38 protein-coding genes and 3 tRNA genes (1 of these 41 running past the window's edge) are annotated in these 57,671 nt (G+C 63.1%); 26 read left to right on the top strand and 15 right to left on the bottom strand.

The window, feature by feature from the left end:
• From JW929_07010 to JW929_06980, 7 genes are all read left to right on the top strand, one after another.
• Window positions 1–364: the 3' end of a hypothetical protein gene (locus JW929_07010; GenBank protein ID MBN1439140.1), read on the top strand. Its footprint begins 1,079 nt before the window's first position; only the last 364 of its 1,443 coding nucleotides appear in the window; the start codon falls outside the window, past its left edge; the stop codon is at window positions 362–364.
• A 454-nt stretch (window positions 365–818) separates the two neighbouring features.
• Window positions 819–1,445: a glycosyltransferase gene (locus JW929_07005; GenBank protein ID MBN1439139.1), complete on the top strand. Its 627-nt coding sequence runs from the start codon at window positions 819–821 to the stop codon at window positions 1,443–1,445.
• A gap of 74 nt (window positions 1,446–1,519) precedes the next feature.
• On the top strand, window positions 1,520–2,593 hold the full coding sequence (locus tag JW929_07000) for a glycosyltransferase family 4 protein (protein ID MBN1439138.1): 1,074 nt from the start codon (window positions 1,520–1,522) through the stop codon (window positions 2,591–2,593).
• 104 nt (window positions 2,594–2,697) lie between these two features.
• The gene (locus JW929_06995; GenBank protein ID MBN1439137.1) at window positions 2,698–3,828 is read left to right on the top strand and encodes a ribonuclease D; all 1,131 of its coding nucleotides are present in this window, start codon (window positions 2,698–2,700) and stop codon (window positions 3,826–3,828) included.
• A 10-nt stretch (window positions 3,829–3,838) separates the two neighbouring features.
• On the top strand, window positions 3,839–5,242 hold the full coding sequence (locus JW929_06990; GenBank protein MBN1439136.1) for an MBL fold metallo-hydrolase: 1,404 nt from the start codon (window positions 3,839–3,841) through the stop codon (window positions 5,240–5,242).
• Between the two features lie 82 nt (window positions 5,243–5,324).
• Window positions 5,325–5,415 (top strand) — tRNA-Ser (locus tag JW929_06985).
• Between the two features lie 39 nt (window positions 5,416–5,454).
• On the top strand, window positions 5,455–6,333 hold the full coding sequence (locus JW929_06980; GenBank protein ID MBN1439135.1) for a metallophosphoesterase family protein: 879 nt from the start codon (window positions 5,455–5,457) through the stop codon (window positions 6,331–6,333).
• A gap of 384 nt (window positions 6,334–6,717) precedes the next feature.
• On the opposite strand, the gene JW929_06975 is transcribed toward JW929_06980, so the two are convergent.
• Complete coding sequence (locus JW929_06975; protein MBN1439134.1) at window positions 6,718–8,526, bottom strand: GAF domain-containing sensor histidine kinase; 1,809 nt, start codon at window positions 8,524–8,526, stop codon at window positions 6,718–6,720.
• Window positions 8,519–10,168 (bottom strand): class I tRNA ligase family protein, encoded by a 1,650-nt coding sequence (locus JW929_06970; GenBank protein ID MBN1439133.1) that lies wholly within the window; start codon window positions 10,166–10,168, stop codon window positions 8,519–8,521. The genes JW929_06975 and JW929_06970 overlap by 8 nt, the downstream gene beginning before the upstream one ends.
• A gap of 2,015 nt (window positions 10,169–12,183) precedes the next feature.
• On the opposite strand from JW929_06970, the gene JW929_06965 reads away from it, so the two are divergent.
• From JW929_06965 to JW929_06940, 6 genes are all read left to right on the top strand, one after another.
• On the top strand, window positions 12,184–14,835 hold the full coding sequence (locus JW929_06965; protein ID MBN1439132.1) for a hypothetical protein: 2,652 nt from the start codon (window positions 12,184–12,186) through the stop codon (window positions 14,833–14,835).
• 112 nt (window positions 14,836–14,947) lie between these two features.
• Window positions 14,948–15,250: a hypothetical protein gene (locus JW929_06960; GenBank protein MBN1439131.1), complete on the top strand. Its 303-nt coding sequence runs from the start codon at window positions 14,948–14,950 to the stop codon at window positions 15,248–15,250.
• On the top strand, window positions 15,240–17,882 hold the full coding sequence (locus JW929_06955; protein ID MBN1439130.1) for a hypothetical protein: 2,643 nt from the start codon (window positions 15,240–15,242) through the stop codon (window positions 17,880–17,882). Before JW929_06960 ends, JW929_06955 begins: the two co-directional genes overlap by 11 nt.
• 121 nt (window positions 17,883–18,003) lie before the next feature.
• The gene (locus JW929_06950; GenBank protein ID MBN1439129.1) at window positions 18,004–19,188 is read left to right on the top strand and encodes an MFS transporter; all 1,185 of its coding nucleotides are present in this window, start codon (window positions 18,004–18,006) and stop codon (window positions 19,186–19,188) included.
• A gap of 106 nt (window positions 19,189–19,294) precedes the next feature.
• On the top strand, window positions 19,295–21,409 hold the full coding sequence (locus JW929_06945) for a diguanylate cyclase (GenBank protein MBN1439128.1): 2,115 nt from the start codon (window positions 19,295–19,297) through the stop codon (window positions 21,407–21,409).
• A gap of 91 nt (window positions 21,410–21,500) precedes the next feature.
• Window positions 21,501–24,014 carry a diguanylate cyclase gene (locus JW929_06940; protein MBN1439127.1) on the top strand — a complete coding sequence of 838 codons (2,514 nt, stop codon included), beginning with the start codon at window positions 21,501–21,503 and terminating at the stop codon, window positions 24,012–24,014.
• A gap of 74 nt (window positions 24,015–24,088) precedes the next feature.
• On the opposite strand, the gene JW929_06935 is transcribed toward JW929_06940, so the two are convergent.
• The 5 genes from JW929_06935 to trmFO form a co-directional block, all read right to left on the bottom strand.
• A tRNA-Ala gene (locus tag JW929_06935) sits at window positions 24,089–24,164 on the bottom strand.
• A gap of 158 nt (window positions 24,165–24,322) precedes the next feature.
• Window positions 24,323–24,395, bottom strand: a tRNA-Ala gene (locus JW929_06930).
• 18 nt (window positions 24,396–24,413) lie between these two features.
• Window positions 24,414–25,637 (bottom strand): DUF2029 domain-containing protein, encoded by a 1,224-nt coding sequence (locus tag JW929_06925; GenBank protein MBN1439126.1) that lies wholly within the window; start codon window positions 25,635–25,637, stop codon window positions 24,414–24,416.
• A gap of 75 nt (window positions 25,638–25,712) precedes the next feature.
• Window positions 25,713–26,681, bottom strand: coding sequence for a M28 family peptidase (locus tag JW929_06920; protein ID MBN1439125.1), 969 nt, complete (start codon window positions 26,679–26,681; stop codon window positions 25,713–25,715).
• A 152-nt stretch (window positions 26,682–26,833) separates the two neighbouring features.
• Window positions 26,834–28,192: a methylenetetrahydrofolate--tRNA-(uracil(54)-C(5))-methyltransferase (FADH(2)-oxidizing) TrmFO gene (gene trmFO, locus JW929_06915; protein ID MBN1439124.1), complete on the bottom strand. Its 1,359-nt coding sequence runs from the start codon at window positions 28,190–28,192 to the stop codon at window positions 26,834–26,836.
• 391 nt (window positions 28,193–28,583) lie between these two features.
• Here trmFO and JW929_06910 point away from each other — a divergent pair, with 391 nt between their 5' ends.
• On the top strand, window positions 28,584–29,915 hold the full coding sequence (locus JW929_06910) for a glutamine synthetase (GenBank protein MBN1439123.1): 1,332 nt from the start codon (window positions 28,584–28,586) through the stop codon (window positions 29,913–29,915).
• A gap of 61 nt (window positions 29,916–29,976) precedes the next feature.
• Here the strand turns inward: JW929_06910 and JW929_06905 are convergent, their stop codons facing one another.
• The 8 genes from JW929_06905 to JW929_06870 all read right to left on the bottom strand — a co-directional run bounded on the left by JW929_06905 (window position 29,977) and on the right by JW929_06870 (window position 46,206).
• A complete protein-coding gene (locus tag JW929_06905) occupies window positions 29,977–32,286 on the bottom strand; it encodes a GGDEF domain-containing protein (GenBank protein MBN1439122.1) in 2,310 nt (769 codons plus the stop codon).
• 259 nt (window positions 32,287–32,545) lie between these two features.
• Window positions 32,546–34,867 carry a GGDEF domain-containing protein gene (locus tag JW929_06900; protein MBN1439121.1) on the bottom strand — a complete coding sequence of 774 codons (2,322 nt, stop codon included), beginning with the start codon at window positions 34,865–34,867 and terminating at the stop codon, window positions 32,546–32,548.
• 24 nt (window positions 34,868–34,891) lie between these two features.
• Window positions 34,892–37,234 (bottom strand): GGDEF domain-containing protein, encoded by a 2,343-nt coding sequence (locus tag JW929_06895; protein MBN1439120.1) that lies wholly within the window; start codon window positions 37,232–37,234, stop codon window positions 34,892–34,894.
• 409 nt (window positions 37,235–37,643) lie between these two features.
• Window positions 37,644–39,911, bottom strand: coding sequence for a GGDEF domain-containing protein (locus JW929_06890; protein ID MBN1439119.1), 2,268 nt, complete (start codon window positions 39,909–39,911; stop codon window positions 37,644–37,646).
• Between the two features lie 2 nt (window positions 39,912–39,913).
• On the bottom strand, window positions 39,914–41,533 hold the full coding sequence (locus tag JW929_06885) for a DUF4129 domain-containing protein (protein MBN1439118.1): 1,620 nt from the start codon (window positions 41,531–41,533) through the stop codon (window positions 39,914–39,916).
• Window positions 41,500–42,720: a DUF58 domain-containing protein gene (locus JW929_06880; GenBank protein MBN1439117.1), complete on the bottom strand. Its 1,221-nt coding sequence runs from the start codon at window positions 42,718–42,720 to the stop codon at window positions 41,500–41,502. The genes JW929_06885 and JW929_06880 overlap by 34 nt, the downstream gene beginning before the upstream one ends.
• Before the next feature lie 252 nt (window positions 42,721–42,972).
• On the bottom strand, window positions 42,973–43,920 hold the full coding sequence (locus JW929_06875; protein ID MBN1439116.1) for a MoxR family ATPase: 948 nt from the start codon (window positions 43,918–43,920) through the stop codon (window positions 42,973–42,975).
• 30 nt (window positions 43,921–43,950) lie between these two features.
• Entirely contained in the window at window positions 43,951–46,206 is a 2,256-nt protein-coding gene (locus JW929_06870) for a GGDEF domain-containing protein (GenBank protein MBN1439115.1), read from the bottom strand.
• 790 nt (window positions 46,207–46,996) lie between these two features.
• On the opposite strand from JW929_06870, the gene JW929_06865 reads away from it, so the two are divergent.
• The 12 genes from JW929_06865 (at window position 46,997) to JW929_06810 (ending at window position 57,535) form a co-directional block, all read left to right on the top strand.
• Window positions 46,997–47,443 carry an NADH-quinone oxidoreductase subunit B family protein gene (locus tag JW929_06865; protein ID MBN1439114.1) on the top strand — a complete coding sequence of 149 codons (447 nt, stop codon included), beginning with the start codon at window positions 46,997–46,999 and terminating at the stop codon, window positions 47,441–47,443.
• On the top strand, window positions 47,440–47,931 hold the full coding sequence (locus JW929_06860; GenBank protein MBN1439113.1) for an NADH-quinone oxidoreductase subunit C: 492 nt from the start codon (window positions 47,440–47,442) through the stop codon (window positions 47,929–47,931). The genes JW929_06865 and JW929_06860 overlap by 4 nt, the downstream gene beginning before the upstream one ends.
• Window positions 47,928–49,067: a nickel-dependent hydrogenase large subunit gene (locus JW929_06855; GenBank protein ID MBN1439112.1), complete on the top strand. Its 1,140-nt coding sequence runs from the start codon at window positions 47,928–47,930 to the stop codon at window positions 49,065–49,067. The genes JW929_06860 and JW929_06855 overlap by 4 nt, the downstream gene beginning before the upstream one ends.
• A 107-nt stretch (window positions 49,068–49,174) precedes the next feature.
• Window positions 49,175–49,594 carry a 4Fe-4S binding protein gene (locus JW929_06850; protein ID MBN1439111.1) on the top strand — a complete coding sequence of 140 codons (420 nt, stop codon included), beginning with the start codon at window positions 49,175–49,177 and terminating at the stop codon, window positions 49,592–49,594.
• A gap of 376 nt (window positions 49,595–49,970) precedes the next feature.
• Window positions 49,971–51,401 (top strand): NADH-quinone oxidoreductase subunit L, encoded by a 1,431-nt coding sequence (locus JW929_06845; GenBank protein ID MBN1439110.1) that lies wholly within the window; start codon window positions 49,971–49,973, stop codon window positions 51,399–51,401.
• Entirely contained in the window at window positions 51,398–53,257 is a 1,860-nt protein-coding gene (locus JW929_06840; GenBank protein ID MBN1439109.1) for a hypothetical protein, read from the top strand. The genes JW929_06845 and JW929_06840 overlap by 4 nt, the downstream gene beginning before the upstream one ends.
• 16 nt (window positions 53,258–53,273) lie before the next feature.
• The gene (locus tag JW929_06835; GenBank protein MBN1439108.1) at window positions 53,274–54,752 is read left to right on the top strand and encodes an NADH-quinone oxidoreductase subunit M; all 1,479 of its coding nucleotides are present in this window, start codon (window positions 53,274–53,276) and stop codon (window positions 54,750–54,752) included.
• Complete coding sequence (locus tag JW929_06830) at window positions 54,753–55,229, top strand: NADH-quinone oxidoreductase subunit J (GenBank protein ID MBN1439107.1); 477 nt, start codon at window positions 54,753–54,755, stop codon at window positions 55,227–55,229. It begins immediately after the preceding gene.
• Window positions 55,222–55,530, top strand: coding sequence for an NADH-quinone oxidoreductase subunit K (locus JW929_06825; GenBank protein MBN1439106.1), 309 nt, complete (start codon window positions 55,222–55,224; stop codon window positions 55,528–55,530). The genes JW929_06830 and JW929_06825 overlap by 8 nt, the downstream gene beginning before the upstream one ends.
• A gap of 3 nt (window positions 55,531–55,533) precedes the next feature.
• The gene (locus tag JW929_06820) at window positions 55,534–55,866 is read left to right on the top strand and encodes a hypothetical protein (protein ID MBN1439105.1); all 333 of its coding nucleotides are present in this window, start codon (window positions 55,534–55,536) and stop codon (window positions 55,864–55,866) included.
• An 80-nt stretch (window positions 55,867–55,946) separates the two neighbouring features.
• Window positions 55,947–56,918, top strand: a complete 972-nt coding sequence (locus JW929_06815; protein MBN1439104.1) for an NADH-quinone oxidoreductase subunit H — start codon at window positions 55,947–55,949, stop codon at window positions 56,916–56,918.
• Between the two features lie 50 nt (window positions 56,919–56,968).
• Window positions 56,969–57,535 (top strand): hydrogenase maturation protease, encoded by a 567-nt coding sequence (locus JW929_06810; GenBank protein ID MBN1439103.1) that lies wholly within the window; start codon window positions 56,969–56,971, stop codon window positions 57,533–57,535.
• Window positions 57,536–57,671 lie beyond the last annotated feature (136 nt).

Genomic DNA, 57,671 nt, shown 5'->3' with positions numbered 1-57,671 from the left:
CCCTTTCATCGCGAATTATATTTTCAAAATCCGCTATCTCTACCTCATTTTCCTCTTCTGTGCTGCATCGATCATTTTGCATTTCCTTTTAAGAGAAAAATCCAACTCCTTCCTGCGGTTGCGCGGTCAGGCGCTGATCGCAACTTTATATCTTTCCTTTCTTGCGCCGCTTTCTTGGCTGGTCATTTTTAAGGCGCATTCTTACGTTCACACATTTATGAACAATATCATTTGGCAGATGCCCTATACCCTTTTTGGCTTCGCCGTTTGCGGATTGGCCGTCCGTACGGCTCTTCGCGAGATCCGGAAGCAACATCTGGAAATCTCTTCCGGCGGGCGTTCGGAACCGCAGATCGCCCCGTGAAAATGTTTTCCGAAAAAGGTTACCGTCCATCTGCGAGTCGGCCGCGTACCGGTAAGTTATATATGATAGAATTATCCCGGGTATATCCCCGAGTAGTTGAATGGGATGATCTCTACAACCATTTTTCCATTGACAATCCGATTTCTGTTTCTTTTTAAATTATCTCTCGGCCGATCTCGAAAAAGACCTCGGGACAAAGCCCAGGGGAGAGAGAATTTTTCTTTTCCGTATTCTCTCGGATGCCTTGTCACGATGGGGGCAAGGATATGCCGTTACGCAATCCTCCCGGCGTCCCGGATCGCCACAAACCAAAACCGTTCGTCATGCTTCAAGTGGTCTTCGTTGCACGAAAACAGAATGGTTTTTTCTAGAGGCTCATCCAATGCGAATTCTTCAGATCCATCCCTTTCTACGAAGCGAAAAGGTTGTACCGAGGATTGGAGAGACATCCCGCATGGCGCTTGAGCTGAGCGGTTATCTCCAGAAAAGCGGTCATGAGGTTGCCCTTTACCCTTGGCCGGAGTGGTTGTGGGGGGAGCCGGTCCGTTTTGGCGTCGCTCCGGGGGTTTCCCTCCTTGTGTATGCGCCGATGGCGATCCCAGACAGAAATCGGCTGGTGCAAAATTGGAAAGCTGTGTCCGGGGGAAAATGGATTGGCGCCGGAAAAAGATCGGCAGGGATAGATCTTTGGTTTTTAACCGGTTTTCAAAACGCCTTACGAGAATTCCGACCGCAGATCCTTCACTGCCATTACAGCAAGCCGGGGCTTCCTGAATTGTTGCGTCTGTTGAATCCCAAGATCCCCATCGTACTGACTTTCCAACCTCCCAGGACAAATTTCGATTGGAAAATGTACGATCGGATCATCGTCCTACGTAGAGCCCCGAAAGAAGACCTCAGATTGCCTTCCGGGTATCCGGAAGCAAAGATAAGAATTATTGATATTCCCAACATGCAATCATATTCTTCCCACGGGGAAAGAGCCTTGAGGCAAAGCGATTCTTCATTCCAAAATTTTGGAAAGGAGAACGTGCGGATATACAACGAATTGGTATCCGCACCCCGGACTCTCGCCCAATGAAAATACTGCAAATACACCCCTTTCTCAAATCCGAGACGCTGGCCCCTTCTGCAGTGGGGATGGCTCGGATCGGATTGAAACTTACACGTCTCCTCGTGGATGCAGGAAACAAAGTCCTGGTGCTGCCGATGATGGAAAAAATCGGACGCCGGTACTCCTGGGAGATTTTACCCAGCAAGCAGATTCAGGTCGCTCCTCCGCTTCAAACGCCCGTCTTTTCCGATATCTTTTGGCTGCCCCTTGCTTTTCTAAGGTCGAATTCGCTCTCCGGAGGGCTGCAGTCGATACTCTACAGCATGATGTCGTTGGTCGGATTGCGCCGAGCCGTTCAATTCTTCCAACCCGACGTGATCCATAACCATTTAGCGAATGATCCGTTTCCTGTCATGTCGCGCGCTTTGGGGATCCAAATTCCGCTGGTTTTTACCCATCATCATTATGAGACAGCCCAAGAGCTGAAAACCTACCGGCGGGTGATTTTTCCTTCCATGGCGATGATGGAAACGGCGGTAAAGGAAAGCGGCTATCCGGAAAATCAAGCGCGGAGAGTATTAAACCCCGTCCACTCGGTTTTTTTAAGCGGAGACGTTCCTTCCGATGAAGAACGGTCGGGGATTCTGTTTGTGGGAACCATATATCTGCGGAAAGGGATCGATTTGCTGATAGACGCCTACCGTTTGGAAAAGAAATTGCACGCCGTTCCTTTGCACGTGTGCGGCTCAGGGAAAGACTTGCCGCTCGTGGAGAAGGCCATCCGGGAGGAGAAATTTCCGATCCTCTACGAAGGGCAATTATCCCAGGAGGAAATCTCGCAGAGGATGCGGAGGGTTCGTTTGGTCGTCCTTCCCAGCCGACTCGAATCGTTCCCCGGAGTATTGTCGGAAGCGGTCTGCTGCGGCACTCCGATTGTGGGCTGGGGACCGACCGTATTGGAATTGGATCGATTGCTAGGGATGCCGACCGGCATTCCCTTCGACGGACGAACCGAAACTTCGCAGATTCTATCCCAGAAAATTCTCTCCGCGTGGAACGGAGATATTTGCCACACCAAAAACCGACGGATGCTGGCGGAAGCCGCCCGCGCGAGCTTTTCCGATGCGGAGTTCCTTAAAGGGAATATGAGCGTGTATCGTGAACTTGTCCCATAATACGATCGGCAATTGCTGGATAGGGTTGACCATTATCCGGAGACCTCTGCCCTCTCCCTTCTGGATTCATATCCCCCCACCCGGCCCGGCGTATAATAACCGCCATGGCCGATAAGGCTTCCCCGGTCTTTGTCCAAGATTTCGCAACCCTGCAATCCCTGGCAGCGGAAATGCGCGGAATCCCGCGCGCCGGCGTCGATACCGAATCCAACAGCCTGCACGCCTACCGCGAGCGGGTTTGCCTGATCCAAATATCCACCTCCGAACGGGACATCTTGATCGACCCGTTGGCGGTTGCGGACCTCTCCCCGCTCCGGAGCTTCTTCGAGGATGAGGGAGTGGAAAAGATATTTCACGCCGCGGAATACGACCTACTCTGCCTGCGGCGGGATTTCGGATTTCGGATCCGCGGCCTGTTCGACACCTATGCCGCCGCCCGCTCCCTGGGAATCCGGGCGTGCGGCTTGAACGCGCTGCTCGAGCGGGAATTCGGGATCACCCTCGATAAAGCGATGCAGCGCGCCAATTGGGGCCGCCGGCCGTTGACCGCGCGCCAACTCGAATACGCCCGCCAGGATACCCGCCATCTGCCCGCCCTGCGCGATCGGCTCGCCGCGCAGGTCGACTCCGCGGGATTCACCGAAGAACTGTTGGACGAGTGCCGCCGCCTGGAGGGCATTCCGGATCTCGAGCAATCCGCGCCGGAGGGCAATCCGTTTTGGAGGCTGCGCGGAGCGTACGACCTGCCGCCGGGCAAACGATCGATCCTGCTGGCGCTGTTCGAATGGCGGGAGCAGGAAGCCCAGCGGATCGACCGCCCGTCGTTCCACGTTCTCTCCGGCGAGGCGATGGTCCGTCTGGCTCAGCTTGCTCCGGATTCTCAGGCGGACCTGGCGCGAGCCGGATTGAACGGCCGGACCATCGAACGCTGGGGAAAGGGAATTCTCAAAGCCGTCAAACACGGCAAGGAAATTAAACCGCCCCATCCCGAGCGCAACGGCGGAATGGACGAGCGGGCGCAAATCCGGTTGGAGGCGCTGCGCAAGTGGCGCAAGCGCAAGGCCGAAGCGCGGGGCGTGGAATCCGACGTCATTCTCTGCCGGGATGCGCTGTTCCGGATCGCCCGGGAAGCCCCGGCGACTCCCGCCGCTCTGCGGCAGATCCCGGGCCTGGGATCCTACCGATTTGAGGCATACGGCGGGGAAATCCTCGCCGCATTGAATCATTCCCCATAAGGAGCATGGCATGCGGATCCATTTCCACGGCGCGGCGCACACCGTTACCGGATCGCAGTACCTGATCGAGGCCAACGGCCGGAGAATCCTGCTCGAATGCGGTTTGTATCAGGGCCGGCGGTCCGAGAGTTTCGAGCGCAACCGCAACCTTCCCTACACCCCGCGCAAAGTCGACGCGATGATCCTTTCGCATGCCCATATCGACCACAGCGGCAACCTCCCCAACCTGGTGAAGAATGGATTTTCCGGTCCGATCCACCTGACCGAAGCGACGGGCGGCCTGCTGGAGTTGGTCCTGCTCGATTCGGCGCACATCCAGGAAAGCGACGCCGCCTACGTCAACAAGCGCCACGCCAAGCGCGGAAAGCCTCCGGTGGAGCCGATCTACACCACTCCCGACGCGGAGGCGGTGATGCCGCTGCTGGCCGGGCACGCCTACGACGAGCCCTTCGAGGTCGTCCCGGGCGTGCAAGCATCGTTCTTCGACGCCGGGCACATCATGGGCTCGGCGGGAATGCTGCTCGAGATTTCGGAGCATGGCAAACGCCGGCGGCTGGTGTTCTCCGGCGACATCGGGCGGCGCGGGCTTCCGATCCTGCGCGATCCGGTTCTGCCTCCGCGGGCGGATATCCTGATGATGGAATGCACCTACGGCGACAAGCTCCACCGCGATCCGCAAGTGGCGGAAATCGAACTGCGTGACACCCTCCAGAAAACGATCCGCCGCAAGGGCAAGGTCATCATCCCCTCCTTCGCGATCGGCCGGACCCAGGAGCTGGTGTATTGCATGGGACGGATGATCGAGCGGGGCGAAATTCCGCGGATCCCGATCGTCGTCGACAGCCCGCTGGCGGTCGGGATTTCGGATCTCTACGCGAAGTATCCGGATTATTTCGACAAAGAAGTGGTTTCCCTGATGAAGGGGGGCAGCAAGGAAAAGGCGCTGGGATACGAGTACGTTAAGTTCACGCGTTCGGTGGATGAATCCAAGGCGCTGAACGACATGCCCGGCCCGATGGTAATCATCTCCGCTTCGGGAATGGCGGAAGGCGGACGGATCCTGCATCACTTGGTGAACAACATTGGCGATCCGAACAACATGATCCTGATCGTTTCCTGGCAGGCGCCGGACACCCTCGGCCGCCGCTTGGCGGAACAGGCCAAAGCGGTGAGGATTTTCGGCGAAACCGTGGAACGCCGGGCGGAAGTGGCGACCATCGGCGGCTTTTCGGCGCACGCCGGACAGAATTTTCTTTATGAATACGCCAAGGCCGCCGTCGACCACTCGGAAGCGCTTTTCCTGGTCCACGGCGAACCGAAATCCGCGCTTCCCTTCCAGGAAAAATTGAACTCCGACAACCTCTCCACGCCGGTTTACTATCCGGAGTTGGGAGACCAAGCGGAATTCCACTAGCGGCTCACGCAAGCGGCGTCCCCCGGGAGGTCCGTCGTCGTACACACCCATGCCCGGGGTGCATGTTATAATCATCCGCTCCGGAGAGGTGCCAGAGTGGTTGAATGGGACGGTCTCGAAAACCGTTATGGCCAGTTTGGCCATCGTGGGTTCGAATCCCACCCTCTCCGCCACTGATCGCCCCGGAAAATTCACCCCCTCCCCCACCGCGCATGGCAAATCCACACCCGGCGAGAACCTTCGGTCTGATTTCCGACACCCACTATTTGGAGCGCCTGTTCGGTTTTCCGCAACGGCTTGAGGCTGTGTGGGCCGGTGTCGATCTCATCCTGCATGCCGGAGACGTCGGCGACCTGGCCGCTTTGGATGAATTGGGGCGCATCGCGCCGGTCGCGGCGGTTTGCGGGAACGACGAGCCGGAGCAAACCCGGCGTACGCTCCCGGCACAACAACTAATCGCGGCGACCGGACATCGGATCCTGCTTTGGCACAGTCACTTTCCGGACCGTTCGGAGGAAATCCGCCGCCGGAGCGACGCCTGGGGGGAAAAATTCCATAGGATCGCCCGCCGTGCAAGGGATGCGGGAGCGGATATCGCCGTCTACGGCCACACCCATGTGCCGATGGTTTGCCGGTTCGAAAGCGTCCTGCTGGTAAATCCAGGAGCGATTGCCTCGGGTAGTTATTTCACCCGGCAGACCGTCCCTTCCGCCGGACGGTTGGAATTGGCGGAGGGCGGTGAAAGCTCGGCCGTTCTATTCGATCTGAGAACCGGACAAGCCCGCGACTTCCCCGCCGCCGATCCCGCGGAGGAATTCGGCAAGCTCGGCCACCGGTATCAGGAATGGCTGGTGGAAGGGGAATTAATCCGGGATGTGGAAAAACTGCGCAAAATCGATTACCGGGATTTTCGGAACGTGTTCCGGGGCGTGAAGCCGGAATATAAACGGGCCCACACCAAATCGGTTTTCCTGCGCCGGACGGACCTGATTGCGGCGTTCCGTTCGGCCGAAGGATTGGATCCCGCCGACCGCGAAGCGGTCCTGGCGGTGCTGGAGGGGAACGCCGACGTCTCTTGCAGGGCAGATTGACTCCTTCCGGTGTTGCGCGAAGGATCTCCGTTGCCGGCTTGGCCGACCTGAGCCCTCGCGGGATTCTTCGCCGTCCGGGGTTTGTCCACGTTCCGGTGCCGGAATCGTTCCGCGGCTTCCCCTGCTTTGAACAAATTTGATCATGATCTCGGATTTATCCACCCTGCGGGGCACTAACCGGTTTTTGGAGATCGGGTGCCGAATGGGAGGCACCACCATCGAATCGAAATATCCCGCCTTTTCGCGGTAGTGTAAATCACCTGTGTGTGTTAATCTGCAGAGAAAACGGGGGGTTGGAAAAGCGATCCCCCCAACGAAACCACCGCCGGGGAATCATAGAAGGCGCCGGAAGGTTTTTTCGAAATCCGAGGAAATCCCGCAGGATCATCCCTCGCCCCGCCGGCGCGACTCCCGGCCGGCGAGGTTGCCGGTCTGCGGGCGGATCCGCGGGATGGACACCCGCACGGTGGTCCCTTTCCCGGCCTCCGAGGCGACGGTCAGCGCCCCGTTTACTACGCGCGCCCGTTCCTCCATATTCGCCAATCCGTGAGTCTCCACCGACACCTGCCGGGCCGGTTCGAATCCGACCCCGTTGTCCGCCACTTCAAGCACGACCCGATCGCCGACCTGTGCCAGGGAGACCTTCAACCGGGTGGCGCGCGCGTGCCGCGCGACGTTCGCCAGCGCCTCCTGGGCGATGTGAAACAGCGCGTCGGCCGCGGCGGGGGCGAGCCAGCGGCCGGCTTCCTCGGAAAGCTCGGCCTCGGCGGAGATCGGCGTATTAACGCAGAATTCGCGGATCAGCATATCCAATCCGACCGCCAGGTTGTCGAAGATGAACCGCTTGGGGCGCAGGTCGGCGATGTATTCGCGGATGTCGCGGATCACCGCATTCAGCCCGGAGATCGCCCGCTCTAGTTTCGAGCGCGCCTCCGGCGACGTCTTGCCGATTTCCAACAGGCCTTCCTCCAGGCTCAAGCCGACGGCGTAGATCGACTGGATGATCCCGTCGTGCAGGTCCATCCCGATCCGCTCGCGCTCTTCCATGACGGCCAGGCGCTGAGCCTTGCGGTGAAGCAGGCCGTTTTCCACGGCCGTGCCGACGCTCAATCCGACCGCTTCGAGGAGCGCCTTCTGCCGATCGGTGAACCGCATCACCTCCGTGGAGGAGAGCATCATCACGCCTAGGATCCGCCCCTTGGAATTGAGGGGAACGCCGATCATCATCCGCAGGCCGTTGGCGCGGAAAGAATCCTCGTCAAAGCCGGGCTCGGCCGGAGGATCCACCACCACCGTGAGCTCGCGCGACGAAGCCGCCCGCCCGACCAACCCTTCGCCGTAGGCGAAGACATCCTTCTCCCAGTAGAACAAACGCAGGTCGCCGCGCTGCATCGCCATGCGCACGTCCTGGGCGTCCTCCTCCAACAGAAAGACCTGCCCGCTGAGCATCCGGAAGTGCAGCATCATGCGGTCCAGCGTGGTCGCCAGGATCCCTTCCAGTTCCAGGGTGGTGTTGGCGGCGACGGAGACGTCGTTGAAGATCGCCAGCTCCCGGTTGCGCTCGGTGAGTTCGCGCTCGTCCTCCTGCAGGTTGACCCGCGATAGCGCATTTTCAACCGCAACTCCGGCGAAGGAAGCGAGGATCTCGATCCCTTTCCGATCCTCCGGGGTGAATTCCCCTTCCCCCTGCTTATCCGCGAGAATCACCGCGCCCGCGATCTTTTCCTCCAGCCTCAAGGGAATCCCCAGGGCGGAACGGATCCCCATCCGGTTATCGGTCATGCCGGCCAAGCGGGCATCGTTCCGCACGTCCGCGGAGAACAACGGGGTTCCCTCCCGGCACAGGGCGGCGATGAGTTTCCACCATGCGGCCGGGACCGAATAAACCTCCGTATCCTGGGGGCGGGAAAAGGAATATACGAACCGGTCCAAATCCCCCTTGTCGTCCAACAGTGCGACGACGGCGTGGCGGGCGTTGGTCAGCCGCCGCGCGACGCTCGCCGTCCGGTCGAGGACGGCGTCGAGCGAGGTCTCGCGCATTAATTCCAGGCTGATTCGGTGTAAGCGGTCGACATCCGCCATCGGCCCCGGGGCGGGATTTGCCTTCATGCTCAGGATTATATAGGAAATCGGCCGGCCCGACGGCGGAAAGATCGAGGCGGTCTGGGAGACCGCCTCGATCTGCTCATACAACCAGGTTGATCAGCCTATCCGGCACGAAGATCACTTGGCGCGGGGTTTTGCCCTCCAGCCACTTGCGGACGGAGTCGCTCTCCAGCGCCAGGGCGCAGGCCGCGTCCTTCCCGGTTCCCGCCGGGAGCTGGAGCCGTTCGCGAAGCTTGCCGTTCACCTGAACCACGACGGTGACCTGCTCCTCGGCGGCCAGCGCCGGATCGAACGACGGCCAAACCTGCAGGTGGATGGATTCCGAACCCGGACCTTTGCGCCTGTGCCAGAGCTCCTCCGTCAAGTGCGGGGCCACCGGCGCCGCGAGCAGCAGCAGGACGTCGATCGCCCGCTCCCATTCCGGTGAACCTAAGAGTGTCGTCTCGCGGTATTTATAAAGCGTGTTGGTGAATTCCATCAGCGCCGAGACGATGGTGTTGAATTCGAACGTTTCGAAATCGCGGGAGACCCGCCGGACGGTCTGGTGGGTGGTGCGGGTCAGAGTCCGCGCGGCATCGGCCTCCGCCGGGGCGGAGGCGCGCTGCGGGGATTGGGTAACCAGCCCCCAGACGCGGTTGATCCAGCGGTGGGTGCCTTCGATGCCGGTCGAGCTCCACGGTGCGCCCTGATCCCAGCGGGCGAAGAACATCAGGTAGGCGCGGACGGTGTCGGCTCCGTACTTCTCCACCAGGATGTCGGGCGCGATCACGTTGCCGCGGCTCTTCGACATTTTTTCCGAATCCTCGCCGAGGATGATCCCCTGGTTGCGCAGCTGCAGCATCGGCTCGCTGCCGCGGGTGATCCCCATGTCGCGGCAGGCTTTGTGGAAGAAGCGGGTGTAGATCAGGTGCATGGTGGCATGCTCGATCCCGCCGGTGTAGCAGTCGACCGGCATCCAATACCCGTATTCCTCCGGATCGAACGCGGCCTTTTCGTTCTTCGGGCTGAGGTAGCGCAGGTGATACCACGAGGAACACATGAAGGTGTCCATCGTGTCGGTCTCGCGTTCGGCCGGACCGCCGCACACCGGGCAGGTCGTGTGCGACCAAGTCGGGTGCAGTTTGAGCGGGCTCTCCCCGGTCGGCTTCCACTCGACATCGTCCGGCAGGAGCACCGGCAACTGATCCTCTGGCACGGGCACTTGCCCATGGACCGGGCAGCGGACCATCGGGATCGGCGCGCCCCAGAACCGCTGGCGGGAAATCAGCCAATCCCGCAGGCGGTAGGAAACCGCCGGTCCGCCGGCGTTCCGCGACGCCAGCCACTCGGAAACCTTGCGGATGGCGGCCTCTCCGGGCGTTCCGGAGAATTCCATCGAGTTAATCATCGGGCCTTTCTGGTCGTGGAACAGGGCATCGCGGTAGAACTCGACCGTCCAGACCATCTCCATCAGGGTTCGTTTGTCGCGCACGTTCGCTTCCAACCCATGGCAGCGCGCCAGAATTTCCCGCTCGGATTCGAGGCCGTCCCAATCACGAATTCCGTCCTCGAAGATGAATTGCCAGCGGGTTCCGACGACCTCGTTCCAGCACCCGCTTTGCAGGTGGTTTTGGGCAATCCCGAGGTAGCGGTCGATCTTGTCCGGGGGAATGGTGATGCAAAGCGATCCGTCGCGCTCCTCAAAGGGGATCCGCTCGGCCCGCAGCGCGTCGGCCAGGCCGGGCTTCATCGTCTTCCCGAGTGCGAAGGATTTGGTCAGCCCGTCGGTGCGGCCGATCACCGGCAGGATCGGCAAGCCGTACTTCAAGGCGAAATCGAAATCGCGCTGGTCGTGCGCGGGCACGCCCATGATCGCGCCGGTGCCGTAGGTGATCAGCACGTAGTCGGCGGTCCAGACCGGAATGCGCACGCCGTTGACAGGGTTGATCGCAAACCCGCCGGTGAAGACCCCGGTCTTCTCCTTGTCCGCCGATTCGCGCTGGATATCGGATTGGCGCAGGGCCTGCTTCACGTAGGCCTCGACTTCGTTCTTGCGCTCCGGGGTGGTCAGGGTTTCCACCAGCGGATGCTCCGGCGCCAGCACCATGAAGGTGGCGCCCCACAGCGTGTCGGGCCGGGTGGTGAAGACCTCCAGCGGCGCGCCCGCCTCGGTCCGGAAGACCACCCGCGCCCCCTCGCTGCGGCCGATCCAGTTGGTTTGCAGCGTGCGCACCCGTTCGGGCCAGTCGATGCCCGAGAAATCCAACAGCTCCTCGGCGTACTTGGTCAGGCGGAAGAACCACTGCTCGAGGTTTTTTTTAATCACCGGGGTTTCGCAGCGCTCGCAGTGGCGGTCGTCGCCCCACACCTGCTCGCGCGCGAGCGTGGTGTTGCAGGTCGGACACCAATCCACCGGCGAAAGCTTCTTGTAGGCCAGCCCGTGCTGGAAGAGTTGGATGAAAAACCATTGGGTCCAGCGGTAGTATTCCGGATCGCAGGAGACGGCCTCGCGCCTCCAATCCCACATCGCGCCCATTTGGCGGAGCTGAAGGCGCATGTGGTCGATGTTCGAGTAGGTCCATGTCTTCGGGTGAATGCCGCGCTTGATCGCCGCGTTCTCGGCCGGGAGGCCGAAGGCGTCGAATCCGATCGGGAACATCACGTTCCAGCCGCGCATGCGCATGAAGCGGGCGCGCGCGTCGGAGGGGGTCATCGCGTACCAGTGGCCGATGTGCAGGTCGCCGCTTGAATAGGGCAGCATGGTGAGAGCATAGAATTTCTTACGCGAAGGATCGACGGCCGCGCGGTACAGCCCGGCCTGTTCCCACGCCGACTGCCATTTGGGTTCGATCAGCGCGGGTTGGTAGTCTTCCGGCTTGGCGGCTTGTTTGGGGAGTGCTTTCGGCGGGGCGACGACCTGCAGCGCCTTCGTCTCCTGCACGACGGCCAGCGCTCGGGCTTTGGCAGCGGCCGGCCGCCGGGTTCCCGCAGTTGCCGGTTTGGCGGACGCAGCCGCGCGCTTCGCGGAAGCCGGTTTCGACGGCGTCGACCGCTTCTTGGCGGTGGAAGTGGCGAGAGCATTTTTCTTTTTTCCTGCCGGCGCCGCGGCTTTTCGGGTTGCCGGTTTCTTCACGGCTTTGTTTTTTTTCTTTGGTGCGGGCATGCGCGACTCCTTGGCCCCTCTTGGTCCTTCCCGCATCCGCCGGGGTTCGATGAACAGGGGAGGAGGAAAAGGGAATAAAAATCCCCATCGCCAGGGGCGAAGGGGATTCGCGGTACCACCCTGATTACCCCGCATGCCATTCCGGAAGGACCAGGGTGGCGGCGGGGTCACTTATCTGCTGTAACGGGCATACCCGCCTCAGGTTACTCTTGTTCACCTGCGGGGCGCGGCCCCTTGGGAGAATGCCCAGGGACGATCCGGCGAGTTCGGCCTGTTGCGCTCCGCGGGCGCGGACGGGGCTTGCACCCTTGCACCCCGATCTCTGGCGGACGGCTTACTGCTCCGGGTTGACGCCGACCATGAATTTCTTGCCACCCAACTATAAAAGGGTTCCGTCCGTTTGGCAAGGGAGGGGCCGGTCGCCGACCCTAAGGGTTCTTAAGGGTTGGCGCAACCCTTGGGAACCCTAAGGGTTCCCAAGGGTTCCCAAAAACGCCGGAGAGCGGTCCGCACACTTTTCGGTTGCGGCTGGGATCCGGACCAAGGGGCGGAACGGCGCGGAAGTATAATCGGAACGATTCTCCAATTTCCGAGTGCCCACCGTGCCGACCGACCTGCTGGTGACCAAGCTGATCCGCCCCCCCGTCCCGTCCGGATGGATCCCCCGCGAGCGGCTCCTCCGTCAATTGAACGCGGGCCTTGCACGCCGCTGGATCCTGGTCTCCACCCCTCCCGGATTCGGCAAAACCACGCTCCTCAGCTCCTGGGCGGAGGAATTGGCGGTACCGTCCGGATGGCTGGCGCTGGATGAAGGCGACAACGACCTCTCCCGATTTCTGGAATACCTGACGGCGGCGGTCTGCGGCGTTCCGGCGGACGGACAAGACCCGATTCCTCCCTTCCTCCGGCCTCCCCGGGAACTCGCCGAATCCGTCGTCACCGGCCTGATTAACCGGCAGGCGAAGGCGGCCTCGCCCTTCGTCCTGATTCTCGACGATTACCACCTGATCGCCGAGGATCGGATTCATCAAGCGCTGCTCTACTTCCTCGATCACCTTCCGCCCGGCCTGACCTTGGTTCTCTCGTCGCGGGCGGATCCACCCTTCCCCCTCGGCCGCTACCGGGCGCGCGGGGACCTGCTGGAACTGCGCCAGGAAGACCTGCGGTTGACGGTCGAGGAAACCGCCGCATACCTCCGCCGAAGCATGACGGTCGAGATCCCCCAAACCGATATTCACGCCCTGTCTGAGTACACCGAGGGATGGCTCGCCGGGATGCAGTTGGCCGCGGTTTCGATGCAGCGGGATGAGAATCCGTCGGCGTGGATCCAATCGATTAAAAGCGGGAACCGGTATATTTTGGATTATTTAATGGACGAGGTCTGGCGGCGCCAGCCGCCGGAAATCCGGAATTTTCTTTTACGGACGTCCCTCTTGAACCGATTTACGGCAGGGTTATGCGAAACGGTCGGCGCCGGCGGGGCGCCCGTACTCGAGCAGCTGGAAAAATCCAACTTGTTTATCAGCCCGTTGAATAAAGACCGGACCTGGTACCGATACCACCGGTTGTTCGCCGATATGCTTCAGCGCCGCCTGCTCCAGGAACGCCCGCGGGATATTCCCGGCCTGCACCGCACGGCCGCGGACTGGTTTGAAGCTAATGGAGAAATCGAAGAAGCGGTGAAGCATTTGCTCCCGATCGGCGAGTACGAGCGGGCGGCCGGGCTTATCGAAGACGGCGCCGAGGAGTACATCCTTCGCGGGAGGACCGCCGCCTTCCTGCGGTTGTTGGAAGGGATTCCGGCCGAAACGCTTGACCGACATGCGCTGCTTTGCATTTACCAGGCCTGGGCCTATCTTCAAAGCGGAAGATCGACGGAAGAGACTGAGGAGCGGCTGCGGGCGGCCGAAGCCGGCGGACTCGACCGTGCCACCGCCGCCAAAGCCACCGCCGTGCAGGCGATGATCGAATACGTTCGCGGGAACCTGCCCCTCGCCGTTCGGCTGGCGGAACAAGCGCTCGAAGGCATCGAGGAAGACAACCTTTCCCTCTGGAGCATCGCCGGCTTGAGCCTGGGGTCGTCGCGCCTGGCGGAAGGAAACATGGAAGAAGGCTTGAGAATCTTCTCCGAAATCGCCCGCCGGGCGGAGAAAAACCGCACCCCGGTTATCGCCGCCATGGCGCTGGCGGGATCTGCCAAGCTTTGGATCCGGCGCGGCCGGCTGCGAGAAGCGTTTTCCCTGGCGTGCAAAGCGCTGGACTTGGCCGCCGAGGCGCCGGGAAGACCCACGCCCGCCGCCGGGTTGGCGCTGATCGTCACCGGCGAATTGCACCGCGAATGGAACGATCTCGCGGCAGCCGACAGCGAACTGGCGCAGGCGATCGCCCTGGTTCGGCCGTGGACCGAATCGCGGCTGGTGGACGCCCTCCTCGTCCTGAGCCGAATCCGTTTCAGCCAAGGCGATTGGAACGGAGTGCGGGAAGCGCTGCGCGAAGCCCGGATCTCGGCCGACCGCACCCGGATCACGGCCGTCGACGATTTCGCCGTGGCCCTGCAGGAAGCGCAGTTGGATCTTGCACTCGGCGACGGGGACAGCGTGCGCCGCTGGATCCGCGAGCGGGGGGTGGAGACGGACCGCGGTCCGGCGGATGTCCGGCGAAAGGGAAATCCCGACGACCTGCATATCCGCAAATACGAACACATCGGACTGGCGCGCTGGTACATCTTCCGCCGCCAAGCCGCCAAGGCGCTGACGCTCCTGGACGCCTGGCTGCCGGAAGCCGAACAACTGCAGCGAGTGGACTTGGTCCTTCAGATCCTCGTCCTCAAAGCGTTGGCCTGGCAAACCTCCGGCAACCTTTCCAAGGCGTGCTCCCATTTGCAGGAAGCTTTCCGCATCGCCGAACCGGAAGGATACGTCAGACTCTTCGCCGACGAAGGCGCCGCGATGGCGCACCTCCTGCGCGAGATGATCGCCCGCGGCCTGTCGGCCGGGTATGCCGAGAAATTACTGGCCGCCTGCCCGCCCACTCCGCCCTCATCCGCCTCCGGAAAACCGCCCCTGCTCAGCCGGCGCGAGCTGGAAGTGCTCAAGCTGATCGCGGAGGGGCTTTCGAATGCGGAGATCGCAAAACGCTTATCGCTTTCCCCAGGCACGGTTAAGGTTCACACCCGCAATATCTACGGCAAGCTCGGCGTGAAGAGCCGAACCCAGGCGCTGGCAAAAGCCAAAACCGCCGGATGGCTTGGGTAACTCCCACCCCCTAACAAAACAACGGAATTACCACCGCTTCTACCACTTTCGGGATATGGCGGATCTCCGCCCATGCAATACACTGGAAACGAAAGTCCAGGGAGGCTGAAGCATGGATCGGCGGATCGGGGAAACGCAAAGCGGCTGGCGGACAGGGCGAGACCGTCGCGCGGTTTATGAAATCCGGATCGAGGGACGGTTGGATCCCGCTTGGTCGGATTGGCTGCAAGGGATGGCGGTTTCCTTCGTCGAGACGGAAACCGGCGCCTCCGAAACGGTTCTCTACGGCCCCCTGCCCGATCAGTCCGGTCTGCGCGGGATCCTGGGAAAGATTTGGGACCTGGGCGCCATCATCCTCCTGGTGAGACGCCTGCCGGCCGACGGCATGAAAGGAGAATCACACCATGACGGATAAACCGAACACCGAGACTTTCCACGAGGATTCCTTCGTTTTTCCGCTGTCTGCGCCGGGCCAGACAATCGCCTCCGCCGGCGGGAAGGCGTATTCCTTGGCCCGGATGATATCCGCCGGCCTTCCGGTTCCAGACGGGTTTACCGTCGCCACCGACGCCTACGCACGATTCGTGGAGGACAATCAGCTCGCGGAGGGAATTCGCTCGGCGCTTCAGCCGGCGGATCCCGATGCTCCGGCCTCGTTGGAAAAATGTTCGCAAGCCATCCAGGCCTTGTTCCTTTCCGCGGAGATGCCGCCGGAGATCCGGAGCGCGGTTGCGGCGGCCTATGCGGCCCTTCCCGGCCGGGATCCCGCCGTCGCCGTGCGTTCCTCGGCGACTGCGGAGGATTTGCCCGAGTTGTCGTTTGCCGGCCAGCAGGAGACTTTCCTCAACGTCCGCGGAGCCGAAGCCGTCTTGGGATCCGTCCGGCGCTGTTGGGCTTCGCTGTGGACCGCCCGGGCGATCGGGTACCGGATCCGAAACCGCATTCCGCACGAAGATGTCCGCCTGGCGGCGGTCGTGCAGGAATTGATCGCCGCCGAGGTGTCGGGGGTTTTATTCACCGCCAATCCGATGAACGGAAGGCGCGACCAAGCCGTGATTAACGCCGCCTGGGGGCTCGGGGAAACCGTCGTCGGCGGGTTGGTGTCGCCGGACACGGTCACGGTCGATAAACTACGAAGGAAAATCCTCACCCGGGAGACCGCCGAGAAGCAGGTGATGACAGTGTTGCTCGACCGCGGAACGGAGGAACAGCCGGTTCCCGAGCGGCGGCGAAGGCTTGCGGCGATCGGGAACCGCCAAGCCTTGGAGCTGGTCAAACTCGGGGCGCGCGTGGAGCGGATGTACGGCGCGCCGATGGATATCGAATGGGCGATCCGCGGCGGAAAAATTTACCTGCTGCAAGCGCGGCCGATCACCGCCCTGCCCCGGCAGGAAGAACCCATCCAAGCGTGGGAGCTTCCCGACCCGAAGGGCCAATACATGCGCACCAGCATCGTCGAATTGCTTCCGAGGCCGATCAGCCCGCTGTTCGCCACGCTGGGCATCCGGCATTTTCTGGAAGGCAACCGCCGGATGGCCAAGGATCTGTTCGGCTCCGAAAAGGTCATCCCGGACAACTACCTTCTGACCATCGGCGGATTCGCCTATATGAAGGTCAGCTTTTCGCCCTCCGAATGGTGGGCGATGCTGCGCTACATGGTGCCGAACATGCTGCCGTTGCTGCGCAAGGGCCTGCCGTACTGGCGGAAGGTCGGCATCCCGGCGTACCGGGATGCCATCGCCCGCTGGGAAGGAAAAACGCCCTCTACGCTTTCCGCCCACGAGCTTCTGGACGGCGCCCACGACGTCCTCGGCGGATACGCCGTGCACTTAGGCGCGCTGATGGCCAGCACGATGGGCCCGTCCGCCGGCAGCGAGGGCCTCTTCACGCAGGTTTACGAAAAGTTGGTCAAGCGCACAGGCGATCCGCCGGCTTCGACTTTCCTGATGGGGTTTGAAAACGCCCCTCTGCGCGCCGAAAAGAACCTCCACGACCTGGCGATGGAATCCAAACAGAAAGAGGCGCTGGCAGGGTATCTGACCGGAACCTGCGCCGCGGATATCGTCGCCGCCTATACCAGCGGCGTGGTTCCCCCCGGCGTACCCTCCGCGGATTGGGAGGAATGGCGGCGCAAAATGGAAGACCATCTCCGGCGCTTCGGGTATTCGATCTACAACATGGATTTTGCGGAGTCCCTGCCGATGGACGAACCCGGACCGATCGTGGAGAACCTCAGGCTGTATCTCGGCGGCAAGACCCGCAGCCCTTACGAGCGGGAGAAAGAACTGCGGGAGGCGCGGGAACAAGCGCTGGCTTCCGTGCGTGCGCGGCTCGGCGGATGGAAGCGCTGGGCCTTCGAGAAGGCTCTGAGCTGGGCCCAGTCGCAGGCGCCGCTGCGCGAGGACGGGATCGCCGAAATCGGCCGGGGATACCCCTTGCTGCGCGGCCTGCTTTTCGAACTCGGAAGACGCCTGACTCAAAAAGGAATGATCTCCGACTCCGGGGGGGTCTTCTGGCTGGAGGAAGCGGAACTGGAAGCCGCCGCAAACGCCCTGGATAACGGACAACCGCTGCCGGACAGCAAACAGCTTGCCCAACGCCGGCATGACCTATGGAAAATCCGCCGGACCGTCGTACCTCCGCCGGCGTTGCCGCCCTCCAGCAAATTTTTGGGCATCAACGTCGACTCGTTCCTGGCGGCGGACGACAGCAAACAGGCTGAGAACCTCCTGCACGGAATCGGAACCAGCTCCGGCGTCGTCACCGCGGCCGCCCGGGTTCTGCGCGGACCGGAAGATTTCGACCAGATGCGGCAGGGCGAGGTTCTGGTCGCCGCGATCACCACCCCGGCCTGGACGCCGCTCTTCTCCCTGGCCTCGGCCGTGGTCACAGATATCGGCGGACCGCTCAGCCACAGCTCGATCGTCGCGCGCGAGTACGGCATCCCGGCCGTGCTGGGAATCGGCGTGGCGACCAAGCGGATCCGCAGCGGGCAGACCGTCACCGTCGACGGCGGTGCGGGCACCGTCACGCTCGGCGGGAATTGATCCTTGCTGCAAACGCGCCGCCCCCCCCCGGCGCCCCCCAATCCGAAGGGAATAAGGACACCGGGGGGCGGCTTTCTCAGCGGTCTGATGCAGAGGATGGGAAGCAAAGATGTTCACGGGGATGAATAAAAACGTCGCAATCCTTTCCTTGACCCTGATCGTCGTCTCGCTCGGCTTCGGGATGGTCATCCCCGTCTTTCCGTTTCTGATTTCCGACCTGGGAGGCGGCGGGACCGAGCTCGGCTTGCTGGTGGCAGTCGCCGCCGCGACCGAGCTCCTGTTCGGGCCGATGTGGGGCGGACTCTCAGACCGCATTGGACGAAAACCGGTGCTCGCCCTGGGGATGTTCGGCTTCGCCGTTTCGCTGATCCTCTTCGGAATTGCCACGGAGCTTTGGATGCTGTACCTGTTCCGCGCGCTGTCGGGGATCCTGACCGCAGCGGCTTCATCGAGCGCGATGGCCTACGTCGGCGACAGCATCCCGCAGAAGGAGCGCAGCGGCGGGATGGGAATCCTCGGCGCGGCGGGCGGGCTGGGCCTGATCCTCGGCCCGGGATTCGGCGGAGCGCTGGCGACCGTCTCGCTCCCGACGCCGTTCTTCGCCGGGGCGGGAATAGCCCTGGTCACCGTCCCGCTGGTCCTTGCGTTTCTGCCCGAATCGCTCCCAGCCGGCGGACGGCCGGCCGGGAACGCGTCGGAGAGGCCAAACCTGCATCGGGCGGTATCCGACCTCCGGCGGAGCCCGGTCTTTTTCTTATTGTTTCTGGCTTTCCTCGCCAGCTTCGGTTTGGCCAACTTCGAAGCGGTGTTCGGCTTGTACGGATTGGTGAAATTCCAACTCGGCCCCGGGGAAATCGGCGTCCTGCTGACCGTCATCGGGCTGGTATCCACCCTGGGCAAGATCTTCACCGGCGCGCTCACCCTGCGCTGGGGCGACCCGGCCATGATCAAAGGCTCGCTTCTCGCCGGCTCGATCGGCTTTCTGGTCCTGCTGGCCGCCAGTTCCTACCTTACGATCATTCTTGCGACCGGCTTCTTCATCCTCTCGAAGACTTTTCTCCGGCCGTCGGTGCTCTCCCTCACCTCGCGCCGGGCGACGCTCGGCCAGGGCATGACTATGGGGTTGAGCAACTCCGCGATGAGCCTCGGCCGGATCGCCGGCCCGCTGTGGGCCGGGCTCGCCTTCGACCTCGACATCCACTATCCCTATCTCTCCGGCGCGGGGATCCTGTTCGTCGGGTTCCTGGCAAGTCTGGCCGCCTTGGCGTCCCGCGCGTCGCCCCCCGCCCGCGCCGGAACCTCCTGACCGAATCCACCCAAAAAGCCGCCTCCCAAAAAACGGTTGAGAGTCCGGCGGGATGGACGTACACTATTAACCGAAACCCGCACTGCCGGATTCGACCGGGAGGGCTATGAATCCGTTGGACATCCGGACCGTGATGGCCAGCTACATCTTCAGCAACGCGATTTGCCTGCTGGTAATTTTTCTCATGTGGAGGCAGAACCGGACGCGGTTTTCCGGACTCGGCTTTTGGCTGGCGGATTACAGCATGCAATTCGCGGCCGTCGTGTTGATCGCCGTGCGAACATGGATTCCGGAAATCGTGGCGGTTCTGCTCGGCAACGGACTGGTCGTCGCGGGGACCATCTTGTTGCTCTTGGGATTGGAGCGTTTTCACGGGAAACGGGGACCCCAAATCCACAACGCCCTGCTCCTGGCGGTTTTTCTCGCCCTCCAGGTCTATTTCTACGTCTTCTCGCTGAACCTAACAGCCCGCAACATCAACCTTTCCCTCGCCCTGACGGCGGTTTGCGGCCAATGCGCCTGGCTAATGCTGAGGCGGGCGGATCCACAGATGCGCCCTAACGCCCAAACCGCGGGAATCATCTTCATCGGCTACGTCCTTGCCAGCGTGTTCCGCATCGCGGCGGACCTGGCTGTCCCATCCAGCAACGATTTCTTCCAATCCGGGATCTACGACACCCTGGTGCTGATGACCTACCAGATGCTGTTCGTCGCGCTCACCTTCAGCCTCTTCCTGATGGTGAACCGCCGGTTGAGATCGGATTTGGAGGAGGATATCGCCGTGCGGGGGCGGGTCGAGGAGAATTTTCGGGTCGCGCAGGAAAAAATGGCCACGGCCTTCCATGCCAGCCCGGACGCGATCCTGATCACCCGCCTGCGCGACGGGAAGCTGCTGGAGGTCAACGACGGTTTCGACCGGCTGTCGGGATACGCCCGCGACGAGGCGATGGACAGCTCCACCCTCCAGCTTTCCCTGTGGGCGGACCCACGCGAGCGCGAGCGGATGGTCGCCGCGCTCGCCAAGGAAGGCCGGCTGCACAATTTTGAAGCCGATTTCCGCAGGAAATCCGGGGAAGTCCTGCATTGCCTGATATCTGCCGAGACGATCGAGTTGGCCGGCGAGCCGCACATCCTTTCGATCGTCCGCGACGTCAGCGAGTGGCACCGGGCCCGCGAAATCGTCCGCCTGCGGCTGGACCTTTGGGAATATTCGGCGAACCACACCGTCGAGGAATTAATGCGCAAGGCGCTCGACGAGATTGAGGACCTTACCGGCAGCGCGATCAGCTTCTACCATTTCGTCATGGAGGACGAAAAAACCCTCGCCCTGCAAGCCTGGTCCACCCGGACCCTGCGCGAATTCTGCCGGGCGGAAGGCAAGGGTATGCATTACGAATTGGACCGGGCGGGCGTTTGGGCGGACGCCGTCCGCCTGCGGAAGCCGGTCATTCACAACGACTATGCGGCGCTCCCCGGTCGGAGAGGCATGCCGCCAGGGCACGCCGCCGTGCACCGCGAGCTGGTGGTGCCGACCCTGCACGGCGGGCGGATCGTTTCGGTGCTGGGGATCGGCAACAAACCCTCGCCGTACGACGAGCGCGACGCCGTCCTGTTGGATTCGATCGCCGACATCATCTGGACGATCGTCGACCATAAGCGGACCGACGAGGAAATCCACCGGCTGCAGCGGCGGCTGGAGGAGATGGCCGTCCGCGATTCGTTGACCGGACTCTTCAACCGCCACTACCTCGACATTACTCTCCAGCGCGAATTGGCGCGCGCGGCGCGCGAAAAATACGCTGTCAGCTTCATCCTGCTCGACATCGACCACTTCAAGCGGGTCAACGACACCTTCGGCCACAAGGCCGGAGACGGGGTGCTCCGGGAGCTGGCCGGCCTGCTGTTGAAGAACAGCCGGGCCAGCGACATCATTTTCCGCTACGGCGGGGAGGAATTCCTCGCCATGCTTCCCAAGGTCAAGCCCGATGCGGCCTTCCGCGTCGCCGAAAAATGGAGGACCGGATTCCGGAACGCGACCATGCTGCTGGAGTACGGCGGTGTGCAGGCCACCATCTCCTTGGGGATCGCGGCCTTCCCGGCGCACGGAGGATCCGCCGCGGAGTTGATCGCCGCCGCGGACCGGGCGCTGTACCTGGCGAAAACCTCGGGCCGCAACCGGTCCGCCGTCTATCAGAGAACAGAGCCGCCGGCGGCCGCCTGAATCTCCGCCGGCCGGACCGGATTGGTCCTTCCTGCGCGACGGGCGTACACTGTTCCCGGGCGCCCTCTCCGCCGATCCTGCGAGGTGCCGGATGGATCCGTTTTACCTCCTGGTCGTCATCATCAGCTACACCGTCCTCAACGCCGTCTGCCTGGCCGTCATTTTCACCCTCTGGCTGAGGAGCCGGAACCGGTTTTCCGGAACCGGATTCTGGCTGGGAAGCTACTTCTTGGAGTTCATCGGGGCGTTCCTGATTCTCTTCCGCGACCGGCTTCCGGAGGCGGTGCCGGTGATCGCCGGGAACGGGCTTCTGATCGCCTGCGGCGTTTTTCTCTTTATCGGCCTGGAACAGTTTGTGGGCAAACCCGGGCCGCAATGGCAAAATGCCCTTCTGTTTGCGGCTTTCCTCTCAACGCATGCCTTTTTTTTCTTCGGGAATCCTTCCCTCGCCGCGCGCAACATCAACGTTTCGATCGCCTCGTTGGCCGTCTGCGGACAATGCGCCTGGCTGGTGTTCCGCCGGGCCGATCCGAGCATGCGCCCGCTCGGCTGGGGCGCCGGCCTCGTCTTCCTCGGCTTCTGCCTGACGGCGCTGGTGCGGATCGCGGTGAACCTCCTCCTGCCGGTCGGCGAATATTTCTTTCGCTCCAACGACCTGGACCTGACGGCGCTGATCGTTTACCAGATGTTGTTCGTCGCCCTGACCTTCACCCTTTCCCTGATGGTAAACCTGCGCCTCTCGGCCGACCTCGAGCGGGATATCCTCATCCGCCGGCAGGTGGAGCAGGCGCTGAGGGAAAGCGAAGAAAAATTCTCCAACGCCTTCCGTTTCAGCCCGTCAGCCATCGTCATCTCCGGCGCCCGCGACGGCCGCCTGCTCGACGTCAACGACAGCTTCTGTAAGCTTTCGGGGTACGCCCGCGAAGAGGCGCTCTCCAGTCTCCTGCTTCCCCGGTCGCTGTGGGCGGATCCGCGGGACGAAGAAGAGTGCTTTACCCTGCTGCAGAAAAACCGCCGCGTGCGCAACCTGGAGTACAACTTCCGGACCAAGGAGCGGGGCGTCCGACAATGCCTGTATTCGGGTGAGATCATCCTGCTCGCGGGGGAACCCTACATTTTATCCGTCGTCAGCGACATCACGGAGCGGAAACGGGTGGAGCAGGATCTCCGCCGCAGCGAAGCCAATTTCCGGGAAGTGTTCGAAAGCTCCGCCCAGGGGCTCTTCATCCTCGACGTGCTGGAAGACGGCGGCATCCGCATCCGCGAAAGCAACTTTGCGATGGAAAAAATGACCGGAGCTCCCCGCGAATCCCATGACGGAATATCCCTCGTGCAGGCATTTCCCGAAAAAACGGCGGCGGAGATGCTGGCCTCATGCCGGCGCTGCCTGGAGGAGGGCAAGCCGATCACCCTGGAACAGGGCTTCGACCTGCCCGCCGGCCGAAAATTCGTCCACACCACCCTGTCGCCCGTGCGCGAAGAATCCGGCCGCATCTACCGCATCATCGGCAGCGCGCTGGACATCTCGGAGCGGAAGTGGTCCGAGGAGACCCTGCGCCTGCGGATCAACCTGTGGGAATACTCCATCGACCACACGGTGGAGGCATTGATGCAGAAAGCCCTCGACGAAATCGAAGCGATTACCGGGAGTTCGATCAGTTATTACCATTTCCTTGCGGAAGACGAAACCACCCCCTCGTGGCAGGCTTGGTCGACCCGTACCCGCCGCGAGGCCTGCCGCGCGCAGGGCGGCGGCAGGCACTTCCCGCTGGAGCGCGCCGGCGCATGGGCGGATTGCCTCCGCAACCGCACGCCGGTCATCTACAACGATTTCGAATCGCTCCCCGACCGAAAAGGAATGCCGGACGGCCACCCGCCGATCGTCCGCGAACTGGCCGTCCCGACCTTCCACGGCGGAAGAATCGTTTCCGTCCTCGGGATCGGAAACAAGCCTGTGCCCTACACCGCGTCCGACGCCGAACTGCTTTCTTCACTGGCCGACATCGTCTGGGTGATCGTCGATCACAAACGCACGGAGGAGGAGATTCAGCGGCTGAAGACCCAGTTGGAAGAGATGGCGGTCCACGATTCACTCACCGGGCTGTACAACCGCCACTACCTGGAAGCCACCCTACGCCGTGAGCTGGCGGTGGCGGCGCGCGAAAAATATCCGGTGAGTTTCGTGATGATCGACATCGACTGCTTCAAGGGGGTGAACGACGCCTTCGGCCACAAAGCCGGAGATGCGGTGTTGCAGAACCTCGCCGCGCTGCTGACGGAAAACAGCCGCGCCAGCGACATCATCTTCCGATTCGGCGGCGAAGAATTCCTCGCCATCCTGCCCAAGGTGCGGGTCGAACTGGCGCATCAGATCGCCGAAAAGTGGCGCCGCAATTTTCTGGAGACCACGGTCCTCCTCGGCTACGGCGGCGTGAAAGCCACGATCTCCTGCGGGGTGGCCGCCTATCCGAGGCACGCAACCGCCGGCGCGGATCTGATCGCCTGCGCCGATCAGGCGATGTACCAGGCCAAAGCCTCCGGTCGCAACCGATCGGCGATCTGGAAACCGCCAAGGAAAAAAAGGGGAAACCTCTCCAAGGAATGAAATCCGCGGATCCACGGCCGGAGCGGGCGTGAAACACAAACGGCCGCAACCTTCGGTTGCGGCCGTTTGTGTTGTGGTGGACCCAGAGGGATTCGAACCCTCGGCCTTCTCAATGCCATTGAGACGCGCTCCCAACTGCGCTATGGGCCCAAGCCAGCGGCAATTTTACCCGCCGAACCGCCGGGCGTCAACGACTTTTCCGCACCCGCCCTGCCGCCGACGGTCCCGATTGTGCAATCCCTTTGCCGCCGCAAAACCGCAGCCGCGGCCGCCGCTCGTGTTCGGCAGGGACCGCGGCTGTGTTCCTGTGGACCTGGAGGGATTCGAACCCTCGGCCTCTTCAGTGCGATTGAAGCGCGCTCCCAACTGCGCTACAGGCCCGTCTGCAAGGGGGGTATTCTACCCCGGGAAATTTCCCAGTGTCAAGCAAAAGCGAATTCCACTGTTTTGCCGTTTTCGGAATCCGAATCCCCTCCCGGCAGAAACCGCCGCCGTTTCCGCCTCCCCCCGGGTGTTTTCCCCTCCTCCGATCACGCCCGCCGCGGAAGGTCCTTTCTTTCTATTCTCCCGCAGCCGGAGGGCGAAAAGCAGCCATGCCAGGAGCAACACCAGAGTCCAATACGACGCGCTGCACTGATAGTTCAGCTCGCGGAAAGGGATCAGGAGAAAGGGGAGATTTACCAAGGCCGCAAGAAGGATTCCTTCCCCGCGCCGGAGCACCAGCATGGGAACGACGCCCAGCGCGTAGACGATGAGGACGTTGTTCCCCGCGGCGTACGGAGCCAGAAGCAGCGAGGCGGCAAGGAGGAAACCGAACGCCTCGCGCGAAAACCCGCGCAAGTGCCGGGCGCAGACAAACACCGTCGCCGCAGCCATCCCGCACCAGATCAAGCAAGCCGCCCATGGAATCCCGATCAACCGCTGGGCGGTGGCAAGCAGCGAGCTGTCCATGATGCTGCCGCGAAAGGGAGAGGTGACGATCGACAACAGCCATTCGCGCCCCCGCCAAGCCATCGCCGGCAGGCCGACCGCCGCCGCTGTCCCGAGCGCGCCCGCCCCCCTCCGCGGGAACCATTCCTTGCCCGCCAATAGCGGGAGGGCCAGGATCAGGATCCATGTTTCCTGGACCTTGGTGGCGGCAAGCAATAGGCCGACGCCCGCCAGAACCGGTTTTTTCCCGATCAGCCCCCTTTCCAGGATCACCAGCCCCGCGAGGACGAGAAATTCGATATTCCCGTCGGCGATCGTCCTCAGGGCGGGATAGGAAAGCGCCAACGCAAAGATCGCCAAGATTCGCGTTCTCCCGGGCCTGGTTCCCCCGGGCAGGCACAGGGACAGGACCGCAAGCGTTAAGAAGGCAATCACTCCCCATCCGGCTCCCATCGGGATTTGGGCAAGCGGCAGCAGGAGCGCCGCGCTCCACGGCGGGTAGCGCAGACCGTTCTCGACGGCGTAGGCCAGATCCCAATCCTCCAGTCCGGCCCGGATGCTGATCCAATCCAGGGCGAGGGTTGTGCCCTCCGTCGGCATGTGCAGAAAGAAGCCCACGATGAGAAGCAGAGCCGCGGCCAGCGCAATCGCGGCGGCCAGCCAGGACAACATCGGCGGACGGCGGGATTTCATCTTGGCCGCATGCCTTCCCGCCTCCCTCTGCCCGGAGTGTGCCGCCATCGACCTTGCCCCAAGCAATCAGCGTGGTCACGCATCGGAGGCGCGCTTGGCCGGGACGCCCATTCCCGACCGATCCTCCGGGGCGCCGCCTTCCAGCCAGACCTCCACCGTCCGGCCGACCCGTTCCAGGCTGGCGGCGGATATTTTATCCAGCGTGTCCTCCGTCGTATGCCAGAAGGGAAAGTCGAAATCGATGATGTCCACCGCCGGAATGCCCAGCTCGCGGAACGGTATGTGATCGTCGATCATGCGGTATTTCTCCTCGGCGATGAAGAAGGCCCCGAATCCCAAAGCATCGGCGGCGGCCCAGATCTCCCCGCGCAAGGCCGGATCGGAATTTCGTTCCAGATAAATCTGTTGGTCGGCATCCCCGATCATGTCGACTAGGATCATCGCCGTAAATTGCGCGCCCGCGGCCATGTCCTGGCGGACGCGCCGGGCGAACTGCCGCGAACCGGCGATCCAATCCCAACCGTCAAGACCGCCGTTGTCTTCCGCGTCGAAGAACACCAGCCAGACCTGGCGCCGCTCCCAATCCAGCTCCAGCGTGCGGGCCAGCTCCAACAGGACGGCGACGCCGGAGGCGCCGTCGTTGGCGCCCAGCACCGGCTCCGGGCAGCCTCCGCGGGGCTGATCGGCGCAGCGGCGCGAGTCGTAATGCGCGCCCAGAAGCAGGATCGGTCCGCCGCCTTTCCGGCCGACGACGTTCCGTACCGGCGTATTCATATATTCGCCTTCGTCGAAGAAGGAATCCCACCCCGCCGCCGATACTTCCGCGGCGATCCAATCGCCTGCTTTGCGGTTGGCGTCCGTACCGGAAACCCGCGGCCCGAAATCCAGAAACTCCCGCGCCAGGGAGAATGCCCGCTCCCCGGAGAAGTCGCGCGGCGCCGCAGGCATGCAGGCGGAGAAAGCGGCGATTGCGGCTGAACAAAGCGTCACGCGGATGACGATCCGTTCCGGCCATCCCCTACCGTTGGCCTCTAGTTTGGTCATTGCGTCCATCCTCGCAACAGAACTTTCAACGGATTCGCGGGCGGCGTCCGTCCAAAAGCGGAGCCCTCCTTCCCGCCGGAGGGATTGCAGGCCCGCGCCGGATCGGACAGGACCGCCGAGGGCCGGCGGCCGGTGCAATCCGACGAACGGGATTAATCCTGCAACCCGCCCCGCTCGATCCAACCCTCAAACGCCCGGTATGCCCGCTCGGCATGCGCTTGGTTGCGTTCCAGCCGGCGCTTTCGTTTGATCCGCACCGGCGGCAGCAGGCCGAAATTGGTCTTCATCGGCTGGAAGTGGGATTCCTCCGCCCGGGTGACGTACAGGCACAGCGCGCCGAGCATCGTCTCCGGCGGCGGTACGATCGGCGCGAGTCCGCGGAGCAGGCGCGCGGCGTTGCGCCCGGCCAGCAGGCCGGTGCCGATGTTCCCAACGTACCCCTCGACGCCGGTCAACTGTCCGGCAAAGAATAGGTCCGGACGGTCCCGGAACTGCAGGGTCGCCAGCAAAAGGCGCGGCGCGTTGAGGAACGTGTTGCGGTGCATTTGCCCATAGCGGACGAACTCCGCCCGCTCCAGCCCCGGGATCATGCGGAACACCCGCCGCTGTTCGGCTTCTTTTAAATTGGTTTGAAATCCGACCAGGTTGTAGAGCGTCCGCGCGGCGTTTTCCTGCCGCAATTGGACGACCGCGCAGGGCTTTTCGCCGGAACGCGGATCGCGCAATCCGACCGGCCGCAGCGCCCCGTAAGCCAGAGTCTCCGGCCCCCGCCGCGCCAGGATCTCGACGGGCAAACAGCCTTCGAAAAACCTGGGCGTTCCGGCGCGCACGCCGCGGCGGATGTCTTCCTCAAACGGTTGGAGGGGGATGGTCTCCGCGCGCGCCAACTCCTCCACCAGGCGCGCATACTCTTCGCCGTTCAACGGACAGTTCAGATAATCCGCGGAAAGGCTGTTGCGCGAATCGGAAAAAGCTATCCGGCGGTCGATGCTCTCCGCGACGACGATCGGGGCGACGGCGTCGTAGAAATACAGGTGATCGACTCCGGTCAGCGTGCGGAGCGATTCCGACAGTGCCGGGGAGGTAAGCGGACCGGTGGCGACGACCGCCGGACCCGACGGGATCTGCACGGCTTCCTCCCGGACAACCTCGATCCGCGGATGGGCGAAGATTTTTTCGGTCGCCAACCGCGCGAACCGCTCCCGGTCCACCGCCAGCGCGGCGCCGGCCGGAACGGCGCACTCCCTGGCGCAAGCCATCAACAGCGACCCCATCCGCTCGAGTTCGTGCTGCAGTACGCCGGCGGCCCTATCGGGAAGGGCCGATCCGAGGGAATTGGAGCAAACCAATTCGGCCAGGTCGCCGCCGCGATGGGCGCCGGTGGCGTTCCCCGGCCGCATCTCCACCAGCCGAACGGCGATGCCGCGCTCGGCCGCCTGCCAGGCCGCTTCGCTGCCGGCCAGCCCGCCGCCCAAAACCGTCAACGTCGGTGCGCGCGCTTGATCCGCCATATCCGAGGATTGTAATCCGCACCCAACGCGGAAAGCCAGGCCGACCGTCGTTCCGGATTCCCGCCCGTCCCGCCGCCGGAATTGCGCGGACACGTTTGCGGGACATCCTCCAGCCCCGGGCGCCCCTGTTCCCACGAACCGGGGATGTCCCTTTTTTCCGGGATGGATCAAGGAGGTCAAAACCGGAATCGGCAACGCTTTGCATCGCAGTTTCCATCCATGGAGTCCGCGGAAGATCACGGGGTCGAATACAACCTTCCGAGTTCTCCGCGGATCCGGAGGGAGCCGACACCGGGGTTGACACCCCTCTCGGCCGCGGTGATAATCGCCCCCATCCACCCCCCAGCCGGCGTGTCAATCGTCCGGCGGATTCGACCGATCGGAGACTCCCATGGCACAAGATCTGCTCAAAAGGATTCAAGACGACCGCGTAAAATTCATCTGCCTGCAGTTCACCGACGTCACCGGCACGGTGAAAAGCACCGATATGCCCGCCGACCGGTTGCACGACGTCCTGGCCAACGGAGTCTGGTTCGACGGCTCGTCGGTGGAGGGATTTGCGCGAATCCAGGAATCCGACATGTTGTTGCGCCTGGATCCGGACACCTATCGGGTGCTGCCGTGGAGCGAGCCCGAGCGCAAGCGGGCGAGGATCCTATGCGACATCCATTCCTCCGACGGCGCCCCGTTTCCCGGCGACCCGCGCGGCTCGCTGAAGCGGATGCTCGCCAAAGCCCGCGAAAAGGGGTGGTTGTTTAACACCGGTCCGGAACCGGAATTCTTCCTGTTCCGCCGCGACGGGAATTCGATTCACCCGGTCCCGCACGACAGCGGATCCTACTTCGATTTTTCCGCGCGCGACGAGGCCCAACGGGTGCGCAGCGAGATCATGATGGCGCTGCAGTCTATGGGCTTGGACGTGGAGATGGGGCACCACGAGGTGGCGCTCGGCCAGCATGAGATCGACTTTAAATATGCCGACGCCCTGGTCACCGCCGACAACGTCATCACGCTAAAATACACAGCCAAGGCGGTGGCCAACGTCCATAACCTTACCGCCACCTTCATGCCCAAACCGGTATTCGGGATCAACGGATCGGGGATGCACACCCACATGAGCATCTTCGACAAGAACGGCGGCAACATTTTTTTCGATGCGAAGGACGAGTTCCACCTCAGCCCGACGGCATACGCCTTCATGGCCGGGCTGATCGAACACGCCCGGGGCCTGTGCGCGCTGGTGGCGCCCAGCGTCAATTCCTACAAGCGGATCGTCCCCGGCTACGAAGCGCCGGTGTTCGTCTGCTGGGCGCAGGTCAACCGGTCGGCGCTGATCCGAATCCCGCGCTACACGCCCGGGCAAGACAAAGCCACGCGCATCGAACTGCGCTATCCGGACCCTTCCTGCAATCCCTACCTGGCTTTCGCCGCGATGCTGGCCGCCGGGATGGACGGAGTGGAAAGGAAATTAACGCCCCCGGCGCACGTCAACAACGTGAACATCTATCATCTGACTCCGGAGGAGGTTGCGAAACGGGGCATTCCCATTCTGCCCGGTTCACTGGCGGAAGCCCTCGAAGCCCTCGCCGCAGACAGCGTGCTGCAGGAAGCCCTAGGGAAGGAACTGTACGAGGCCTTCGTCCGCGCCAAGGCGGCCGAATGGGAGGATTACCGGACACACGTCACCGACTGGGAAATCGGGCGCTACCTCGAGAATGCCTGAGGGGAGCGGTTGCGGGAGCGGACATCGTACCTTGGTCAGCCCGGCGCCGCGCAGGCTCCTGCTAGCCGTCGTCGGCCCTTGAAGGAGACGGACCCGCGCCGCTCGCAAGGTCCTGCTCCGCATGCGCAGGAGTACCCATCCCTTCCAAATATTCCGCGGTCCGGTTCCGTCCTTCGGATTTGGCCCGGTACAATGCCCGGTCCGCCCGGTCCACCAGTTCCTCCGGCCGGATCTGCTGACCCTGCATCGACGCGATTCCCAAACTCACCGTCAGCGGCCTCCGGAACACCCCGTTCCGTTCGATCTGGACGCGGACGTCTTCCGCCACCACCCGCGCTCCGCGGGCATCCGTTTCCGGAAGAATGATCGCAAATTCCTCGCCGCCGTAGCGGGTGACCACGTCCAGGCCGCGGCGTGCCGACTGCTCGACGCATCGGGCGACTTCCTTGAGCGCTTCGTCCCCCGCCGGATGCCCGAACGCGTCGTTGTAATCCTTGAAGCGGTCGATGTCGATCATGATCACCGCCAGGTTCCGCGCATACCGACGGCTGCGCTCGGTTTCTTTTTGCAGCATGAGTTCGAAGTACCGCCGGTTGTGCACCGCGGTCATCCCGTCCGTCAACGAGAGTTCCAACACCTTGGCGTGCAGGCGGACGTTAAGCAGCGAGGAAGCGAGCTGCCGCACCAACACCGCCAGCGGATCCAGGTTTCCCCCATCGAAGGCCACGTACCCCAGCTTCTCGTCGCGGAACGACATCGGCAGCAGCGCCAGGCTGTAAGCTTCGCCGTCCGGGTACAGCCCCGGCGGCGGAAACCCGCGCGTTTCGAACCTCATCGCCGGCTCGTCGTACGCCAGCGGACGCACCCGGCTGAAAGCGACCGGATCCTCCCCCTGCGGCTCGAAGAAGGCCACATGGCACGACCGTACGCCCACTTGCGGCAGTCCTTCCCGAAGCGCCTCGTAGGCCTGCTCCTCCGTCGTTGAAGAAATCAAGCGCGCGGTCAGCAACCCCATGGTTTCTTCATTCGCGGTCCGGGTCACCAGCAACTGCGTCCAGCGCCGGTCCGCACTTTCACTGAACAGAGTCCGCGCCTGATGCAGCAGGCTTTCCGCCCGTTCGCGTAAAGCCGGATCCCAGCCCTTCTTCAGCAAGGGCCGCGTCATCCGGCGCATAACGGTGACCGCGGATTGCCAGATGTGGGCGTTCCCCTCGCCCGAAACCTCAATTTGTTGGAGGACTTCAGCCGCCGCATCTTGAAAACCGGCGGCGTCCCCGCTTGTCAGACTCTCCAGGAAGCCGTCCGCCAGGCGTTTGCATAGCGGAAGAAGAACTGCGCCCGCCGCACGCGGATCTTCCTCCTGCAGCGCCTCCACCATCGCTTGCGCCAGGTTGTCCCGGACGTCCTCCCCGGCCGGGGCGGCGTCCGATTGCGGAGAAATGGAATCCGCCGTCGTCTGGGCTGCGATCTTCGGCATGCAGCCGCAGGATTGCCGCGTCACCAGGCGGGTGGCGACCGGGGTAACATCCGGCAGCGATCCCGGTCCTTGAAGAATCCTCTTGTTCAGCATCAATACCGCACGGTAACCGGCTTCAAACAACGGGTAGTGAACACTGGTCAGCGGCGGGACCTGGGCTTGGCTTTCCAAGACGTCGTCGAATCCCGTCACGGCCACGTCCCGCGGTATTCGGAGCCCCGCTTCCCGCAACGCCCGGATCGCGCCCACCGCCGACAGGTCGTTGCTGCACATCACCGCGGTGAAATCCACCCCCGTTTGCAGTATCCGCTGCAACGCCTCGGATCCGCCGCTGACCCAGTGGTATCCGTACTCCACCAGCCGCGGATCCGGGTTCAACCCGTATCTCTCCACCCCCTCCCGGTAGGCTTTTAACCGGGCATAACTGTCGCCCGCATCCAAATCGTCGCCCGCGATGAAGGCGATCGACCGGTGCCCGTGCCGCACCAGATGTTCCATGGCTTGCCGGATACCCCCCTCGTTGTCGACCAGAATGGCCGGAGGGCCCGAATCGCCGCCAAGGTAGATCAAGGGAAATCCTTCCTCGATCAACCGCTGGGTGTACCGCATCTTCTTTTCCGTCAACAGCGGAACCACAACCGCGAGGCCGTCGGTGTTCCAGGGGCCGATCGGAATAAATTCCACATCCGGATCGACCTCCGGCCAAGCCGGACGGTGAACGTTGGCTCCCACCCGGAGACCCACTCCGCACCCAACCAGTAGATTGTTGCCTTTGTCGCGCGCCGCCGCCTGCATCCCGCGGATGATGGGGAAGCAGAATTGTGCGGGATAGGATCCCTCGTAGATGTGAAATCCGAACAGCACGCCGATGGTTAATCGTTTGGATGTTCTCACGGTCCGCGGGTACGCCTATCCTTCGAATATTACTATACCGTCTTCCCTCGTCGATTAATGCGGTTTTTATCGAATAAGGGGGTTTAATGCTGGCCGCCGCCGGCCGTGATCGCCTTAACCGTCTCGCGATTTCCCACTCTGGTTTTAGCTTCGGCAAAGATTTGGATTTTCAGGCCGCTTTTCCCCCACTTTTTAACGGGCGGACCGGCATGCGGACGCTTTTGGGTCCGTACGTCCGTTCCGGCCGGGCCCTTCCTTTTTAACCCCCGTTCGGATTTCGGGCCCGTTCCCTCAGCGGCGGGCGGGCGGGCGGATCCTCCGCTGCCGGACCGGATTCCTTCCAATCTGCGGTTTGGGCCGATCCCTCCTCGAATACCTCGGTTCGGTTCCGCCCGCGCAGCTTGGCTTGATACAGCGCCTGGTCGGCCCGATCCACCACCTCCGCCGGAAGGATCCCCTCCCCGCACATCGACGCGATCCCCAGGCTCACCGTCAGCCGATGCAGGAGTTTACCGCTCCCCTCCACACCGCGGCGCACGTTTTCCGCCACCGTCATCGCCCCCGCCGCGTCCGTCTCCGGCAGGATGATCGCGAACTCTTCGCCTCCGTAACGAGCCACCACGTCCAGCCCCCGCCGCGCCCCGCGCTCGATGCACTGCCCGACCTCCCGCAGCGCCTCGTCCCCCGCCGGATGGCCGAAGGCATCGTTATAATTCTTGAAGCGGTCGATGTCGATCATAATCACCGCCAAATCCCGCCGGTACCGCCGACTTCGATCCGTCTCCTTTTGCAGCATGATCTCGAAATATCGATGGTTGTGCAACCCGGTCAGCCCGTCCCGCAGCGAAAGCTCCCGCACCCTGGCGTGCAGCTGCACGTTCTTGATCGCCGAGGCGAACTGCCGCACCAGCGTCGCCAACGGATCCAAGCTGCCTCCCTCGAACGCCACGTACCCGAGCTTCTCGTCGCGGTACGTGACCGGAAGCAGCGCCAGGCTGTGCGCCTCCCCCTCCGGATACAATCCCGGCGGCGGAAACCGGCGCGTCTCGAACCGCATCACCGGAGAGTCCGGCTCCAACGGGTGCATCACGCTCCACCCCACCGGGTCTTCCCCCTCCGGCTCAAAGAACACCACCCGGCACGAGCGCACCCCGATTGCGGGAAGATCCTCCCGCAGCGTCCGGTACAGTCGGTCTTCGTCCGACGAGGATATCAGCCGGGCGGTCAACAAGCCCATCGCCTCGTCGTAATCGGTCTGCCGGACCTGCAACCGCATGGAGCGCCGGTCGATGCTCTCGCTGAGCAGGATCCGGGCCCGGTGGAGGATCGCTTCCGCCCGGTCCCGGCAGTCGGCTCCGCCGGACCCGATCCGCCCGGCGTACACCGCCCGGCGCAGTTCCGTCACCGCGGATTGCCAAAGCAGGGCGCTGTCTTCATCCCGCAATTCCACCTGCTGAAGGACATCCGTCGCCGCTTGCTGGAAATGGGCGTCGTCCCCGTCTTCCAGGCTGAGACAAAATCCCTCCACCAACCGGCCGCAAAGCGGCAGAATCTCATGGCCCGGCGTGTGCATGTCCTCCCCCTGCAGGGCATCCAGGATCGAAGCCGGGAGATCGTCGATCCCCTTGGCCGAGGACGGCTCCGGTGCGCGGGACGACGGTCCGCCGAGGTCCGCCGATTGCACGACGATATCTGGCAGGCATCCGCAGGATTGGCGGGGGACGAGCCAGGTGGATACGCGGGTCCATTCCGGCACGGCGCGCGGGCCGCGTTCGATCCGCTTGTGGAGTAGGAGCAACGCGCGGTACCCGGTCTCGAACAGCGGATAACGCACGCTGGTTAGCGGCGGCACCTGCGCCTTGGTTTCCAAAACGTCGTCGAAGCCGGTCACAGCCGCATCCTGGGGAATCCGGATCCCGGCCTCTTGCAGAGCCCGCATCGCCCCCATGGCCGAATGGTCGTTGCTGCACATCACGGCGGTGAACTTCACCCCGGATTCCAGTATCCGCCGCATGGCATCAAAACCGCCGACATCCCAATGCTGTCCGTAAACCAACAGCCGCGGGTCGTCCGACAGCCCCAATTCCTGGACTCCCTTGCGGTAGGCGTTCAACCGGGCGAAGCTGTCTCCGGGATCCTGCTCGTACCCGGCGATGAAGGCGATCGAGCGGTGGCCGTGCCCGACCAAATGCTCGAGCACCTGCCGGATTCCGCTTTCGTTGTCGGGCAAAATGGCCGGGCTTCCCAATTCCCCGCCGAGAAACAAAACCGGAAATCCCTCCTCCGCCAACCGCTGCGCGTAGCGCATCCGCCGCTTGGCCAGCATCGGCGTGACGAAGAGCAATCCATCGGTGTTCCACGGGCCGACCGGCAGGAAATCCGTTTCCGGACCGGCCTCCGGCCAGGCCGGGACCTGACGGCTGCGTCCGGTCCGGCGCGCCATGCCGCAGGCCAACATCAGATGCACGTTTTTATCGCGCGCCGCCGCCTGTATCCCGCGGATGATGGGAAAGGAAAATGGCGCCGGGCGGGCACCCTCGTAGATGTGAAAGCCGAATAAAACGCCGATGGTCGGTCTCATCAAATTCCGGATGCGGTTCTCGGGTCAACGTTTTTCATTCAACATGCCCGTGCTTTTACGAATCCGTTTCACCGCCGGCCGGCGGGATGCGGGCCCGCCTTCGGCGGGCGTTTCTTCGCGATGCGCCGTCTGGGTCATCCACGCCGCGTAATCCACCGAGCGGTTCCGGCCTTGAACCTTGGCCTGGTACAACGCCCGGTCCGCCTCCTCCACCAATTCCTGAGCTTGGACCCTCTCTCCCCGCAACGAAGCGATTCCCAGGCTGACCGTCGTCGGCTGTAGGAAAGTTCCGTTGCTTTCGATCTGCCGGCGGATGCTTTCGGCCACCATGCGGGCTCCGGCGATGTCCGTCTCCGGCAAGATGACGGCGAACTCCTCGCCGCCGTAGCGGGTGACCACGTCCAAGCCGCGTCGGGCCGTCTGCTCGATGCATCGGGCGACTTCCTTGAGGGCTTCGTCCCCCGCCGGGTGCCCGAATTTGTCGTTGTATCTTTTGAACCAGTCGATGTCGATCATGATCACCGCCAGATCCCGCTTGTAGCGCCGGCTGCGCTCCGTTTCCTTTTGCAGCATGATTTCGAAATAGCGCCGGTTGTGGATCCCCGTTAATCCGTCGGTCAGCGAGAGTTCCAGCACCTGGGCGTGCAGCTGGGCGTTTTTAATCGACGAAGCCAATTGACGGACCAGCGTCGCCAGCGGATCGAGGTTCCCGCCGTCGAACGCTACGTACCCCATTTTTTCCTCCAGATAGCACAACGGAAGCAGCGCCAAGCTGAACGGCTCCTCCTCCGGATACAATCCCGGGGGCGGGAAGTGGCGGGTCTCGAACTGCATTCCGGGCGCATCCCGCTCCAGCGGCTGCAGGATGCTGTCCGCCACCGGATCCCCGCCCCGCGGCCGGAAAAACACGATGTTGCACGAACGCAAACCGATCCGGGGCAGGTCCTCCCGCAAGGTTACATACATTTGGTCTTCGTCCGACGAAGAAATGAGGCGCGCCGTTAGCAAACCCATGTCCTCATCCATCCCGGCGCGTCGGACCAACAGCCGCGTATACCGACGTTCGACGCTTTCGGAAAGCAGGGTCCGCGCCTGATGCAGGAGGTCTTCAACCCGCCTGACGCGCTCAGAATCCCCGCTCCCGATCCGCTCCGCGGCCGCCGCCCGCCGCAAGACCGATACGGCGGATTGCCAAATGTGGGCGTTGTCGTCGCTCGTCAATTCCACCTGCTGTAAAACCTCCGAGAGCGAGGTTTGGAAGTGAGAGGGATCCCCGTCCTCCAGACTGCGCAGGAAGCCTCCCGCGATCCGGCGGCAATAGGGAAGCCATTCCCCGTGGGATTGCGGATTCTCCTCCAGCAGCGCGTCCAGCATGAGTGCGGCAAGCTCGTCTTGATACCGGACCGAGGCGGGATCCGCGGACGGCGGATATTGATCGGCGCCGAGGGCGCACTTGGCGACCGCTTCCGGCAGGCAGCCGCAGGATTGCCGCGGCATCAGCCAAGTGGCGATGCGGGTCAGGTCCGGGATGGCCCCGGCGCCCCGTTCGATCCGCTTTTGAAGCAGGATCAGGGCGCGGTATCCGGTTTCAAACAGCGGATAGTGGACGCTGGTCAGCGGGGGCACCTGCGCCAGACTCTCGAGAATATCGTCAAAGCCGGCGACCGCCACGTCGGCGGGCACGCGCAGACCCGCTTCGCGCAGGGCCCGCGCGGCGCCGATGGCGGACATATCGTTGCTGCACATCACCGCGGTGAAGGCCGCGCCCGATTGCAGCATCCGCTGCATGGCGGCGTACCCGCCTGCGATCCAATGCTGCCCATATTCCACCAGCCGCGGATCCTCGGACAGCCCGAATGCGCGGACGCCCGCCCGGTAGGCGTTCACCCGCACGGCGCTGTCGCCCGTGTCCTCTTCATCGCCGGCGATGAATGCAATTTCTTTATGTCCGTGCCGGACCAGGTGTTCCAGGACTTGGCGGATGCCGCCCTCGTTGTCGACGACGACCGCGGGCGGTCCGGCGTCGCCGCCGATATTCAACACCGGGAAGCCCTCCTCCTGCAGCCGGCGGGTAAACCGAAGCCGGGGTTCCGTCCGCAGCGGCCCCAGGAAGATCAACCCGTCCGTGTTCCATGGACCGATGGGGATAAAGTCCATGTCCGGATTCAATTCCGGCCAAGCCGATCGATGGAGATTGGGACCCGCCACGCGGGTCACGCCGCAGCCGACCAGCAGGTTGAGTTGCTTATCCCGCGCGGCCGACTGCATCCCGCGGATGAGTGGAAACGCGAAGGCCGTTGGATGGGCCCCCTCGTACACGTGGTAACCGACGAGTACGCCGATCGTGAGTCTTCGGGGTTTGGTCATGGGATGATACACTCTTCGAATACCGAATCCCGCGCATGTATTGTATATCAAACCATACCCGGACGCGTGTCTTTGCGCGCAGCGCCGGGGGAAATGCAGGGCGTTATCCTGGAAGCGCATCCCCCACAGACGTCCACGGTTGGGAGGGTGCCGTCGCGCGTGATGAAACCGGAAGGATCACGGCGTTTCACACCCTTTCCCATTGCAACCCCCTCGCCCCGCCTTCGCCAAGGAAATACGCAAAGGCTGCGGCCGGACATCGCCGTGCGGGGAGCCGGCCGAACCGGCAATCATCGGCCCAACCGTTTGGAGACGAAGCCTTTGGTGCGCCAACCGGAACGCGGACTTCGGCTCTTCCACGGGGAACATGCCCTCGGGCGGGATGCCGCGGGGAAAAGCACTCGGCGGTTCACCCCCGTCCGGCTTTGGCGCGGGCGTCGTTCTGCATCCACTCCTCGAAGAGAGCCGCCTGGTTTCGCCCCCGGACGACGGCTTGGCTCAACGCACCTTCCGCTCGGCTGACCAAGTCCACCGGCTGAGCTGACTCCCCGGAACACGCGGAGATGCCCAGGCTGACGGTTAATTTACGCAGGAAGCGATTCTCCGCGGCAAAAGCGCCGCGGATACCTTCGGCGACGATCCGCGCGCCGTCTGCATCAGTCTCGGGAAGGATGACGGCGAACCGCTCCCCGCCGATGCGGGCGATCACATCCAATCCGCGCCGGACCTTTCCCAGAATGCCCTCCGCCGCTTGGCGCAGGGCATCGGCGGCCGCGGACGGTCCGAAGACCTCCCGGTATTCCGAAAATCCGTCGATCTCGGCCAAGACCAGCGAAAGCGGCCGATCGTACCGGCGGCTGCGCTCGAATTCCTTCCGCAGGAGAATGTCAAAATACCGCCGGTTGTACAAACCGGTCATCCCGTCCAACAGCGTTAATTCCGTCACTTGGCGGTGCAGGGCCGCGCTTTTCACCGCCGAAGCCGCCTGACAGGCGACCATCGCCAACGGCGCCAGATTCTCACCGTCGAAGACGGCATAACCGAGATTTTCCGATCGGAACATCAATGGCAAAACCGCCAGGTTGAACGGGTTGGATTTTGGAATCAAGCCGGGTGGCGGAAACGCGCGGGTCGGAAAGCGCAACGGAGGTGCGTCCGCCGATTCCATCAACAGCCGGCTGTCACGGAATGGATCGTCGTCCCGGGATTCGTAGAGGGCGATGCGCCCCGAGCGGATCCCCAATTGCGGCAGGTACTCCTGAAGGACCGGCTGGATCTGATCCTCCTCAAACGAGGAAAGGAGCTTGGCGGTCAGGCATCCCATGGCCTCCTCGAAGTGGGTCTGCCGAAGCCGCATGCGCTGATGCCGCCGCCGTGCGCTTTCGCTGATCAGCATCCGCGCCTGGTGCAGAAGATCCTCGGCGTGGGTTTCCCGGCGCGCTCCGCAATCATCCGAAAGCAGGGTGTGGGCGCCCAAGCGGAGAACCGAGACCGCCGCCTGCCAGGCATGGGCATCGTCGTCCATCAGTTCGATCCGCTGCAGGACTTCGATCAGCGCGATCTGGAAATGCGAGAGGTCGCCGTCCTCCAGGCTGAGCAGAAAGGATTCCACCAAACGGTCGCACAGCGGCCGGGAATCGGGGATGCGGGAGGGAGTCGTCTCCGCCAGCAGGGATTCCATCATCGCCTGGGCCAGGTCTTCCTTAAACCGCGCGGGGTTCAAGCGGTCCGAGTTGAACGGCATCCCACGGCGGATGACGGCGGTGCTGACCACGTCGGGTAGGCATCCGCAGGATTGACGGGGAACGAGCCAGGTGGAGACCCGGGTTTGATCCGGGATCGCGCCCGGGCCGCGTTCGATCCGTTTGCGGAGGAGCAGCAAGGCGCGGTACCCGGTTTCGAACAGGGGATAGTGGACGCTGGTCAGCGGAGGGACCTGGGCTTGGGCGGTGAGGTGATCGTCGAACCCGGTCAACGCCACGTCCCGCGGAACGCGCAGTCCGGATTCGCGCAGGGCGCGCATCGCGCCCTGCGCCGATTCGTCGTTGCTGCAGACCGCCGCGCTGAATTCGACGCCGGATTGCAGCAAGCGCCGCATGGCCCGGTATCCCCCTTCCGCCCAATGCTGGCCGAACTCCACCAGGTGCGGATCGCTCCGCAGGCCCAATTCCTGGACCGCCCGGCGGTAGGCGTGGAGTCGATCTTGGGAATCTCCCGGATCGGCTTCGTCCCCGGCGATGAAAGCCACGGCGCGGTGTCCGTGCTCCACCAAGTGCTCCATCGCCTGGCGGATCCCGCCTTCATTGTCCACCAGGATCATGGGGGTTCCCGCCCCCGCGCCGACGCACAGCACGGGGAATTCCTTCACCGCCAGATCCCGGAGATAGCGGAGTTGCTCCGGAAAACGGAGTGGGTTGAGGACCAGCAGGCCATCGGTGTTCCACGGTCCGACAGGAACAAAATCCGCCGTCCGAACCTCCTCCGGCCAGGCGGGAAAATACCGGCGCTCGCCGGAAAGGTCGCGGCCGATCCCGCAACCGACCAGGAGGTTGATCCCCTGGTCGCGGGCGGCGGTTTGGATGCCGCGGACGATCGGCGAGACGAAGGGATTTGGGAGGAATCCTTCGAAGACCTGAAAGCCGACGAGGACTCCAACGGTGCGGCGAGGTTCGGCCATGCTTACCGCTTCCCGCCGGCGGCGGCCGGTTTCGCTGAGCGCAGGTAGCCGCGGACCGTATCCCAGATCCGCCGGATCCGGCCGGCTTTTTCCGGCCCGACGGCGCGCCGGGAATAGCGGGCCTCCTCGAAGGCCAGGGTCATCTCGCGCAATTCCTCCGCAATCGGGGCTTCCCCTTCCATAAGCTCGGCGGCATATTCGCGCGGAGTTTGCGCCGGCCGGCGGGCGATTCCGCGTTCGGCTTCCCGCCGCAACAGCGCAAAAAAATAGAACCGGACCATCTGCCGCGGATCCAGCCGACGGAGGCGGAGGAACGCCGTCGGGGCCCGTCCGCCCCGCCCCGCCAAGTTGGCGCGGATGGCCCGCAACGAGACGCGCACGCCTTCGGCCAATCCGCGACTCCACCCGCCGATCCGTCTGTGCATCCGGCGGAAGAAGCGCCACAACCGGCGGAACCAGGAGCGGCGAAACAGTCGCCGGGCGACCGCGTGCCGCCAGGAGAGGATCTCCCGGACGGCGTACACCAGCACGGTCAGGACAAGCCCCCAAAACAACAGTTCGCGCAGTACCGTCCACCACGGAATCCCGGCCGTCAGTCCGACGGCTTCGGTCTGCTGCGCCGGTTCGGGAACGGGCAGGTCCTGATGTCCGTTCATGTCGATATCCGGCAGCACCAGGCTCAACAGCCAGGTGATCAGCACGATGACCGTCAAGGCGAATGCGGAAAACGCCGTGGTAAGCGCCGATGTGATCAGCCCCAGGCTGGAGAGCAATCGGAAGGAATACTCCGTCGGCAGGACGACGGCCAGGAGCAGAAGCAGCAACACAAAACCCAGCCCGTAAGCCGTCCACCAGCGCGGAACGGAGGCGTCGACCGTCGTCCGCTCCGTCATCCATTCGGCCCGCAGCAGCATCTGGCGGCTGATGACGAACAATCCCAGGCCGCACAGGAAGAAGAGCAGAACCTCCAACCCGATCGAGCCGAACCGCATCTCCAAGCCAAAGACAAGATGGGCGATCGGCAGCGCAAACACCGAGAGGAACACCATGCATCCCCCCATCAGAAACACATCCTGCCAGATCCGCAGGCGGGCTGAATTCTGCTCCTCGATCAATCCGCGCTGGAATTCCCGTTCCATCGAGACGGGCAGATTTTCCAGGGCGGTTAAATCCGCGGTCAGGATCCGGCTCAACACCCAGACCATCACCAACAGCGCCAAACCGGCGAAAAACTCCATCCGCGACACCACCTCCAGCGTCATGCTCGAGAGGGCGGAAAGGTCGCGCAGCTGGAATCGGGGGCCGAACTGGATCCAAACCAGCCCCAGCAGGATCACCAGCAGGACCGTCCACTCCGCCAGAGTCCGCTTCACCCAATCCCGACCGAGGACCTCCGTCTGCAGGATCAGGCGCCGGGACAAATTGACTTCCAACGCCACCAGGAAGCCGAAGACCATCATCCGCTCTCCGGCGGAAAGGAAAACCGCAAACCAGTCCATCTCGAAAACGCCGACCGCCCGGCTGAAACTCACGGCGAAACACACCGCCATGACGCTGGCCAGGAGCGCATTGATGAAGGAGAAGACCGTCAACCGGCGGGATTCCATTCCGTTCCTCTGCACCTACCCAGAATCCTTTTCAGGTCGTCCTCGAACCGGATCTCGAAATAGGGGATGCCCAAGCCGCGCGCCCGGCTTTCGAAGGCCTCGTAGCGCAGCACCGGAGCCGTCAGGAAAACCACGCTTTGCAGGCCCCTGCGCCTCCCCCGCAGCAACTCGTCGAACAGGAGTTCGTCCGGCTTTCCGGTGATCACCAGAAGCGTCGTGCCCCAGGGAAGCCCCGAACCCCGCTCGCGGAGGAGGGCGGCGAAGGATTCCCCGTCGGCCAGCTGGATCCGGGCCAGGGTCTGCAGCAGCAGAGCCAAGTGGGCGGATCCTTTGCGGACCGGCAGCGCATGAATCCGGCTCTCTGGATTGAGCGGATCCTGGCCGTTGGAAACCAAGCCGACCGGCTGGCGTTTGCCTGCGGCGTAGGCGGCGAGGGAAGCGGCGGTGACGACGGCCAGTTCGGCCGCATCGATCCGGGTGCGCGGTTCGTATTCCCGCGCACACAGGTTTAAAAAGACCGCGACCTCGAGCGCGATCGCCGGATCGTACTGCCGGACCTGCAGTTTCCCGGCCGCCGCCGACGCTTTCCAATCGATGCGGCGCAGGGAATCCCCCGCCTGGTAATCCCGTTTAGCCATCACCCGGCTGGCATCCTCGAACAACGGCTGGTGGAACCGCAGGGTTCCGTTGGGGGAGAAGGACGGGATCGGGCATTTCGGGATCGGAACGATCCGCGGAAAGACGGTCAGGTAATCGGGCGCCGCTTGCCGCTCGCGGCTTTCCTCCAAGCCCAGGAGATCTCCGGATTGCAGGTACACCGGACCGATCCGGTAATATCCCCGTTTGTTACCGCGCAACAGGTAGTCGACGGAGGTTTTGCCCTTGGGGCCGAGAGCCACCGCGCGGCGGAAAAAATTCGGAACCGAAAGCTCGACCGGAAGACTCTCATGGATCCTCACCCAGGGAACGGGCAGCCAACCGCGGTTGGCGACCTCCAATCGGACTCGGATCGTTTCGCCGAGCAGCGCCTGCGGGTGCAGCCGGCGCCGGACATCGATCGAACTCAGCCCCCGGTCACGCCACCACCGGCCGAACAGGAACGCCCCGAGAAGAAAATAAATGACGGTTACGACCGACGTTTCCTGCAAGGCGATCGCAAGGATGAACAGAAACACGACGAAGATGAAAAAAGGACCGATCACCTGCCGGCGCACTCCCGAACCACAACTCGGCGATGGGCCCTCATTCGGCCTCCGGCCGCTTTGCCCGAAATTCTCCGCGACGGGCCGTCCCACCCCGCATCCCGACAAGATAAATCGGATTTTATAAAGCCTTTTATTTTTAGGCTCCGGGCCGGGAAAGGGAGGGCTTGAGGGAGAGGCGGTGTGAACATCGCTTTTTTCTTGATATCCTTCCGATGACCCTGCATGCGACCCTGCGCGCGATTCGCGGATTTAGGAAACGGTCCCCAGGTCCAGCGGGGTCTCCGCCAGGATCTCCTCCAGCACCGCGCGGGCGGTCCGTCCGCGAAGCTCCGCTTCCGGCCGCAGGACCAAGCGGTGGGAAAGAACCAACGGGGCCATGGTTTTAATATCGTCCGGCAGGACATGGTCCCGCCCCCGCACCCCGGCCAGCGCCTGAGCCGTGCGGTACAACGAAAGACTCGCCCGCGGGCTGGCTCCGAGCGCCAGATCCGGATGGGCCCGCGTGCGGCCGACCAGGCGGACGATGTACTCCTGGAGGGTGTCGTCGATGTGGACCTCCCACACCTGCCGTTGCAGGTCCAGCAGTTCCGCGCATTCGGCCACCTGCTCCAGCCGGTGGATCGGATGCTCGCGGCGGAGGTGGACCAGCAGAGTTTTCTCATCCTCCGGGGAGGGGTATCCCAGGGTGAGCCGGATTAAGAACCGGTCGAGTTGGGCTTCGGGCAGCGGAAACGTTCCTTCATATTCGATCGGATTCTGGGTCGCCAGGACCAGGAAGGGCTTGGGCAACGGATGGGTCACCCCGTCCACCGTCACCTGCTGCTCCTGCATCGCCTCGAGCAGGGCGGATTGCGTCCGCGGCGTGGCCCGGTTGATTTCGTCCGCGAGGAGGATGTTGACGAAAACCGGACCGGTCCGGAATTCGAACTGCGAGTTTTTCTGGTTGAACACGGAGACGCCGGTGACGTCGTTGGGCAACAGATCCGGCGTGCATTGCAGGCGGCGGAACTGCCCGCCCAGGCTGAGGGCGATCGAGCGGGCGAGCATGGTCTTGCCGACCCCGGGGACGTCTTCGATCAACACATGGCCCTCGCACAGCAGGGCCACCATGAGGAGTTTGATGCTTTCCCTCTTGCCCACGATCACCCGTTCCACGTTTTGGACTACGCGGTCGACGAAGCTATCAATCGGCGGCATGCGGTTTCCTTTCCGGCGTGAAAGTTGAAATTACCGCTTCCGGGTGTCGGGCGGAGCGGCGAGCTTGACGATCTCGGTCCGGTTTCTTCCGACGGATTTGGCCTGGCAGAGAGCCCGGTCGGCGGCGGCCATCAGGCTGTCGGCGTCTTCGGTGGGGTTGTCGTCGCCGGCGACGGCGATCCCGATTCCGACGTCGAACAAACCGCGGAATTCTTCCTCCTCCTCGATGCTGCGGCGGACGGCCTCGGCGATGTTTTGCGCCCCCGCGCGGCCGGTTTCCGGCAGGAGGAGGACGAAGGTTTCGCTTGAATAGCGGCAGACCACGTCCGAGCCGCGGCGGGTACAGAGCGTGATGCGCTGGGCGAGCGTGCGCAGGGCTTCCCGGCTCCGCATCGCCCCGCGGGAGGAAGCGACGTGCTTCCATCCGTCCAGCTCGATCATCATCAGGGTCAATCCGCGGCGGTACCTGCGGCTGCGATCCATCTCGCGCCGCAGGAACAGGTCGAAGAACCTCCGGTTCTGCACTCCGGTCTCCGGATCGACCAGCGAAAGGTCCTCGGTTTGGTCGTGCAACTGCTGGAGTTTCAGCGCGGCCGCCAATTGCCGGGTGATCGTCGCCAGCGGTTCGAGGGCCGCGGCGTCGAACACCGCGAATCCCATGGGTTCGTCTTGGAACGTAATCGGCACAAGGACCAGGGCATACGGCGCTTCGCCGGGGAGGATGTCGGGAGCGGGAAACCCCCCGCAGTCGGCGCAAATCTCGCGCAGGTCTTCCAGATCCGGCCGGTCGACCGATTTCCACAGGTCGGCGTAAAAGGTGATGCCCCCCAACGGATTGTCCGGGCGGGGTTCGAACAGCGCCACCTGTGCGAAGCGGATCCCGATTTCCGAGAGATGCTCCGCGAAGATGCGCAGGATGCCTTTTTCCGAGTTGGCTGAGAACATCCGCGTGGTCATCCACCCGATCTGATGGTTGATCTCGCCGGCTGAAAGGCGGGTTCGCAGGTTGAGGCGTTCGGCGTGGTCGGTGACGATCAGGCGGGCCTGGTGCAGAAGGTTTTCGGCAACCGTGGATTGCCCGTCCGGAACCAACGGCAAGGCTTTCAGCCGGAGGACGGAGACCGCCGATTGCCAGAGGTCGCAGTGATCTTCGGCGGGATCGGTCGAATCGAGGATCTCCTCAAGCACGCGGAGGAAATCGGTTGACTCCCGGCTCGCCACGGCCTGCAGGAAGGCGGATACAAATTTTCGCGCGGTGTCGCAGGGGTCGTGCAAGATCCCGGCGCCCAATCCGGGTTGGAGGGCGTCGCGAACGGCCTGCTCGGCGGAATCCAAATCGTCCGCCTGCGGGACGGTCTGCAGGCGGATCTCCTGCCGGTCCACCTGGTAGGAAGGCGAACAACCGCAGGATTCGCGGATCGCCAAGCAGGCCGGAATGCGAATTTCGGCGGCCGGCGCTTCGGGATGGGCGATCCTTTCCAACAGCATTTCCACGGCCTTCACCCCGACTTCAAAGAGCGGGTAATGGACCGAGGTCAGCGGGGGAATTTGGCCCGCCGCACTGGGCTGGTCGTCAAAGCCGATCACCGCCACATCCATCGGAATCCGGCGCCCGGCTCTGCGGAGCATTTCCATCGCGCCGTAAGCCGAAACGTCGTTGGAAGCCACCACCGCGGTGAAGGGAATCCCGGTGGTAAGGATCTGTTCCATGGCCTTGCGCCCTCCCTCGCGGTAATGGTATCCATAAGCAACCAAGCGCGGATCGGGATCAGCCTCGAATTGTTCGACGGCTCTCCGGTAGGCCTGCAGCCGGAGGGTGCTGTCGCCGTGATCCAAAGGGTCGCCGGCGATGAAGGCGATCCGCCGGTGTCCGTGGCGGATCAGATGCTCGACGGCCTTGTGGATGCCGCCTTCGTTATCCATCACGATCGCGGGAGTTCCCTCGCCGGAGCCGATGCATACCACCGGGAAGGATTGTTCAATCACCGAGCGCAGGTAGCGGCTGCGTTCTTCGGAACGCAAAGGGGCGGCGACGATCAGGCCGTCGGTGTTCCAATGGCCGAGCGGGACGTAATCGCAGTCCGGTGAGACCACCGGCCAGGCGGTGTGCAGGGAGCGCATCCCGGGGGTGCGGCTCACGCCGCAGGCGACCATCAGGTTGCAGCCGTGATCCAGCGCCGCGGCGCGCACGCCGCCGATGACGTATTGGAGGAACCGGTCCAGGAAAATGCTGCCGTACACCGGCCATCCTGGAAGCATGCCTATCGTCACGGGGCGAGCACTCATGAAACCCGCCTGTTCCGGCGAAGGGGACCGGGGAGGATTACCAGCGAAAGGCTCGGCGCGGGAAGAGATTCGCGGAAGGTTTTGTGGCTCGGCAGACCGGTCGGCGCGCACGGAACTGCCGCCGCGGCCGCCGGCGATGGTTTTGGGAGGCTTCTCCGATCGGTCCGGCTTCCCTGCGCATCCCGCATGCCAAGCCTCCTAACCGGGCGGTTCCCGGCTAAATTATACTGGAAATAATTTTTTCCCTTCGACGCTTCCCAATCCCTTGAACCTGTTTTATAATCTCGCCGCCCCCACCCCTTTTCGAACCCTGCCCCCACTCGGCGCCAGGTTCGCAGATGGCCGTGTCTTCTCACGGGGTTGCACCTGTCCGGAGCGGCATGCACGTTTTCCGGGCCTCTCGTCACGATCGATCCTCCGCGATAAGTCTGTACCCGGTCGCGAATGAAATTTGGGCTGGGTGAACAAAAATGATCGGGCTAACCATTTTCAGCCTTTATTAAGAGACGAATTGCACAATTTTGAGTATAATTGTAGTAAATGAATCGGGATTTTTACTTGGTCTCCACGAATTCCCAGAAGTAGGGATAGTGGAGAGCGAGAAGCCAACTCGGCAAAGTGAACACGAAACCTCCTGAAACATCGAGCGTTCGGGTGGTTTCGACCAAGCAACTCCCATTCCGCCCGCGATCCGCATCGCCCTTTTCAGTGGCGTGCGGCCCGGCGCCAAAACCAACAGGAGAAACCCATGAGCGACGTTCCCGCCGGGCTTCCCAAACCCTGGACGCGGATGATGGAATCGATCGTCAACTGGTCCCGGATTCATTCCCCCTGGGCGATCCACTTCAACAGCGGCTCTTGCAACGGCTGCGACATCGAAATCCTGGCCGCGCTAACGCCCTCCTTCGACGTGGAACGGTTCGGGATCAAGCTGCAGGGCAGCCCGCGCCACGCCGACGTGCTCATCTGTACCGGCGCGGTTTCCTTGCAATCCCGCGAACGCCTGCGGCGGATCTACGAACAGATGCCCGAACCGAAATTCGTCGTTGCGATCGGTTCCTGCGCTCTTTCCGGAGGCGTATTCCAAGGTTGCTACAACGTGTTGGGAGGAATCGATAAGGTGATCCCGGTGGACGCCTACATTCCCGGCTGCCCGCCGCGGCCGGAGGCGATCATCGACGGGATCATCAAACTGCTCGAAAGCCTGAAGCAAAAGAAATCGGAGGTGGCGAATTGAAAACGACCGAAGAGATTCTGGCCGAAGGCGTTTCCCTGGTCGAAGGCCGTTTTCTTTCGCAATCCGCTCCGGAACCGGACCGCATCGACCTGGCGGTGGAACCCGGGCGATTGCTGGAATGCATCCAGCCGCTGGCCTCCGCCCGCTGGGGGTTTCTGGCCGCGATCACGGGATTGGATCCCGGACCGGAATCCGGCCGCCTGGAGGTGCTGTACCAATTTTGCAACAAGGCGGCCGTGCTGACCTTTCGGGTCTCGCTCCCCCGCGACAACCCGGTTGTTCCCAGCATCTACCCGCTGATCCCCGCGTCCTCGCTGTTCGAGCGCGAACTGATGGAAATGTTCGGCGTAGTGTGCGAAGGAACCCCGGACCCGCGGCGGCTGTTCCTCTCCGACGACTGGCCCGAGGAAACGTACCCGCTGCGCAAGGATTACATCGTATCCGCCCCTCCGCCGGAGGGCGGAACCGCGGAAGGAAAAACGCCATGACCGTCGAGTCAAAAGAGAAATTTATCATTCCGATCGGCCCCCAGCACCCCGCCCTGAAGGAACCGGCGCACTTCGAATTTTCGGTCGAGGGCGAGACGGTCACTTCTTCGAGCGTTCGATTCGGATACGTGCACCGCGGGATTGAGAAGGGGGCCGAGAACCGCAATTGGGCTCAAACCCTCTACCTGGTAGAGCGCATCTGCGGGATCTGCTCCAACATCCATTCCACCGCGTATTCCTTGGCGGTGGAGAAACTGGCCGGCGTGCCGGCGCCCCCCCGGGCGCAGGCCATCCGCCAAGTCTTGGTGGAACTGGAACGGATCCACAGCCACATGCTCTGGGCCGGGGTGGGCGCCCACGAAGCCGGATTCGACACCCTGTTTATGTATTCCTGGCGCGACCGCGAGACGGTGATGGACATTCTCGAATCCACCACCGGCAACCGCGTGAACTACTCATCCAACATCCTCGGCGGCGTGAAATACGACATCACCCCTCCGCAGGTCGAGGCAATCCTCAAGGGAGTTGCCTACCTCGAAGAGCGCCTGCACTACTACATGAAGATCGTCACCAGCGACGAGACCTTCCTGCAACGGACCCGCGGCGTCGGCGTGATGAACGCCGCCGAGGCGGAAAAATTGGGGGTGACGGGCCCCACCGCGCGCGCTTCGGGGATCGCCCGCGACACGCGGGTGGACGCCCCCTATCTGCTTTACGAGCAGCACCCGGTGACGATCGTCCTTTCCGACGTGGGCGACCTGCAAGCCCGGTTCGTGGTGCGGATCCAGGAACTGTTCGAATCGATCCGCGTGATCCGCGAACTGGTCCGCCATCTGCCGGAGGGGGAGCTCTCCGTCCGCTTCCCCCGCCGCGTCCGCGAAGGGGAAACGGTGATGCAGGTCGAGGCGCCGCGCGGCGATCTGTTCTACTTTATTAAAAGCGACGGCGGCGAGCGGCCGTACCGGGTGAAAGTCCGCACGCCCAGCCTTCGAAATTTCACCTCGGTCCTGGAGGGCGCGATCGGCCAACAGCTGGCCGACGTACCGATGATCCTGGCCGGGATCGACCCGTGCTTTTCCTGCAACGACCGCTCCGTCGTGTTTCGCCGGAACGGAGAAACCGCAGGAACCTCTTGAAACCTGCGGCGCCCGCGCGCGTCCACCCGACCGCCAGCCATACCGCCGTTCTCCCGGCGCCCGCGGCGGCGGGAGGGTTGCGCCGCAGCCGCAAAGGGAGCTCTTCCATGAAAATCGGCTCGATGTTGGGCGAAATCCTCCGTTCCGTGTTCCGCCGGCCGGCGACGGTGAATTTCCCCCTCCAGCAATCCCCGGTACCGCAGCGCCTGCGCGGCGTCGTCCGCTACAATCCGGAAAAATGCACCGGCTGTCAGCTGTGCATGAAGGATTGCCCCGCCAACGCGATCGAAATCATCGCCGTCGACAAGCCCAACAAGCGATTCATCATGCGTTTCCACGCCGACCGCTGCACCTATTGCTCCCAATGCGTCGTCAATTGCCGCTTCAACTGTCTGGAGATGTCGAACGAGCATTGGGCGAACGCCGCGCTCAAGCGCGAGCCGTTCACGGTGATGTACGGACGCGACCAGGACTTGAAGGACTTCTTAAAGAAAACCGAGTTGGAAGTTCCGCAGCTGAAGCTGTAGCGACGTCCCGCGGGAGGCGGTGGAAGATTGTCAGCCGCCGGCGGGGAATGTATAATACCCACCCGCGGATTTCCCGAGGCCGGACCGGGATGGACGCCCGAGGCGCCGCCGGGAATCGCGGCCGCATTCTCCGCAAATCGGAACAACGCGTCTCTCATTTCCGGGCTCCGGAAACATTCCGGACAGCGAAGGCCTTCCTGCGGGCCGCCGACCGCCGACCGAACACTGCCGGTGAATCGATGCGCGCCCGGTCGACAACCCGCCCGGCGCCGCCCGAGGAAAGCCCCCCCGGACCGGGCTGGTGCGGAGGCTTTTCCGGAAAGGCGGCCTCACCGCCGCAGAAGGAAATCCACCCAAGGACAGATGCGACTCTCCCATGCCTATTGAAACGATAACCCTCCTGGCAATCTTCGTTCCGATCCTGGGGGCGTTCAGCGTTCCCCTGGCCGGTTGGCTCTCCCCCCGCGCGAGATCGCTCTGGGCCGTTGTACTCGGCCTGGCCACCGCCGCCTTTGCGATGCTGCTGATCCCGTTCGCCGTCGGGGGCGGAAACCTGATCCTCTATTGGAATCTCCTGCTGGGGGTGGATTTCATCCTCACCGTGGACGCGCTGTCGGTGTTCATGTCGGTCGTCTCGTCGTCCGTCGGGGCCGTGATCCTCATTTATTCCATCGGGTATATGGAGCGCGAGGAGCATCAAAACGAATATTATGCGATGTTCCTCTTGTTTATCGGGGCGATGATGGGGTTGGTCTATTCCTCGAACCTGATCTTCCTGTACCTGTTTTGGGAGGTCACCGCCATCTGCTCCTGGCGGCTGATCGGGTTCTACCGCGGCAAGGAACACGTCGTCAAGGCCGACAAGGCGTTCCTGTTCACCTTCGGTTCGGCGGTGGTGATGCTGGTGGGGTTTCTGCTGATCCACGGCCAAACCGGGACGTTCGATCTGACCAAAATGCACGGGGTCGGCCTGACCGGCGCGATCGTGCTGTTGGTCCTGGTCGGGATCTTCGCCAAATCGGCCACCCTGCCGCTCCACACCTGGCTGCCGGACGCCGGCGTCGCCCCCTCCACGGTGACTTCGATGCTCCACGCGGCGGTGCTGGTCAAGATCGGCGTCTACGCCTATGCCCGGCTGTTCAACGCCACCTTTGTCCTTCCGCCGGGCTGGGCGGACGGGATCGCCGTGCTGGCGATGGCTTCCAGCCTCGTGGCCGCCTGCGCCGCCGCGGTCGAGAACGACCTCAAACGGATCCTCGCCTATTCCACGATCAGCCAGATCGGATACATCTTCCTGGGGCTGAGCGTCTCCGGGCCGATCGGGATCGCCGGGTCGCTGCTCTACATCCTGATGCACGGCCTGGGCAAAGCCGGCCTGTTCCTCTGCGCCGGGATCGTCGAGCATTCCACCCACAAACGCGACATCCGCGAGCTCGGCGGCCTGATCAAAACCATGCCGCTGACGGCCGCCGCCTTCTTCCTCTGCGCCTTTTCCGTGATCGGGATCCCGCCCCTGGGCGGTTTCTTCCCCAAATTCATGGTGATCCTGGGGACGGTGGAAGCCGGCAAACTGTGGTTGGCGGCCGCCGCGCTGTTGATCGCCGTGCTCACCGCGTTCTACCTGTTCCGCCTGTTCCATGCGGTCTTTCTGGGAGACGCAAAATCCGACGCCCGGGAGGGCACGCCCTCGATGCTCCTGGCGGTGCTGGGGTTGGCCGCCTTTTCGGTCGCGGGCGGAATTCTGGTTTTCTACCCGATGCAATTGGTGGACACTGCAACACTCCAGATCCTAGGACTGGTGCCATGACACCCGACACGCTGCTCATCCCGATCCTCCTTCCGCTGATTCTGGGCGTTGTGATCCTGCTTTTTCCCGCGCGCTGGAAAACCCCGGCGGGCATCCTGGCCTTGCTCGGCACGGCGGGTCTGCTGTACGTCGACGCGCGGCTGTTCGCCGCGGAGGACCTTTCGCTCTCCCATCCGTGGATGGCGGGAATCATCGCTTTCGACCTGCGCCTAGCGGCGTTGAGCCGCTTCATCCTACTCTGGATAGGCATCTTCGGCTTTCTGATCTGCCTTTTTTCGCTGGCGAAGATGGGCGGGCATCCGCGGGCCAAGGAGTATTTCGGATATTTCCTGCTCACCCTGGCGGCCGCCGGCGGCGCGGTCCTGGCCGACAACTTCCTCGTCCTGCTGTTCTTCTGGGAGGCTCTGCTGCCCACGCTCTACGCGCTGATCAGCCTGGGGACGAAGGATTCCCCACGCACCGCGGTTAAAGCGCTGCTGATCTCCGCCTTCTGCGATTTCTGCCTCGTCCTCGGCATCGCCATCCTGTGGACCACGAACGGGTCGGCGCAGATGTCTGGTCTCTCGGTCGCGCCCGAAGGCCCGGCCGCGGCCAGCTTCCTGCTGATGATGATCGGCGCGATCGGCAAGGCGGGCGCGATGCCGTTCCACACCTGGATCCCCGATGCGGCGCTGGACGCCCCGGTGAGCGTGATGGCCTTTCTGCCCGCCTCGCTGGAAAAACTGCTCGGGATTTACCTGCTCTCGCGGATCTGCCTGGACATCTTCTCGCTGGAAGCCCACAGCGCGCTTTCGATCGTCCTAATGACGATCGGGGCGTTTACGATCGTTCTGGCGGTCCTGATGGCGCTGATTCAAAAGGACTTCAAGAAACTGCTCTCGTTCCACGCCATCAGCCAGGTGGGGTACATGATCCTCGGAATCGGCAGCGCGACACCGGTCGGCATCGCCGGCGGAATCTTCCACATGGTCAATCACGCGATCTACAAAAGCGGCCTGTTCCTCAGCGCCGGATCCGTCGAGCACCGAACCGGGACGACCGAGCTCAAGAAGCTGGGCGGGCTGTTCCGGGAACTGCCCCTCACCGCCGTCGGCTTCGGCGTCTGCGCCCTGGCCATTTCCGGAGTCTGGCCGCTCAACGGATTCGTCTCCAAGGAAATGATCTTCCACGGTTCGCTCGAGACGGGCTACCCGGCCTTCGCCGCCGCGGCTTGGGTCGGGGCGATCTTCACGTTCGCCTCCTTCCTGAAAGCCGGCCATGCCATCTTCCTCGGGCCGCGCAGCAAGGAAATCCCGGCGGCAAAGGAAAGCCCGGCCGCCATGCTCCTGCCGCTGCTGACGCTGGCTTTCCTCTGCATCCTGTTCGGCGTGGCGAATTCCCTGCCGCTCAACGCCTTCATCCAGCCGGTGTTGGAAGGCCGCCTGGCCGCCGGCGAACACCTGGACCTGACCGGCCACGCGCTGGACGTTTTCACTCCCGTGGCGCTGATCTCGATCGGGATGCTGGCCGTGGGCTTGGGCATCCATCTGTTCGGCTGGTACCGGGCGCAGAAGCGGGCTTACCTTGCCTCCGAAATCATCCACGGCATTCCGGTTCTGAGCGCGTTCTACCGCTGGAGCGAGGAACGGCGCCTGGACCTCTATGAACAGGGCCTGAAGGTCCTGCGGGCTTTTTCAAACGCCATCTTCCGCGCCGTCGACCGGCCGATCGACGCGGTTTACGAGAAAGGCGCCGTCGGGGCGGGCAAGCTCATCATCCGCGGACTGCGGACCGTGCACAATGGGTTTTACCCGAACTACCTCGCCTGGTGTTTGGCGGGCTTCGCCGCCCTGCTGATCCTGCTTTGGATTTTCTAGCCGTTAAGGAGAAACGATGAGTATTCCGTTCCTCGCCCTTCCCTTGGTCCTGGCCGGCATCATGCCCCTGCTCGGCAAAATTTCCAAGCGCTTTCTGCCGGACCTGGTGGCCAACCTGACCCTGCTCTTCCTGCTGGGCTACGGAATCTTCTGCGCCCGGGAGCTCGTGCTTACGGGGCCGAACCTTCTGCAGGCCGCCCTGCCGGACATGACCCTCAACATCACCCTGACGCTCGACAGCTTCAACATCCTCCTGCTGCTGACCGTCGCGCTGGTGGGGCTGGGCGTGACCCTGTATTCAATCGACTACATGGAACACTACGACGGGAAGGCGATTTTTTACGCACTGCTCCTGATCATGATTGCCGGCATGAACGGCCTGATCCTGGCCGACGACCTGTTCACGATGTACATCTTCCTGGAGGCGGCGGCGATCGCCTCTTACGGGCTGATCGCGTTCGGGCGGAAGCGGGAAGAGCTCGAGGCTTCGTTGAAGTACCTGATGCTCTCGGCAGTGGCGACGGCGTTCCTCCTGCTGAGCATCGCCGTCCTGTTTGGGCTGACGGGAAGCCTCAAGCTTTCCGCCGTCGCCGCCGGGCTCGCGGCGCTCGACGCCCAGGGGGCCGCCGCCTTGTGCGCGGCGCTGTTCCTGATGGCGTTCGGCTTGAAAGCCGCGCTGGTCCCCTTCCACGCCTGGCTTCCGGACGCGCATTCCTCCGCTCCGGCGCCCATCTCGGCGATGCTTTCGGGCGTGCTGATCAAAGTCCTCGGGGTGTACACCCTGATCCGGGTCGTGCTGACCGTTTTCGGCCTCTCGTCGGCGATCGAAAACATCCTGATGATCCTCGGGATCGTATCGATCCTCACGGGAGCCTTCCTGGCCCTGGGGCAAAACGACGTCAAACGAATGCTCGCCTACTCCTCCATCAGCCAGGTCGGATATATCGTCCTCGGGATCGGGATCGGAACGCCGCTTGGAATCCTCGGCGGCCTCTTCCACCTGCTGAACCACGCCTCCGCCAAGGGCTTGCTGTTCCTCAACGCCGGAGCGCTGGAGCACGCCACCGGGACGCGGGAGTTGGACAAGCTGGGCGGGCTGGGCAAGCGGATGCCGATCACCGCGGGAACCAGTGTCATCGGCTCGCTGGCGATCGCCGGCGTTCCCCCGTTGAACGGCTTTTGGAGCAAGCTTATCATCCTGTTGGCGCTGATCCAGGCGAAGCTCTATGCGGGCGCGTTGATCGCCGCCCTGGCCGGGATCCTGACGCTGTGGTACTACCTGGTGCTGCAGCGGCGCGCGTTTTTCGGCAAGCTGAACGAGGCCTGGCAAAACGTCCGCGAGGCGCCGTTCTGGATGTCGGCCTCCTCGATCCTGCTCGGCGCCGTGTGCGTGCTCGTGGGGCTGGGCTTTCCGTTCGTCATCCAGAATTGGATCCAGCCGGCGGCGGATGCCCTCACCGCCGGACAATCCGTCCTCCACCTCCCGGGGTTCTAAATGCATATCTTCCTGTTGTGCGGATTGGTGCTCTGTTCGATCCTGGCGATCCTCGCCACGGACCTGCTCAAGGCGGCGATCTCCCTCGCCGGCGCCAGCATCTTCCTGGCGATGACCTTCTTCGAATTGGGTGCCGCGTATGCGGGCGTGTTCGAGATCTCCGTCGTGGCCGGGCTGATCACCGTGCTGTTCATCGCCACCATTAGTCTGACTAAGGGCGAGGGGGAAGTGAAGGAACGGAGATTCGGACGCTACCTGTTGCCCGTGTTCGTGGTCGGGATGGCCGTCGCCGATTTCCTGGTGATGCGGCAATTCCTCGGCGCCCTCCCCGCCCTTCCCGCCGCGCCCGAAGCGGCAGATCTCGGGACGGTGTTGTGGAGCCAGAGGACGTTCGACCTGATCGGGCAGATCGCCGTCCTCCTGGCCGGGGTCTTCTGCGTGCTGGCTCTGTTCCGCAAAAGGAGCGAAGATGAGTGACACCTGGATCATCAACATGGCCTTCGTCGCCTTGCTCGTGGCGATCGGCCTCTATGCCCTGCTGACGATGAAGAACCTGATCCGCATGCTGATCGGGATCGAGATCGTCTCCAAGGGAATCTTGCTGGCGCTGATCGCCACCGGCTACGAGAAGAACAACATCCTCACCAGCCAGAGCCTGGCGATCTCCTTTATCGTGGTGGAGGTCTGCGTGCTGGCGACGGCCTTGGCGGTGATCATCAACATCCACCGCCATACGAAGACGCTGGACATCGAACAGTTGACCAACCTGAAGGGCTGACCCATGGGCATTCCGGACATTCTGCTCTCCCCGCCGGTCGTATTTCTGATATTCCTCGCCGCCTGCTTCGCGCTTTTTTGGTCGGCCGGATTCCTTGCGCCGAAGCCGACCAAGGTCGGCGACAAACTGGAGTCCTACGCCTGCGGCGAGGACATGCCGGACAGCGCGATCCAGATCAACTACCGGCTGTTCTTCCACATCGCGCTGTTCTTCACGATCATGCACGTATCCGTTCTGGTCGTGGCCACCGTTCCGGCGGGCGCGCTGGCGCTCCTGGCGGTGCCGTACCTGTTGATGATTTCCCTCTCCGTTGCAGCGCTGATCACCCGGAGTTGATCCGGGGATCGGCGGAGGTGTCTCCCGGAGGGCGGGCCCGGGATGCGGCGGAAGCATTTTGCCATAGATAAGGAGTCGGTATGGAGGTTCTGAAAACCCTGCTTTACTTGTTCGTGTATCCCGGTCTGTTGTTTTTGTTCCTGTACGCCACGTTCTGCGAATGGGTCGACCGCAAAGTGTACGCGCGCCTGCAGAACCGGATCGGGCCGCTGTTCACCGGCCCCCAGGGCATCCTTCAGCCGGTCGCGGATTTCGTAAAGCTGTTGGCCAAGGAAGATATCCTTCCGACTAGGGCCGATCCGGTGATGTTCACCCTCCTGCCGATCGTCATCCTGGCGGTGGTCTGCACGGCCGCAATGTACCTGCCGCTGTGGCATTATTCGGCTTCCACGCCTTCCTTCATCTCCTTTCCGGGGGATTTGATCGTGGTCGTCTTCCTGCTCACCCTGCCGACATTGATCTTCTTCCTGGCCGGCTGGTATTCCTCCGATTCCTTCTCGGCGATCGGCGGAACGCGGGTGATCACGATGCTGTTCGGGTACGAAGTGCCGCTCTACCTGGCGGTCCTCGGTTCGGCGATCCTGGCCGGCTCCTGGCGGTTAGTGGATGTCTCGCTGTTCTACCAGGCCCACCCGCTGCTCCTGCTTTCCAACGCCCTCGGCTTCATCGTCGCGCTCATCGCCCTGCAGGCGAAACTGGAGCGGGTGCCGTTCGACCTGCCGCACGCGGAAACGGAGATCGTCGGCGGCACGTTCACCGAATACTCCGGCCGCAAGCTGGCCTTCATCCACTTGGCGATCGACGTGGAGATGGTCGTGGGTGCGGGATTGATCGCGGCCGTGTTCCTGGGCGGGTTCTCCGACAATCTGCTCGGGGGGTTCGCGCTCTTCATCCTGAAGACCCTGCTGGTCGTGGTTCTGCTCTCGGTCATCCGGGCCTTGTTCGCGCGCATCCGCATCGACCAGCTGATCCACTTCGCCTGGCAATACCTCACGCCGCTGGCCATGATCCACATCCTGATCATGGTCGTGATCAAAGGCTTGTTCCTGTAAAGCCCGCCGGTCCATCCGCTCGATACGGCACCTTTGCAAAGATGGAAAGCATGACGTCCGATTGGGAACAACGGCTTACGGGAATCCTCCGGAAAAGCCGCCGGCTTGCTTTTGTGGGCGTGGGCCAGGATTTGCGGGGCGACGACGCGGCCGGCATCCACCTGGTGCGGCGTCTGCAGCAGGCCTCACCCGAGACTCCCGCTTCCAACACCCTCCCGCTCGAAAAGCCTCCCCCCATGCCCTCCACGGCCAAACGGCATGCGTCCGCAGCCAAGCCTTGCGCCGTCCGGTTGTATTTTGAAGCCGGCTTGCGGCCGGAAGCCAGCGCCGGCCCGCTGCGCCGGTTCGGGCCGGATTGGGTGATCTTCCTCGATGCCGCGGAGTTGGGCGAACCACCCGGGACGGTACGTTGGATCGAACCGCAGGAGATCGACGACGGAACCGCCTCGACCCACACCTTTCCGATGGGCGGATTTGCAGGATACCTGTGCGCCGAACTCGGCTGCCGGACGGCGGTCCTCGGAATCCAGCCCGGTCGCATGGAATTCGACGAGCCCGTTTCGGCGGAGGTTCAGTGTGCGATCGAGGAGATCGCCGGACGGATTCTCGGGGGATAAAAACGCCGCCCCGAGCGGCGGCCGGGCACCACTTTACCGATAAGTATGTGGTGCATTTTCCGGCCTAATCCGGCCGCCCGTTTCGGAGTTATCCGGCCGGTGATTCCGGAGTTATCCGGCCACCCATTCCGGAGTT

The sequence above is a fragment of the Anaerolineales bacterium genome, from assembly GCA_016928575.1.
Lineage (GTDB): Bacteria > Chloroflexota > Anaerolineae > Anaerolineales > RBG-16-64-43 > JAFGKK01.
Note: the sequence above shows the minus strand (reverse complement) of the source record. Positions and strands in the feature narration are given on the sequence as shown.

Bases quoted from the DNA above. Each gene is read 5' to 3' on its own strand.
- JW929_07005 (MBN1439139.1), top strand. From the start codon at position 819: ATGGCGCTTGAGCTGAGCGGTTATCTCCAGAAAAGCGGTCATGAGGTT.
- JW929_06995 (MBN1439137.1), top strand. From the start codon at position 2,698: ATGGCCGATAAGGCTTCCCCGGTCTTTGTCCAAGATTTCGCAACCCTG.
- JW929_06990 (MBN1439136.1), top strand. From the start codon at position 3,839: ATGCGGATCCATTTCCACGGCGCGGCGCACACCGTTACCGGATCGCAG.
- JW929_06980 (MBN1439135.1), top strand. From the start codon at position 5,455: ATGGCAAATCCACACCCGGCGAGAACCTTCGGTCTGATTTCCGACACC.
- JW929_06970 (MBN1439133.1), bottom strand. From the start codon at position 10,168: ATGAAGCCCGGCCTGGCCGACGCGCTGCGGGCCGAGCGGATCCCCTTT.
- JW929_06960 (MBN1439131.1), top strand. From the start codon at position 14,948: ATGGATCGGCGGATCGGGGAAACGCAAAGCGGCTGGCGGACAGGGCGA.
- JW929_06955 (MBN1439130.1), top strand. From the start codon at position 15,240: ATGACGGATAAACCGAACACCGAGACTTTCCACGAGGATTCCTTCGTT.
- JW929_06950 (MBN1439129.1), top strand. From the start codon at position 18,004: ATGAATAAAAACGTCGCAATCCTTTCCTTGACCCTGATCGTCGTCTCG.
- JW929_06945 (MBN1439128.1), top strand. From the start codon at position 19,295: ATGAATCCGTTGGACATCCGGACCGTGATGGCCAGCTACATCTTCAGC.
- JW929_06940 (MBN1439127.1), top strand. From the start codon at position 21,501: ATGGATCCGTTTTACCTCCTGGTCGTCATCATCAGCTACACCGTCCTC.
- JW929_06925 (MBN1439126.1), bottom strand. From the start codon at position 25,637: ATGAAATCCCGCCGTCCGCCGATGTTGTCCTGGCTGGCCGCCGCGATT.
- JW929_06920 (MBN1439125.1), bottom strand. From the start codon at position 26,681: ATGACCAAACTAGAGGCCAACGGTAGGGGATGGCCGGAACGGATCGTC.
- trmFO (MBN1439124.1), bottom strand. From the start codon at position 28,192: ATGGCGGATCAAGCGCGCGCACCGACGTTGACGGTTTTGGGCGGCGGG.
- JW929_06910 (MBN1439123.1), top strand. From the start codon at position 28,584: ATGGCACAAGATCTGCTCAAAAGGATTCAAGACGACCGCGTAAAATTC.
- JW929_06900 (MBN1439121.1), bottom strand. From the start codon at position 34,867: ATGAGACCGACCATCGGCGTTTTATTCGGCTTTCACATCTACGAGGGT.
- JW929_06895 (MBN1439120.1), bottom strand. From the start codon at position 37,234: ATGACCAAACCCCGAAGACTCACGATCGGCGTACTCGTCGGTTACCAC.
- JW929_06890 (MBN1439119.1), bottom strand. From the start codon at position 39,911: ATGGCCGAACCTCGCCGCACCGTTGGAGTCCTCGTCGGCTTTCAGGTC.
- JW929_06875 (MBN1439116.1), bottom strand. From the start codon at position 43,920: ATGCCGCCGATTGATAGCTTCGTCGACCGCGTAGTCCAAAACGTGGAA.
- JW929_06870 (MBN1439115.1), bottom strand. From the start codon at position 46,206: ATGAGTGCTCGCCCCGTGACGATAGGCATGCTTCCAGGATGGCCGGTG.
- JW929_06865 (MBN1439114.1), top strand. From the start codon at position 46,997: ATGATGGAATCGATCGTCAACTGGTCCCGGATTCATTCCCCCTGGGCG.
- JW929_06855 (MBN1439112.1), top strand. From the start codon at position 47,928: ATGACCGTCGAGTCAAAAGAGAAATTTATCATTCCGATCGGCCCCCAG.
- JW929_06850 (MBN1439111.1), top strand. From the start codon at position 49,175: ATGAAAATCGGCTCGATGTTGGGCGAAATCCTCCGTTCCGTGTTCCGC.
- JW929_06845 (MBN1439110.1), top strand. From the start codon at position 49,971: ATGCCTATTGAAACGATAACCCTCCTGGCAATCTTCGTTCCGATCCTG.
- JW929_06840 (MBN1439109.1), top strand. From the start codon at position 51,398: ATGACACCCGACACGCTGCTCATCCCGATCCTCCTTCCGCTGATTCTG.
- JW929_06835 (MBN1439108.1), top strand. From the start codon at position 53,274: ATGAGTATTCCGTTCCTCGCCCTTCCCTTGGTCCTGGCCGGCATCATG.
- JW929_06830 (MBN1439107.1), top strand. From the start codon at position 54,753: ATGCATATCTTCCTGTTGTGCGGATTGGTGCTCTGTTCGATCCTGGCG.
- JW929_06825 (MBN1439106.1), top strand. From the start codon at position 55,222: ATGAGTGACACCTGGATCATCAACATGGCCTTCGTCGCCTTGCTCGTG.
- JW929_06820 (MBN1439105.1), top strand. From the start codon at position 55,534: ATGGGCATTCCGGACATTCTGCTCTCCCCGCCGGTCGTATTTCTGATA.
- JW929_06815 (MBN1439104.1), top strand. From the start codon at position 55,947: ATGGAGGTTCTGAAAACCCTGCTTTACTTGTTCGTGTATCCCGGTCTG.
- JW929_06810 (MBN1439103.1), top strand. From the start codon at position 56,969: ATGACGTCCGATTGGGAACAACGGCTTACGGGAATCCTCCGGAAAAGC.